This window comes from Candidatus Hydrogenedentota bacterium (assembly GCA_035450225.1).
Taxonomy (GTDB): Bacteria; Hydrogenedentota; Hydrogenedentia; order Hydrogenedentales; family SLHB01; genus DSVR01.
This window is the reverse complement of record DAOTMJ010000027.1, coordinates 1-57671: the sequence shown is the minus strand read 5'-3', so window position 1 is coordinate 57671 and position 57671 is coordinate 1. Positions and strand designations below refer to the sequence as shown.

General features: G+C 59.6%; 42 protein-coding genes (1 of these 42 running past the window's edge). 27 read left to right on the top strand and 15 right to left on the bottom strand.

Translation table 11 applies throughout. The features are described from left to right. On the bottom strand, positions 1-1472 hold the beginning of the coding sequence (locus P5540_14040; GenBank protein HRT65937.1) for a hypothetical protein. The gene continues 2521 nt to the left of window position 1, outside the view; the window shows 1472 of its 3993 coding nt (coding positions 1-1472); it begins with the start codon at positions 1470-1472; its stop codon lies beyond the left edge, outside the window. A gap of 353 nt (positions 1473-1825) precedes the next feature. On the opposite strand from P5540_14040, the gene P5540_14035 reads away from it, so the two are divergent. Next, positions 1826-2344: an ankyrin repeat domain-containing protein gene (locus tag P5540_14035; GenBank protein HRT65936.1), complete on the top strand. Its 519-nt coding sequence runs from the start codon at positions 1826-1828 to the stop codon at positions 2342-2344. A gap of 28 nt (positions 2345-2372) precedes the next feature. Here P5540_14035 and P5540_14030 read toward each other — a convergent pair whose 3' ends face one another. From P5540_14030 to P5540_14005, 6 genes are all read right to left on the bottom strand, one after another. Then, positions 2373-3068, bottom strand: a complete 696-nt coding sequence (locus P5540_14030) for an ABC transporter ATP-binding protein (GenBank protein ID HRT65935.1) — start codon at positions 3066-3068, stop codon at positions 2373-2375. Continuing rightward, entirely contained in the window at positions 3065-4423 is a 1359-nt protein-coding gene (locus P5540_14025) for an efflux RND transporter periplasmic adaptor subunit (protein ID HRT65934.1), read from the bottom strand. Before P5540_14025 ends, P5540_14030 begins: the two co-directional genes overlap by 4 nt. A 404-nt stretch (positions 4424-4827) precedes the next feature. After that, positions 4828-5988, bottom strand: coding sequence for an ABC transporter permease (locus P5540_14020; GenBank protein HRT65933.1), 1161 nt, complete (start codon positions 5986-5988; stop codon positions 4828-4830). A 119-nt stretch (positions 5989-6107) separates the two neighbouring features. Further along, a complete protein-coding gene (locus P5540_14015; protein HRT65932.1) occupies positions 6108-7247 on the bottom strand; it encodes an ABC transporter permease in 1140 nt (379 codons plus the stop codon). 31 nt (positions 7248-7278) lie between these two features. After that, entirely contained in the window at positions 7279-7833 is a 555-nt protein-coding gene (gene rfbC / locus P5540_14010; GenBank protein HRT65931.1) for a dTDP-4-dehydrorhamnose 3,5-epimerase, read from the bottom strand. Between the two features lie 31 nt (positions 7834-7864). Continuing rightward, complete coding sequence (locus P5540_14005; protein ID HRT65930.1) at positions 7865-9349, bottom strand: DUF2961 domain-containing protein; 1485 nt, start codon at positions 9347-9349, stop codon at positions 7865-7867. Positions 9350-9478: 129 nt separating this feature from the next. On the opposite strand from P5540_14005, the gene P5540_14000 reads away from it, so the two are divergent. Together P5540_14000 and P5540_13995 are read left to right on the top strand one after the other, a co-directional pair. Further along, positions 9479-10501, top strand: coding sequence for a hypothetical protein (locus P5540_14000; protein HRT65929.1), 1023 nt, complete (start codon positions 9479-9481; stop codon positions 10499-10501). A gap of 223 nt (positions 10502-10724) precedes the next feature. Then, positions 10725-12458, top strand: a complete 1734-nt coding sequence (locus P5540_13995; protein ID HRT65928.1) for an N-acetylmuramoyl-L-alanine amidase — start codon at positions 10725-10727, stop codon at positions 12456-12458. A gap of 67 nt (positions 12459-12525) precedes the next feature. Here the strand turns inward: P5540_13995 and P5540_13990 are convergent, their stop codons facing one another. After that, a complete protein-coding gene (locus tag P5540_13990) occupies positions 12526-13830 on the bottom strand; it encodes an ABC transporter substrate-binding protein (protein ID HRT65927.1) in 1305 nt (434 codons plus the stop codon). 971 nt (positions 13831-14801) lie between these two features. Here P5540_13990 and P5540_13985 point away from each other — a divergent pair. From P5540_13985 to P5540_13915, 15 genes are all read left to right on the top strand, one after another. Continuing rightward, positions 14802-15707 carry a response regulator gene (locus tag P5540_13985; GenBank protein HRT65926.1) on the top strand — a complete coding sequence of 302 codons (906 nt, stop codon included), beginning with the start codon at positions 14802-14804 and terminating at the stop codon, positions 15705-15707. Beyond that, complete coding sequence (locus P5540_13980) at positions 15704-15937, top strand: hypothetical protein (protein HRT65925.1); 234 nt, start codon at positions 15704-15706, stop codon at positions 15935-15937. The genes P5540_13985 and P5540_13980 overlap by 4 nt, the downstream gene beginning before the upstream one ends. Beyond that, a complete protein-coding gene (locus tag P5540_13975) occupies positions 15913-20367 on the top strand; it encodes a GAF domain-containing protein (GenBank protein ID HRT65924.1) in 4455 nt (1484 codons plus the stop codon). The genes P5540_13980 and P5540_13975 overlap by 25 nt, the downstream gene beginning before the upstream one ends. Positions 20368-20631: 264 nt before the next feature. Then, positions 20632-21909, top strand: coding sequence for a response regulator (locus tag P5540_13970; GenBank protein HRT65923.1), 1278 nt, complete (start codon positions 20632-20634; stop codon positions 21907-21909). A 6-nt stretch (positions 21910-21915) separates the two neighbouring features. Further along, positions 21916-23040: a response regulator gene (locus P5540_13965; GenBank protein ID HRT65922.1), complete on the top strand. Its 1125-nt coding sequence runs from the start codon at positions 21916-21918 to the stop codon at positions 23038-23040. A 58-nt stretch (positions 23041-23098) separates the two neighbouring features. Beyond that, a complete protein-coding gene (locus P5540_13960; GenBank protein ID HRT65921.1) occupies positions 23099-24310 on the top strand; it encodes a response regulator in 1212 nt (403 codons plus the stop codon). Between the two features lie 2 nt (positions 24311-24312). Continuing rightward, positions 24313-25476, top strand: a complete 1164-nt coding sequence (locus tag P5540_13955; protein ID HRT65920.1) for an HD domain-containing phosphohydrolase — start codon at positions 24313-24315, stop codon at positions 25474-25476. Positions 25477-25604: 128 nt separating this feature from the next. After that, positions 25605-27896, top strand: coding sequence for a glycoside hydrolase family 20 zincin-like fold domain-containing protein (locus P5540_13950; GenBank protein HRT65919.1), 2292 nt, complete (start codon positions 25605-25607; stop codon positions 27894-27896). A gap of 107 nt (positions 27897-28003) precedes the next feature. Next, the gene (locus tag P5540_13945) at positions 28004-29050 is read left to right on the top strand and encodes a hypothetical protein (protein HRT65918.1); all 1047 of its coding nucleotides are present in this window, start codon (positions 28004-28006) and stop codon (positions 29048-29050) included. A gap of 148 nt (positions 29051-29198) precedes the next feature. Beyond that, positions 29199-30494, top strand: coding sequence for a pyrroline-5-carboxylate reductase (proC, locus tag P5540_13940; protein HRT65917.1), 1296 nt, complete (start codon positions 29199-29201; stop codon positions 30492-30494). A gap of 17 nt (positions 30495-30511) precedes the next feature. After that, a complete protein-coding gene (locus P5540_13935; protein HRT65916.1) occupies positions 30512-31015 on the top strand; it encodes a DivIVA domain-containing protein in 504 nt (167 codons plus the stop codon). Next, positions 31012-31773, top strand: coding sequence for an outer membrane lipoprotein carrier protein LolA (locus P5540_13930; GenBank protein ID HRT65915.1), 762 nt, complete (start codon positions 31012-31014; stop codon positions 31771-31773). The genes P5540_13935 and P5540_13930 overlap by 4 nt, the downstream gene beginning before the upstream one ends. Next, positions 31770-32375, top strand: coding sequence for a Maf family protein (locus P5540_13925; protein HRT65914.1), 606 nt, complete (start codon positions 31770-31772; stop codon positions 32373-32375). Before P5540_13930 ends, P5540_13925 begins: the two co-directional genes overlap by 4 nt. 198 nt (positions 32376-32573) lie before the next feature. Next, the gene (locus P5540_13920; GenBank protein HRT65913.1) at positions 32574-34247 is read left to right on the top strand and encodes a hypothetical protein; all 1674 of its coding nucleotides are present in this window, start codon (positions 32574-32576) and stop codon (positions 34245-34247) included. Further along, a complete protein-coding gene (locus P5540_13915; protein HRT65912.1) occupies positions 34237-34953 on the top strand; it encodes a glycosyltransferase family 2 protein in 717 nt (238 codons plus the stop codon). Before P5540_13920 ends, P5540_13915 begins: the two co-directional genes overlap by 11 nt. Positions 34954-34967: 14 nt before the next feature. Here P5540_13915 and P5540_13910 read toward each other — a convergent pair whose 3' ends face one another. Beyond that, positions 34968-37043: a response regulator gene (locus P5540_13910; GenBank protein ID HRT65911.1), complete on the bottom strand. Its 2076-nt coding sequence runs from the start codon at positions 37041-37043 to the stop codon at positions 34968-34970. Positions 37044-37367: 324 nt separating this feature from the next. Between P5540_13910 and P5540_13905 the strand changes: the two genes are divergently transcribed. From P5540_13905 to P5540_13880, 6 genes are read left to right on the top strand one after another with little or no spacing between them, the layout of a single operon-like run. Next, positions 37368-38894, top strand: a complete 1527-nt coding sequence (locus P5540_13905; protein ID HRT65910.1) for a PfkB family carbohydrate kinase — start codon at positions 37368-37370, stop codon at positions 38892-38894. Positions 38895-38906: 12 nt separating this feature from the next. Further along, on the top strand, positions 38907-39974 hold the full coding sequence (locus P5540_13900) for a radical SAM/SPASM domain-containing protein (protein ID HRT65909.1): 1068 nt from the start codon (positions 38907-38909) through the stop codon (positions 39972-39974). A gap of 48 nt (positions 39975-40022) precedes the next feature. Then, positions 40023-41180, top strand: a complete 1158-nt coding sequence (locus P5540_13895) for an SGNH/GDSL hydrolase family protein (GenBank protein ID HRT65908.1) — start codon at positions 40023-40025, stop codon at positions 41178-41180. Continuing rightward, positions 41177-42379 (top strand): hypothetical protein, encoded by a 1203-nt coding sequence (locus P5540_13890; GenBank protein HRT65907.1) that lies wholly within the window; start codon positions 41177-41179, stop codon positions 42377-42379. The genes P5540_13895 and P5540_13890 overlap by 4 nt, the downstream gene beginning before the upstream one ends. Continuing rightward, positions 42360-44630 (top strand): hypothetical protein, encoded by a 2271-nt coding sequence (locus P5540_13885; GenBank protein ID HRT65906.1) that lies wholly within the window; start codon positions 42360-42362, stop codon positions 44628-44630. The genes P5540_13890 and P5540_13885 overlap by 20 nt, the downstream gene beginning before the upstream one ends. 15 nt (positions 44631-44645) lie before the next feature. Further along, complete coding sequence (locus P5540_13880; GenBank protein HRT65905.1) at positions 44646-46340, top strand: hypothetical protein; 1695 nt, start codon at positions 44646-44648, stop codon at positions 46338-46340. An 8-nt stretch (positions 46341-46348) separates the two neighbouring features. Here P5540_13880 and P5540_13875 read toward each other — a convergent pair whose 3' ends face one another. Next, on the bottom strand, positions 46349-47509 hold the full coding sequence (locus P5540_13875) for a sialidase family protein (GenBank protein ID HRT65904.1): 1161 nt from the start codon (positions 47507-47509) through the stop codon (positions 46349-46351). Between the two features lie 757 nt (positions 47510-48266). Between P5540_13875 and dnaN the strand changes: the two genes are divergently transcribed. Both dnaN and P5540_13865 read left to right on the top strand, forming a co-directional pair. Then, complete coding sequence (gene dnaN, locus P5540_13870; protein HRT65903.1) at positions 48267-49373, top strand: DNA polymerase III subunit beta; 1107 nt, start codon at positions 48267-48269, stop codon at positions 49371-49373. Positions 49374-49391: 18 nt separating this feature from the next. After that, positions 49392-50015, top strand: coding sequence for an ATP-dependent Clp protease proteolytic subunit (locus P5540_13865; GenBank protein ID HRT65902.1), 624 nt, complete (start codon positions 49392-49394; stop codon positions 50013-50015). 4 nt (positions 50016-50019) lie between these two features. On the opposite strand, the gene guaA is transcribed toward P5540_13865, so the two are convergent. Both guaA and guaB read right to left on the bottom strand, forming a co-directional pair. After that, positions 50020-51567 carry a glutamine-hydrolyzing GMP synthase gene (gene guaA / locus P5540_13860; protein HRT65901.1) on the bottom strand — a complete coding sequence of 516 codons (1548 nt, stop codon included), beginning with the start codon at positions 51565-51567 and terminating at the stop codon, positions 50020-50022. A gap of 3 nt (positions 51568-51570) precedes the next feature. Continuing rightward, a complete protein-coding gene (guaB, locus tag P5540_13855; protein ID HRT65900.1) occupies positions 51571-53043 on the bottom strand; it encodes an IMP dehydrogenase in 1473 nt (490 codons plus the stop codon). Between the two features lie 225 nt (positions 53044-53268). Here guaB and P5540_13850 point away from each other — a divergent pair, with 225 nt between their 5' ends. Next, a complete protein-coding gene (locus P5540_13850) occupies positions 53269-53709 on the top strand; it encodes a DUF488 domain-containing protein (protein ID HRT65899.1) in 441 nt (146 codons plus the stop codon). Positions 53710-53787: 78 nt separating this feature from the next. On the opposite strand, the gene P5540_13845 is transcribed toward P5540_13850, so the two are convergent. The 3 genes from P5540_13845 to P5540_13835 all read right to left on the bottom strand — a co-directional run. Further along, positions 53788-54759: an endonuclease/exonuclease/phosphatase family protein gene (locus P5540_13845; GenBank protein ID HRT65898.1), complete on the bottom strand. Its 972-nt coding sequence runs from the start codon at positions 54757-54759 to the stop codon at positions 53788-53790. Positions 54760-55142: 383 nt separating this feature from the next. Further along, entirely contained in the window at positions 55143-56900 is a 1758-nt protein-coding gene (locus tag P5540_13840; GenBank protein ID HRT65897.1) for a metallophosphoesterase family protein, read from the bottom strand. 232 nt (positions 56901-57132) lie between these two features. After that, positions 57133-57671 (bottom strand): succinate dehydrogenase/fumarate reductase iron-sulfur subunit (locus P5540_13835; protein ID HRT65896.1); only part of this gene is annotated, 539 nt, incomplete at its 5' end.

Below are 57671 nucleotides of genomic sequence, written 5' to 3'. Positions count from 1 at the left end.
GCCCCGCGCACGCTTTCCAGTTCGGCCCGCGCCGCCTCGAGCAGTTGCGCCTTGCCCGTCTCGTTGGCGCGCAACTGTTCCACCTCGCGCAACAGGGCTTCCTGCGCGTTGGCCGCGCCCGCCGCCTGATTCCGCAGTCCCTGGACTTCCCGATTCAACGCCTCAAGCAACCGTTCCCGCTCGGCATTCTTGCGCTCGGCCTCGGCAATGGCCGTTTCGCGTTCCGCCAACGCGTGTTTGAGCGCGTCCAGTTCGGCGCGCGCGCCCTCGAGCAGTTGCGACTTGGCCGTTTCCGTGGCCCGCAGTTGATCCACTTCGTCCCGGAGGCGTTCCTCGGATTCCGTGGCCTGTAGGGCGCGCGATTTCAGCGAGCCGAGTTCCTGCTGCAATGCGGCCATTGCCCGTTCGCGTTCCGCGTTCTTGCGCTCGGCCTCGGCAATGGCGGCTTCGCGATCCTGAAGGGCTGTCTTGAGCGATTCGAGTTCCAACCGCGCATTTTCAAGCGCCTTGGCCTTGGCCGCCTCGTTCGTGCGGAGCGACTCGACTTCCGCCGCCAGCGCCTGCTCGGATCGGGCTGCATCCCCCGCCTGATTGCGCAGGCCGTCCATTTCACCGCGAAGCCGGGCCAGCACTTCCTCGCGCTCCGCGCTTCGGCGTTCCGCTTCGGCAATGGCGGCCTCGCGCTCGCTAAGCGTCTGCATAAGTTGTTGCAACTCGCCGCGCGCGTGTTCGAGCGCCTCCGATTTGGCGCGTTCGTTGGCGCGCACCTGTTCGAGTTCCGCCGACAGCGCCTGTTCCGACGATACGGTGCGACGGGCCTGTTCGCCGAGGGCCGCCAGTTCGGATTGAAGCAAGGCAACCTGGGCTTCGCGCTCGGCGTTGCTGCGTTCGGCCGCCGCCAAGGCCTCTTCGCGCGCCTCGAGCGACTGCCGAAGCGCTTCCTGTTCGCGGCGGGCTTCCTCGAGGGCCTTCTTCTTCGCCTCATCCTCCGCGCGCAAACGCTCGACTTCGGAGGCGAGTTGTCGCTCGGAATCCGACGCTTCCTCGGCCATGCCGCGCACGAGTTGCAGTTCGCGGCGCAAGGATTCGACGACCTGCTGCAATTGCTCGCGATCGTCCCGCGCGGGTTTGGGTTTGGGTTTGAGTTTGTCCCGGAGCGCGGCGATCGGCTGTTCGAGCGCCTCCAGCACCATCTGCCAATGGTCCAACTGTTCCGCGCTCAGCAGATCGCGCATCGCGGCGCAGTCTTCCTGCGCCTCGCGGACGCGCGCGAGCGCCGTTTCGCAACAGACCGCGGCTTCGTCGTTCCGGCCCAACGCAGCCAAATGCTGCGCGCGAAGCGAAAGCAGCGGAATATTGCCCGGAACCAGCGGTTCGAGTTCACCAATGACGGCCAACGCGCCCTCATGCTGTCCCTGCTGCTTCAGCACAGCCAGCGCATGGCATTTCTCGTCAACCCACTGGAGATTCATGGTCCGGATTCCTCGTGCGCACAGATTAGCACAGCAAGCGCCCCGATGTCAGATCCGCCCCCAACGTTCAAGGACAAAAGGTCAAGTTGGAGAATCTGACGGGCGAAAAGCCGTTTTTGCCAGCCGATTTCCGGTTTGCTTTTTCAGAAGCGGCAGTCCTTTGTCATTTTGACGAATCCGGACGCGGTTCCGGTTCGGTTTTACTGGATTTTGCCGGTATTTTCACCCGGTTTTCCCGGCATGGCGGTTGCTCTCTTTCATGCAAAGAGTGTCACTGGGCGCGACCGGGACGCGGAACCCGGACACCCTCGGGACCCAACACAGTAGATTGTGTGAACCCGGAGGAACGGAAAATGACGAATACATGGCTGAACACGATGGACGATGCGTTCGAGACGCCTTTGAGCCGCGCAGAACACAGCAACCACGGCGTTCTGACGTCCTTGATGCTTCAGCTGGAACGGGCGGACCGCGAAAGCGGGCTGGCCGGTTCGAGTCTGCTGCATCGTTCGGCGGCCTTGGGTTTGGGCCGCGTGGTCGAAGCGTTGTTGTCGGAAAACGTGGATCCCGACTTGCGCGATTCGATCGGAGAGACGCCGCTTCACAAGGCCGCCCGAAATGGGCACAGCGATATTGCGCGGATGCTCCTCGATGCCGGCGCCAACGCGAACGCCGCATGCGTGCAGGGCTTGACGCCGCTGCATTGGGCCGCGATCACCGGCAACGCGGCGATAACGGATCTCTTGCTCGACGCGTGCGCCGATCCGCTGGTCCCGGCGCCTTATCTCGACGGTTTGACGCCCCTGGCGCTTGCCCGCATCATGGGATACGGGGCCGTTTCGCGGCGCCTGGCCGGATTGGCCGTCGCGTAAATCCACCTGTTGCATGGGAATTGCCGGATCAGGGCAGCATTTCGCCCTTATCGAGGTGGCGGATGACGGTTGCGTGGGTCGAGGCTTTCGGATCGTGCGTGACCATGATGATGGTCTTGCCGAAATCGCGGTTGAGTTTCCGCAGGATGCTCAACACGTCTTCGGCGGAACGGGCGTCGAGGTCGCCGGTCGGCTCGTCGGCAAATATGAGATCCGGATCGGTCACGAGCGCGCGGGCAATCGCCACGCGCTGCTCCTGCCCGCCGGACAGTTGGCGCGGGTAATGCGTCATGCGATCGCCGAGACCGACAATGTCGAGCGCCGTCCGCACATGTTCGGCGCGTTCCTTCCGGGACAGATCGGTGAGAAGCAGCGGCATTTCCACGTTTTCAAACGCCGTCAGCACGGGAATCAGGTTGAACGACTGGAAGATGAAGCCGATGTGATCGCTCCGCCATTCGGAAAGTTCGTCTTCGCCCAGATCGCCGATGTCGCGGCCCAACACCCAACATTCGCCGCTCGTCGGGCGGTCAATACCGGCGAGAATGTGCAGCAACGTTGACTTTCCCGATCCCGACGGACCCATCAACGACAAGAATTCCCCCGCCTGCACATCCAAATCTATATTGTCCAGCGCCACCACCTCCGCCTCGCCGTGGACAAATACTTTCCGCAGACCGCGAATCTGGATAATCGGCCGGCCCGGCCTTCCCGTGTCGTTCATTTTTCAGCCACCGCGACGTGCGCGCCGTCCGCGATCTTGTCCATCGGTCCCGTGATGACAATTTCCGATCCCGAAAGCCCCTCTTCGATCCCGACGCCGTTTTCACCTTCCGGGCCGGTCTTGACCGGCACGGCCTTGGCCCGGCCTTCGGAGAGGACATACACCACGGGATCCGGGCCGGTTCGGACCACGGCGGATCTTGGAACCCGGAGGCGGGGCCGCGCCTCGACGCCCTGCGCGTCGGCGGGCGGTTCGCCCAGGAACGTCACGCGCGCGTTGAATTCGGTCTTGACCGCGCTGTCCGGATTCGTCAACCGGACCTTGATTTGGACGGCGCCTTTCTGGCGATCCGCCTGCGGCGAAATTTCGTCCACTTCACCGTCGAACACGCGATCCGGTACCGAATCGAGCCGGATCTCCGCCTTCTGGCCCAGCGCCACTTTCGATATTTCGCTCTCGTTCAGATCCACCTCGACCTGCAAGTCGCCGAGATTCGCCATCGAGACGACCGAGTTCTTGGCGCCGCGCGTGCCGCCGAAATTCATGTTTGTCACGAGTTCGCCCTGTTCCGCCAGTTTTTCGAGGATGGTCCCGTCCATGGGCGCGCGGATAATCGTGTAATCCAGTTCCGTTTTGGCGGCCTCGACGTTCGCTTCGGCCTGCCGCAACTGCGCCTGCGCCGCTTCGATCGTTTCGCGCCGCGGACCGATCCGGACCAGTTCAGCCTGCTTGCGATCGGCATCGAGGCGCGCTTGGGCCATGTCGCGCGCGGCGCGGGCACGATCCAGTTCCTGCCGCGCGATCGCGCCCTGCCTTTCGAGCGCCTCGATTCGGCGCAAATCGAGGACGGCGTTGCGCAGCGAAGCTTCCGACGAAGCCACCGCCGCTTCGGCCGCCGCAATTTCCTGCGGACGCGACCCGGTTTCGAGTTCCGCCAGGCGGGCCTTGATGGCCTCGACCTGGGCCTCCGCCGCCTGCAATCGCGCCCGGTACTCCGCGTCGTCAATGGTCAGCAGCACGTCGCCCTGCCTGACCGTGTCGCCGCGCTTTACACGGATGTCCTGAATGCGTCCGATGATCTTGGAACTGACCTCGACCTTGTGTCTCGGAACCACATAGCCGCTCGCCGTAACCAGCGCCGGTCCCCGGCCCGAACCGGCCGTCTCGACTTCCACCCGCGCCGTCGTAACCGTTAGGGGCGCGGACCATTTCCCATACGCGAGAACACCGCCCGCACAAACCACCGCCGCGGCAAGCACGGCCCAAACCCGCCGCCCGCGATTGCGCCGCGCCCGCTTGCGTTCCTTGTCAATCCGTAACTTCGACAGTTCACTGTCCAGATTCGCGCCGTCCATCAAACACCTTCACTTCTTCGACCACTCCCACCAACACGCAGTACTCTACACTGTTGGACGTGTGCATGTATAGACTTCATACCCGAAGAATTACCGAAGGCCGTTACACGCAAATGCCGCTTGGCGGGTGAAGACCGTCCGCGTTTTTCAGCATGGCGCGTTCGTTCAAACGTAGACGCGGCATCCTTGCCGCATCCCGGTGGCGAAGCACAAGAGTCTGGAAGACTCTTCTACCATTACCACAGACGCGGAATCCTCCGGGGAAACGTGCGCCGCCGGACAGGCTGGACAACCTGTCCCACGCCTTTTTTGCGGACAGGCTCGACAGCCTGTCCCACGCCTTTTTCGCACACGTTCAGGAATGTGACAGAAGGACGCGAGGCCTTTTGTCGAACCAGCGGTCGCTACACCTGCCGGAGGGCGGCAAGGACGGGCTGGCGGGAAGCGGACCATGCGGGGAGGAATCCGCCGAAAAGACCCATGAATGCGGCGAAGACCATGCCTCGCAACATCAGTTGCGGGGTGATGGTGAAGTGGAAGGTGATCTCGGTAAAGGAGTCGAAGTTGGTCGTGCCGGTGGCGAGTCCGTTGATGGGCAGGGCGGCGATGCAGCCCACGGCGCCGCCGATCAGCGCAAGGCAGACGGATTCGATCAGAAAACTGGCCAACACCGCCGCGGGGGTGAATCCGAGGATGCGCAGCGTGCCGATTTCGCGGACGCGGTTGGCAACGTTGGCGTACATCGTGTTCATGCCGGCGAAACACGCGCCAATGGCCATGGTGAACGCGAGGAACATCGCGAACGCGCGCACGGGCCGGGCGGTCTTGGTCTGTTCGGCGTAGTAGGCGGCCTCGTCTTTCGCCATGAGTTTCAGGCGGGGATCTTTGTCAACGTAGTCCTTGATGCGCTGGACGGCGTCCTCGTCGCGTGCGCGGACGACCACCGTGCTGTACCGTTCCCGGTCGAATTCCTGCATGATTTCGCGGGCGTCCGCCCACACTTCCGAATCGTAGGCCGTGCCGCGTGCGTCGAAAATGCCGACAATGGTGAAATGGCCGCGTCCGAGCCGGGGCGTGTCGCCCAATCGGAAGCCCTGGAACCGGTTGGAAATCGTACGGGCGACGATGGCCTCGCGCAGTCCCGGACGAAACATGCGTCCCTCGACGATTCGGACGTCCGGCCGCAGGACGAAGGCCATCCGCTCGACGCCGCGTATCTGGAGGTTGGTCATTTTCCCGTTGTATCGCGGCTTGTTCACCATGGCAAGGATTTCGGGCGCGGTGATGGTGTCGCCGTTCTCGTCCGTGGCAACGCCCGGCACGCCACGGGCGATCCGGTATTGTTCCATGCCGATCTCGCTCTGGCCCTCGGCCTGCACGCCCGACCGCATGATGATGACGTTGAGCGGATTGGCCGTCGTGGTCAGGGCGCGTTCGATGCCTTGTGCGAGCGACATCACGATGATGAACGTCGCCACGACGAGGGCGAATGTCGCGGCGGTAATCATCGTGCCGCGCCAGCGCGCCGCCAAGTACCGGATGTTGTATTTGATGGGGATAAGCATGTTGTCCTTGACAAGGAGTTAGGAGTTGGGAGTTGGAAATCGCCATCTTGACTTCTGACCAGCAACCGCCCATCACCAACCACTGACTCCCGAATTTCTTCCATTGTTTATTCCATTGTTTATTCCAATTGCCGCATGGCGCTTGTAATGGGGGTATTCGTGGCTTGCCATCCGGGCAAAAGACCGGAGATCAAGCCGATCGCAATGCCGGCGGCCAGTACCGAGAGATACGCGGACAGGCTTGGATCGAATTTGGGGATGAAACCCTGGGTGATCCGGTCCAGATCGATCAATCGCAGCGATTCGCCCAGCGCGATGCCCATGCCCGTGCCCGCCAGCGCGACGAAGATCGCCTCCGCGACGACCAGCGCCATGACGGTCCAGCGCGAGAAGCCGATCGTGCGCAGAATGGCCACCTCGCGCAACCGTTCGCGCACGCTCATCGCCATGGTGCTCACCGATACCAGCAGCATCGTGAACACCACCACGCCCGCGACCGACAGGATAATCAGTTGTATGTTGCCGAGCATGGAGACGAATCCGAGGACGAACGCCTTTTCGGTTTGCGTCCTCGTTTCGGCGGGCGTGTTGCGAAACATGGCGTCAATGGCCTCGCTCACGAGCGGCACCGAGGCCGCGTCCGCCACCTTAATGACGTAGGATCCCGCTTGGTTGAGGCCGCCCATGGCCTCGTTGAAGTAGTCGTAATGAAAATACAGCATGTTCTGGGTGATGGGCGCGGTAAACGATCCCACGATTTTCAGATCGAGGTCCACCGGAAAGATGTTGCCGTTCAACGTGAACCGGTCGCCGATCTTCCATCCGTACCGCCGCATCAGATCCTCGCCCGCGACGGCGGCGGTGCGATCCGCGATGAATGCCGCGACCTGTTCGGGCGCGATTTTCTGTTCGGAATAGATTTCCCAAATGGCCTTGGGATCCGTCGCGAAATTGGCGAACTGGTAATTGGGATCGCGGTATGTGCCGTTGAACCATTGGAGCGGCGCGGCATGGGTCACGTTCGGAACGCGCTTGATTTTGTCCAGATACGAAATCGGCATCATGTCCGCGAGCGACGTGGTGCGGATCGTCAGCAGGCGCAGCGCGGAGTCGTCTTCAATCACCGGGTTCAACAGCATCCCCATGAAGGTGAGGAGGATCATCAAAAGAAACAGCGAGAAGCCGATGCTCAGCATCGTCAGCGCCGTGCGCCGCTTGTTGCGCAACGCGTTTCGCCAGACAAAGCGTCTCAAATTCATTTTCGCCGTCCTTCAGGGAAGCGTTCCCGTTTCAGAACGTGAAATTGTATTCTGCATCCGCGAACAGGGGCGCCTGCGCGTCCTTGTTCGACACGACCGTCGGCGCGAGGGGCCACGCGATGCCCAGCGCCGGATCGTTGTATCGCAGGGCGCGCTCCGCCTCCGGGGCGTGCATGCCGCTGCATTTGTAGTAGACCATCGTGTCGTCTTCCAGCGCCACGAACCCGTGCGCGAACCCGGACGGCAGCCACAGCCAGCGGTTGTCGCCTTCCTTCAGCGTGGCGGCGAAATGACGGCCGAACGTGGGCGATCCCCTGCGCAAGTCCACGCCGACATCGTATACCGCGCCTTTGATCGCCCGAACGAGTTTTCCCATGCCGTGCGGTTCCAACTGATAATGCAGTCCGCGCATGGTCCCCTTGACGGACAGGCTCAGGTTGTCCTGCACGAAGCGTTCGGCGAAACCGGCCTCGCGCCAGATGACGGCTGAATACGTTTCGGAAAAAAAACCACGTTCGTCGTGGAAACATCCCGTCTCGATGAACAACACACCCGGAAAATCCGTTTCCTGGATTTTGATCGGCATCGGCATTTCGCAACCCTCCCGTCTTTTGCCGTTACATGCGCGAGATGCGATAACAATCAAGGCCGGCCATGAAGCCTTGTGACGCGTCATTCTTGCCGGTAATGCGTAATTCCATCGTGTTCGCGCCGGCTTTGAGCGTGATCGGAAATTCGATCTTGCGCCGCACGACGCCGCCCGCGTCGTAGCCGTCCCACGCCGCCGCCTTTTCGCCGTTCACCCACAGTTCGCACGTCCCGTAATCCGGCGCTCCCGTGTACCAAAGTTCGACCTTGTAGGCGCCTGCGTCGGATTCCCCGGCCGGAGGGACCGGGATGGCGTAGTTCTTCGGCGCGTCCGGGCGGAACCAGAGATGGCTGCCGTTGCTCCACTCCCCGCCGTAACCGCCCATCGGCTGCACAACCACCTCTTCCGCGCCGATTGCGGTTGCCAGTTCCTCCGCTTCCGTGGCGCCGGCCTCGCCGTGTACCGTCGCCTCGCCCGGCAGCCGTTCATCCGGGGCCGGCAGCGGCGGGAACGGCACATGCGGCTCGGTCTGGTACCAATACGCGACCGACGAGAAGTCGTCGTTTCGATCGTTTGCATGGCCGTGTTCGATGGTCACACGAATATCGGTCGTGAACGGAACGGGATCGGCCAGGTGATAGCGGTAGACGTTCCACAACGCGTTGCGCGCGTGTTCCCCGCGTAGCGGGCAGCCGAAATACGGGTTGCTGAACGCGGGGCCGTAACACCACGCGCCGCAGAAGTAATCCTCGGATCCCGTGCCGTGCAGGGCGGGCTTCTCGCTGCCGTCCACATAGATCATGTCGTCCCCCTCGCCCCACCATCCGTCCGCGCGGTTGTGGATCGAAAGGTTGCAGCCCACGTAATGCCCGCGCCCTTTCGCTTCCACCAACAGGTAGTTCTGGCCCGGCGTGCAGGGGTATTCCTGCCGGTATTGCGCATGGAAACAGGCGGCGTCCGCCATCGGCCTCTTGTATTGCTCGTAGTCCACGTAATAGTAAAATGCGCCGCACGCGACCGGGCCGTCGTTCGTCACCGTCACCCGCGCCCCATTCGCGAAGGGCATCCGCCAGAAACAATTCAGGGCATGGCTCGTTCCAATCTGAATCGGCAGGCAGTCGTACTGGTAATATTTGCCGTGGCCCAGCCCGAAAAAGTCGCCGATTGGCGACTCGACCGACGGATGCTCCTCGCCGTCCCAATACATCCGCAGAACGAGGTTTTTAAGGTGCCTCGGATCGTCCGATGCGATCGTCACCCAAATGTGCGTAATTGCGCCCGCTCCTTCGATAAGGGCCATCGGCCGCGTTTCGCCCGGCTGAATGGGCCAGTCTTGGCGCCCGTCGGCGTTTCCGCCCGACGGATCGAAACTCGATTGGCGGGCCGCCGTGAAATCCTTCAGCAGCGGCAGATTGCCCAACAATCCGCCGCCGAGATCCCCGCGCGCCGCGGCGCCCGAAACGATACCTATCCATCCCGCAACCAGCACGGCCAAAGCGACATAACGATTCATCGGAAAAGCCTCCACGTAGTGTTCATGCCCATCGTTATGCTATCACCCGCGCATCGCGCGAAACAAGGAATGGAGAAGCCGTTTCCTGTACAATGACCGCGGCCAACAACCGATTCAGGAATGCTGCCTATGTCCAAAAGAAAGAAAGCGCCGGACGCTCGCCGGATACGCGGCGGAATCCACGACGCGGCCGGTCCGCGGATTCAGTGGTTGAATCTTGTGCCGATGCTGGATTTCTGGGGCCGTGAAATCCAGCGGTTTTACAAACTGGAAACGCTGGCCAGCGCGACGGAATGGTCCTTGCGTGGCCCGGACCGCTTCATCCTTCCCACTATCCAGGACGTGATGGGCCCCTCGGCGGTGACCTCGCTCGTATTCGAGTTGTTTCAGGAGGGGAAATATCAGTTGATTTTCCGGCTGCAGGCGTTCAACGCGAAACGGAAACGGTTCGTGTTTGGATTCGTCGTGGCCAAGCACGAGGGCGCATACAGCGACGTGGCCCGCGCGGAACACGCCAACCTGCGCCTGCTGCATGAACGCGCGCCGAACTGGATTGTGCGCCCGTTCCGCGGCGGCCCCATCTTCCTGCCGGACCGGCACCACCGCAAGGATCGCGGGCGCGAAGTGTACGCCTATCTCACGCAATGGCTTTCCGGGTATCACGAATTGGGCGTCAACCGCGACCTCCAATTCTTCATCAACGTCGCCAAACCACACACCTTCACCCTCGCGCAAACGGAGGAATTGAAGGCCAGGATGGTGGAAATCATCGCGCGCACCTATGACGCCGAACGCCGCGACGGTATGGACATGCCCCAGGTGGCTTCGGGCGATTTCGTGGTGACACCGCCCTCCCCCGGTCCCCTGAAACTGAAACTCATCGCATGCCGCCGTCTCGCGCGCCACCTTACGCCCGCCCGGCTGGTCCATCGCATCGCTTCGACGACGTGGGACTGGGGCGGCAAATCGTTCCGCATCGCACCGGCCGAATTACCCGCGCTTTACGAAGGCCTTGCCAGGGCGCGGGGAAAAGAGGAAGCCCGCGCATGGATGGACGCCTGCCGCGCGGCCATCGAGGAAGGCCGGCTGCCGATTGTGGAACCATGGTCCCTCGAGGATTGGAAAACCGCGTCCGGCAAATCAAATCCGTAGCGGACGCACGCATTTCTCGCCCCTGCGGCGACGATTGGACGAAACACCGTGTCGTCTGTGTCATGCCTTGTCTCCTGTTTTTCCATCAAGAAAATGTCGGCGCCGTAGACGCGGCATCTTGCCGCGTTCTTTACAATCCAATCCGGGGCCACATACAACCTGTTGTGTTCCAAAAAATAATAGGCTACAATCCATCGTTGTAAAGGATAAGAGGGAGCCTTTTGTGCGGGTATACGCTTTTTGTCTGGTCGTGGCGTTGTGCGCGGTGGAAGCGCACGGGGGCGAACCTGTCTACGCGCCGGTCGAACCGGGCTTGGTGGGCGTGTTGCGCGATGGCCGTCAATTGTTTGCCGAATGCCGTCCGCCGAAAGGCGCGGATCCGGCGGCCTTTTTCGCCCGATACCTTTCCAATCCGCAGGATGCGCAACGATACAAGGACCGCGTGGCGGTTGCTCTTCGTTTCGATCAGTTGAACGGGGAAACGCGGCGGAAGGTTCTGTTGTCCATTTTCAGGCAGGACACCGTGGACGAAACGGGCTGGTGGCATACGGTGTTGTGCGAAGGGCGCGAGGGCCAAGAATCACTCTGGGCGCTGTGCGAATGGGTGACGGGCAAAGGCACGAATTATCGCGTGGTCATGGCGGACAAGCGCAATCACGCGGCGAACACCGTGCTGGAAAAGGGGCAACGTGTTTTGATTCCCGCCGAACTGCTGCTCGACGTAATGAAGGCGCAAGCCGACGCAAAATCCGCCGGAACCACCGGCGACACGGCCCGGGCGTCCGAAGAGGCGCCCGCAAACCTGGACGCGCTGGCCGCGGAACTTACCTACGGTTCGGATGCCCAAGGACCCTATGCCGTCTATCGCCTGAAGTCCGGCGAGGCGCTGTATACGGCCGTCGTCGTGCGCTTCACGGATATCCAGGGCCATAACGCCGTCTTGGAAGCCTGCGACGTCATCCAACGCCGCAGCGGCATCAAGGATGTGCGCGACATGCAGGCCGGCCAGAAAATTCTGATTCCCCTCGACATGTTGTCCAACCGCTACAAGCCCCGGGGAGACAAGGACCGCCAGGAATACGACGAGACCATCGTCGAAGCGAAGCGGCTGCGCAAGGACCGCCTGCGTTCGAAGGACCTTCAGGGCGTCGTGGTCGTGCTGGATGCCGGACACGGCGGACGCGACCGCGGCGCCGAACATGCCGCCTCCGGATTATACGAATACGCCATCAACTATGACATCGTGTGCCGCGTGAAACAATTACTGGAAACAAAAACGCAAGCGAAAGTGTACGTCACCACGAAGGATTTGAAACGCGGCTATGCGACAAGCGACGCGCGGCGGTTCTCGCCCGACAATCGCGTGGTGGTGTTGACGACTCCCCATTATGAAAACGAGGACGCGAAAATTTCGGCGAATTTGCGCTGGTACCTTGCAAACGCCATCTTTCGCGCCGAAACCGCAAAAGGCGTCGAACCCCGCAAAATGATCTTCACGAGTTTTCATACCGACGCCCTGTTCGACGGACGCCTGCGCGGGACGATGATCTACCTGCCCGGCGCGAATTACCGCCGCCCGCGCGAGGAACCCGGCGGCGGCATTTACGATCGCTTCAGGGAGGCACGGGAATGCCGCGCCGTGACCTTCAGCGCGGCGGAACGCCGGCGCGACGAGGCCTTGTCGCGCAATCTCGCCGAGGACGTCATGGAGTCCCTGGGCAAGAAACGCATCCGCCGCCACCTGGAAGGCGATTGGATCCGTTCACAAATCCGGCAGGACGGAGGGCGCGTTTACGTGCCCGCCGTGTTGCGCAATACCCAAATCCCGACCAAAATCCTCATCGAATCCGCCAACATCACCAACGAAATTGACCGGAAAAACTTGGCGGATCCCTCGTGGCGGCAGACATTCGCCGAAGCCTACGTGGATGCGCTCCGGACCTATTTCGGCTCCTGATTCGCCACGGATAACGGGAACGGCAACCCGCAGCACGCCGTGCCGATGGCGAAACGCGCGCGGGTCTTCACGTCCCTTTTCGGGCGCTGTCCCATTCGGCGTCGAGCGCCTTGAGCAACTTATTGACGTCGCGTTCGCCGGCGACGATTTCCTGCATGATCCTTGCCAGGATAAGCGTCATGGTGGGCGGGGGCAAATCGTCGAGCGCGACATGGTATCCCAGCGTCGTGCCATACTTGTTCAGGTTCGCCTGCATGTCGTCAATGAGACGCTGCGCGGGGGGCCAATCGCTCCTCGGTCCCTTGACGGGCACTTTGGCGGCCTCGGCGAACTGGCACTCGCCGTCCAGGAACAACTGGTAGACCTCCGGATCGTAGAACAGTTCCATGGCGGACATGGCCTTTTCGAGTTTTTCGCCCGTCGCGGAGGTCGTGACGGCCCACCCCGATTGCATGCCGGATGTCCGTATGAAGACCGGAGGCCGTCCGACAAGCGACGGCACGGGCCAGTACGCCATGTCGAAATCCACCTTGTTCGGCTCGATGTCGCCGGCCATCCAGCAACCCATCATCCACGTCGCGCCCTTGCCGCCGTAGAACGCGCGCTGCTCCTCGTTGTACCCGTCGCTGAGCGCGCCCTTGTCAACGTACTTTTCGACGAGCCGGATCATTGTCTCCATGATCTTCGGCATGATCGGGTCCGTTGCAAACGAGATTTCCCCCTTGTCGCGGCGAATCGTCCACGACGGCGTCCCGGCTTCCGGCGTCGTGGCGCGATCGTACAGATCCGACGCGATGGCGTAGAACAGCGGCATCGAGGCCGGCCATTCGCGCCCGCCGAACACCAGCGGCTTATAACCCTTCGCCCTGAGTTGGTCGAACGCGGCGAACCACGCATCCCACGTCGCGGGCGGTTCCGTCACGCCGATGTCGTCCCACATCTTTTTATTGACGACGATGCCTTGCAATTGGAGGCCGCACTGCGTGTTGTACCGTTTGCCCTTGTACGCGGCGGGCAAGGCGATGCCGAACTTTTCGTAATAACTGTCGGGAAGGGGAACCAGGTGCCCGCCGTCGGCGAGGAAATTCGTCATTTCCCACGTCATGACGATTTCCGGCAGATCGTCCGTCGCAATGCGGGATTTATAATATTCCGTTCCTTCCATGTTGCCGAGATCGATCAATTCCATGATCCAGCCGGGGTTCTTCTTCTCAAAGGCCGCCTTCCACCCGTCGAAATGCCGGCGAAACCCCTCGCGCCCGCCGATGTTCCGCGTCACGCGGATTACGTTCGCGTCCTTCGATACGCCGCAGCCGCAGCCGACCGCCAACGCCAGCAGGCCCATTGCCAATAACGCGCTAAAAATCCTCAAGAGTCTATCCATTTTCGGACCCATCGCGAGCGAGGGGGCAGGCCGCCACGCGCACATACGCCTTTTCACCGGGCGGACAGGCGCCCGACTCCGCAAAATCCCCGTCGTGCGCGGCGATAACACCTGCGCCCACCGGCACGGGATACCGTTTGCGGCCCCGTCAAGGACCACTGTCTCGATGTGAACGATGTTCCATTCCGCCCACTTGCCGGAATGTCATGATCGCAACGATAGTACCACTGTCCGGACAAATCCGCAAAACCGCGCGCCTAATCCGAATCTCTCACAACCGCAAGGATCGCAAGGATCACAAAAGTGTACGAATGAACGAATTACGCGCGTGGAAAAGGGGCTTCTGTTCGTGACGGATGGTTCGTCACATCATCCCTTCTGATACCGCGCGCAACACGCAGGGGTCTTGGGCCATCGCGAGGCTTCCACGCGATCCATGCATTCTTTGTGGTGAGAATTTCGGGCTCATAACGGGTTCAGACTCGCCAACACGCCTGAAAGCGGCAAGATGCCGATCGGCATTTTGTATTTCAGCAAGCCGATTTGGAAATCGGCGTTACATTCTGAGACGTTCACGACTTCGAGAACACGGTAGCCTCAAGGCGTTTATACTTTTTTCAGAATCGGTCGAATGAGACGGCGTTCGGCACGAAATCCCGGAGGGACGGTCTTTTGGCTTTCTTCCGGATCTTCTCAAACCATCCCTACAGGACTCACCGGTCCGGTGTACGACCTCATTTGACGGGTATCCTCATCGGTCATGCACAAAGTCCAGGTATCAGGATTTTTCTGATACCCAACCGCCGGCGTTTATTGTATAGTATAGTATTGCTTGATGAGCGGCCGGACGGCTGCCATCCGGCGCCATTGCAAAGCAGGACGGCGCAACGCCGTGTGTGCGCGCGCGGTGGCGTGGCCGGCAACGGAAACGAAAGCGGTTCCATGGAGCATTCGGAAAAATGACAACCCAAGCGACCTGTAAACTGCTCTTCGCCGGCGCGTCCGCCGAAACGATGCACGGCGCCATCGAACATCACGCGGGCTTCGACCTGAAGTGGACCGTGAACGAAACCGGCGAGATGCTGCGTCTAACGGAACAGGAACATCCGGACATGGTGATTCTGTCCCACGGAATGGCCCGGGCAAACCTTGTGCCGTCCATACGGGCGCTCGTCGAACGGTCGCCGGCCACGAGGATCCTCGTGATTTCGCGGCACAACGACAGCCGTCTCGCGTTGCGCGCCTTCATGGCGGGCGCGTCGGGTTTCATGATCGAAGACCGCGCCTTCGAGGAACTGCCGGCGGCTTTGGAAACGATCCGGGCCGGAGAAAACTATCTCAGCCCCGGCATCGCCGGCGAGGACGACGCAACGGACAACGGGGATTTAGCGCCGCCTCCGGAGGACGCCGGCGCCGCCGACGGGCGGGTTCCGGCGCTCTGGCGCAAGGCGGGGGATCGGCTGGCCGCCCGCCCGCCCCGCGCACTGGTCGTGGACGACGAGGAGGCGATCCGCAAGGCGTTCACGACTCTGCTCGAACAGGCCGGCTGCCGGGTCGTCCCGGCGGCCACGGCCGACGAGGCCATCGCGGAAATGAAACGGGAAGCGCCCGACATCGCGTTCGTGGATCTCGTCATGCCGGGCGGCTCCGGCGTGCAGGTCATCCGCGCGATTCGCGAACTCGACGACACCTTGCCGGTCATCGTCGTCACGGGTTATCCGGACAGCGAATTGATGGACCAAACGATGAACTATTCGCCCCTGTTCGTGCTGGCGAAACCGATCCGCATGAAACCCCTCCTCGACGCCGCGCGCAGCGCCCTCGCCGGACGCAACGCCCTGCGCCTCGCGGAGAACCGGCCATGATCGATCCCGTGCGGCGGCCCGACGCGACAACGGCGCCTGTTCACAACGCTATAGCCGTCTTCTGCATTACCACCCATGAAATCGAGGATCGCGGTTACTTCACGGAAGAAGCGATCGCCTATTTTCCGGGGATCCCTTTTCGCAACAAACTGGACTTCAACCGTTACGTGCTTATGAAAGGCGTTCCAAGGGAAAGGCTTTTTTCATGGCATACGCAAATACAATCCTGATCGTCGGTCACGACTCGGAACCGATGCAATTTCTCTCGAATATCCTTGTTTCGGAAGGATTTTCGGTGCAAACAGTATCCAGCGGGGAGGAAGCGTTACGGATAACGTCCACGTATAGTCCTGGCCTGATGGCAATCGAAACGGACCTGCCGGACATGAGCGGACTCGAAGTATGCCGCCGCCTGAAGAATCGCAAGGAAACGCGCGACATCCCCGTTGTGTTCCTTGCTTCGGCCGGGCGCAACATCGAGGCCGCGGAAATCGAAGAGGGATTTCGCTTGGGCGCGGTGGACTGCATCACCATGCCGTTCGATGGCAGGGAATGTGTCGCCCGCATACGGTCGCATTTCGAACAAGGCCGGATCATGGCCCTCTCAAGGGAAGGCGAGGCACGGTACCGGGCTATCTTCGAAAACATGGCGGCTGCTTGTTGCCTCGACCAAATCGTCTACAAAGACGGACGGGCGGTGGATTACCGGATTCTCGACGTGAATCCCGCCTATGAACGCATCACCGGCCTGTCCAGGGATCGCGCCGCGGGATCCCTGGCCTCCGAACTGTATGGAACGGGATCGGCCCCCTTTCTCGATATCTACACACGTGTTGCGGAAACGGGCGAAGCCGCTTCTTTCGAGAGTTTTTTCCCTCCCATCGGAAAACATCTCGCCATAACCGCGGGAAGCCCGGCCAAAGGGTTTTTTTCCACCGTATTTTTAGACATCACCGATAAAAAACGGACGGAAGAAACCTTGCGGCAAACCTTGTCCGAACTGGCCCTGCAAAAGGGCATTGCCGACGTCCTGTTGACGCATCCGGGCGACGAGGCCTACGCGGACGTCCTGGAACTAATCCTGCGGCACACAGGAAGCCCGCTGGGCTTGTTCGGTTACATCAACGACAACGGCGATCTGGTCTGTCCCTCGCTTACCCGTCATGTTTGGGATTGTTGCCAGGTTCGGGACAAAACCTTCGTGTTTCCGCGCGCGGCATGGGGCGGTCTTTGGGGGCAATCCCTGTTGGAAAAACGGACCCTGCGAACCAATGCGCCGTTGCATCCGCCATCCGGTCATGTGTCGTTGACGAGGTGCATTGCGGTTCCCATTTTCTTTGAAGACGAACTGTTTGGATTGATTGTCGTGGCGAACAAGGAGACGGAATACGATGAAACCGACGAAAGCCGGATGGAATCCGTCGCTTCCTACCTGGCGCCTTTGATCTCCATTCGCCGGACGCGCGAACGAGTCGAGGAACAGAACCAACGAAATATGCAGCGCCTGAAAGTACTGGCGGACATTCTGCAATATCGCGCCGAAAACCGGCAGGATTTCCTCGATTATGCGCTGGAAAAGGCCATCGGCCTGACCGAAAGCAAGATCGGATATATCTACTTCTATGATGAGGAGCGCAGGCAGTTCGAGCTAAACACCTGGTCAAAGGATGTGATGAAGGAATGCGCCGTCATCAATCCCCAGACCTGCTACGAACTGGACAAGACGGGTATCTGGGGCGAGGCCGTCCGCCAGCGGAAGCCGATCCTCGTCAACGATTTTCAGGCCGATCACCCCTTGAAAAAGGGCTATCCCGAAGGTCATGTCAGGCTCACGCGATTCCTGGCCGTCCCCATTTTCCACCAGGACCGGATTGTCGCCGTGGTCGGTATTGCCAACAAATCCACGGACTACACCGAAACGGACATCCTGGAATTGACCCTTCTGATGGAAGCGGTCTGGAAATCGGCCGAAACGGTGCGCGGCGAAGAGGCCCTGCGCCGCATCGAATGGCTGCTGACGAAAAAGCCCCCCACGGCCGACGACCCGTATGCGCCGCTCTACGGGGATCTTACCGAATTGAACGAGAACGGATTGATCCGGTCGTCCGTGGGGAAGGACATGCTGCTCGATATCGTTTCGGAATATCTGGATCTGTTGGGCACGTCCGCGGCCGTGTACGAGAAGAATGGCGATTATGCCCTGGGCATATTGTCTTCTGGTTGGTGCCAATTCATGGATAACGCATCGCGGCAGCTGTGCGGCACGGACGACAACCGCGTCGCATTGGCTTGCGGCAAATGGCTATGCCACGAATCCTGCTGGGAAAGCGCATCGCGGGCGTCCATGGCATCCGGCGGCCCCGTGGATATCGAATGCGCCGGCGGGATTCACGTGTACGCCGTTCCGGTAAAGGCCGGCGATGAAATTGTCGGTTCCATCAACGTCGGCTACGGCGACCCGCCCCGCGATCCCGCGAAACTGGCTGAACTCGCCGCGGCCTACGGTGTCAGCCATGAAGAATTGCTGGAACGCGCCAAAGCCTATGAATCGCGTCCCCCGTTTATCATCGAGATGGCCAAGCGCCGGCTGGAAGCCTCGGCCCGCCTGATCGGGGAAATGGTTGACCGCAGGCGGCTTGAAGAAAAACTTTTTGTCCAGGAACAACAACATCGCGCCTTGGCAAAACTCGCCAAAGCCGCCTTGGAAAACAACGACTTACAATCGTTGTTCGACAAGGCGGTTGTCCAACTCGCCGAAATAGTGGGAACAGAATATAGTAAAATCCTGGAATTGCTTCCCGATGGCCGTGCACTGCTGCTGCGCGCCGGAATCGGGTGGAAGGAGGGGCTTGTCGGAAAGGCCACCGTTGGAACGGACTTGGATTCGCAAGCCGGATTCACGCTCAAGAGCAGAACACCCGTCATTGTGGACGATCTGCGTTCGGAAACGCGTTTCAAGGGCCCGCCCCTGCTTCGCGATCACGGAGTGGTCAGCGGCATCAGCGTGATTATCGGCAAGCAGGAAGCACCTTGGGGCGTGCTCGGCCTGCATACCCGGCAACGGCGATCGTTCACAAACGACGATGTGCTTTTCGTGCAAGCGGTGGCCGATATCCTGGCCGAAGCGGTAAACCGGGTCCGCGCCGAAGAAGAGGCGGCCCGGATCGGCCAACAATGGCAGAAGACCTTCGATTCGACCCACGACGCCATCTGGATTTTGGATTCCACCCAAAAAATACTGCGATGCAATAATCCTACCTATCGGATTTTCGGTCTGAAGCCCGAAGAATTGGCGGGCAAGCATTGCTGGGACGTCGTCCACGGCACAGACGCTCCAATTGCGGAATGCCCAATACTTCGGGCACGCACAAGCCTGCGGCGTGAAACCATGGAATTGCAAATAGGCACATCATGGTACGAAATCACCGTGGATCCGATTGTGGATGCCGATGGCCGTTTCAATGGCGCGATTCATATGATTGCCGAGATCACCGATCGCAAACAGATGCAGGAACAGTTGATACAGGCGCAGAAGATGGAGGCGGTGGGTCAGTTGGCCGGCGGCGTGGCGCACGATTTCAACAACCTCCTGCAGGGGATCGTGGGATACAACCAGATGATACTCGACCACCTGCCGGAGGGAGACAGACTGGGCGAATTCGCCGAGGAAGTGGCCAAGGCCGCCGAACGCGCCGCGGGCCTGACCCGGCAACTGCTGGCCTTCAGCCGCCGGCAGGTCCTCGAAATGGAGGACCTCGACCTCAACGAGGTCGTCGAAAATATCATGAAAATAATTCGCCGGGTAATCGGCGAACATATTCGCTTAAGCATTATTCCCGGTCACCGCCTGGGCACGGTCCACGCCGACCGCGGCCAGATGGAGCAGGTGTTGATGAACCTGTGCGTCAACGCGCGCGACGCCATGCCCGACGGCGGCGAGTTGACCATCGAAACGGAGAATGTCGTGTTCGACAGCGACTACTGCGCGACGCACGCATGGGCCGTTCCGGGACGGTATGTGCTGCTGAGCGTCACCGATACCGGCCACGGCATGGAAGCCGAGACCCGAAAGCATATCTTCGAGCCGTTCTTCACCACCAAGGAATTGGGCAAGGGCACGGGGCTGGGACTGGCCACCGTTTACGGCATCGTCCGGCAGCACCAAGGCATGATCCAGACGTACAGCGAAGTGGGCAAGGGCTCCACATTCAAGATCTACCTGCCGATCGTCGAACGGGCGGCTTCGAAAATCGGCGCCAAGATCGAACAGCGGGCCGGCGGCGGCAACGAAACCATCCTGCTGGCCGAAGACGACGAAATAGTCCGCAACCTCGCCGCGCGCATCCTCGAAAAAGCGGGGTACACGGTCCAGACGGCGGTCAACGGCATGGATGCGCTCCGCGTATTTCGCGAAAGCAAAGAAAAGATAGATCTCGTGCTGGCGGACGTGGTCATGCCGGAACTCGGCGGCAAGGGACTCTACGAGGCGCTACACAAGGACCATCCGGACCTGCGGTTCCTCTTTTCGAGCGGATACAGCGTAAACGCCGTCCACACGAACTTCGTGCTGCACGACGGCACACAATTGATCCAGAAACCGTATTCGCCCGAGGCGCTGCTGCGGAAAATCAGGGAATTGTTGGAGAGTAGGAGTCCGTAGTCGGGAGTTGGTGGATGGCGGCTGGTGTGAGGTTTGTCGTAAACAGGAAGAACGATGAATATAAGGGTGTTCAACGTAGACGCGGCATCTTTGCCGCGTTCAAAAAGAAGATGGAAGCCTCTGCTACGTTGTTTACGTTTCTGCCATCCGTACCGTTTTTTTTCTTCCGCGGGGGCAGGTCGCCGATGTCCTGTTCGTCCCTTGAATTCCCGGCCTTCCGCCTGCCGCGCGGATTGCCGGACAACCCCATGGGAGATCCCGCAGATGGATGCTGAAACCAACGCGATCCGCGTACTCGTCGCGGACGATGACCCGAACCTGCTGAAACTGGTTGCGCGCGAACTCTTGGGCAAGGGTTTCGCGTGCGAGACCGTGTCCGACGGCGCCGCCGCGATGGAGGCGATGGGCAAAGCGGAATTCGACGTGGCCCTGCTCGACATCGAGATGCCGGAGTTGGACGGTTTCCAGGTGCTGGACGCCATGCACGGGAAACATCCGGACACCGTTCCCGTCATTCTGACGGGCAAGGGCGACATTCCGCGCGCCGTCAAGGCCGTAAAACTGGGCGCGTTCGATTTTCTCGAAAAGCCCTGCAACCCGCATCTGCTCGAACACACCATCCGCCGCGCCGGCGAATACCGCCGCGCGCACAGGCACGCGCGGAAAATGGAAGCCGAGGCGGACGAAACGCGTACGGCCCTCCAACTCGAACGCGCCCTCAACCAGGCGCAGAAACTGGAATCGGTGGGACGCCTGGCCGCGGGCATCGCCCACGAGATCAACACGCCCGCGCAATACGTGGGCGACAACCTCGAATTCCTCCAGTCGGCCCACGCGGACATCGTGGCCCTGATAAACCTGTTTCGCAGGCTGATGGAATCGCCGGCGGCGGACGCCCTGCCGCCGGATCTGTTGAACGAGGCCCGCGATCTGAATGAAACGGCCCATTTCGAGTACCTTGCGAACGAAATCCCCCGCGCCATCGCGCAGTCCATCGAGGGCATCGGACGGATCACGTCCATCGTCCAGGCGATGAAGGAATTCTCGCATCCCGGCGTGACGGAGAAGACCCTCGCGGACATCAATCACTGTATCGAGAGCACGGCCACCGTGTCGCGCAACGAATGGAAATACGTGGCCGATCTCGAAATGGACCTGGACCCGAGTCTGCCCCGTGTCTGGTGTCTGCCGGCCGAACTCAACCAGGTCTTTCTCAATCTGATCGTGAACGCGGCGCACGCTATCGCAGACGTTGTCGGCGACGGTTCGGAAACCAAGGGACGAATCATGATTAGCACCCGTCGCGACGGCGATTGGGTGGAGATTCGCATTTCCGACACCGGAACCGGCATACCGGACGAGTTCCGCGACCGCATTTTCGATCCGTTTTTCACCACCAAGGAAGTGGGCAAGGGCACCGGCCAGGGATTGGCCATCGCGCGGAACGTCGTGGTGAACAAGCACAGCGGAACCCTTTCCGTCGAAAGCGAGGTCGGAAAAGGAACGGCGTTCATCATTCGGCTGCCCGTTGTCGAAGGGTGAAGGAATATGACCAAAGGGAAAAAGAGACTCTTGTTCGTTGACGACGAACCGAACGTGCTCGAAGTCCTGAGGCGTTTGCTGGACCTGTGCGGCGAGCCGTGGGAAGGCGTCTTTTGCACCGGCGTGGACGACGCGCTCGACGCGCTGCGCCGCGAGGCGTTCGACGTGATCGTGTCGGACATACGCATGCCCAAAAAGGACGGCATCGCCCTCCTCGAGGCCGTGCGCGGCGACGAGGCATTATCCCGGATCCCCATCATCATCCTCACCGGCGAAGGCGATCGGACGCTGAAGCGGCGCGTGCTCGATCTGGGCGCGACCGATCTGTTGAACAAGCCCGTGGGCCGCGAGGATCTGATCGCCCGCTTGCGAAGCGCAATCCGCATCAAGGAATTCGAGGATCATCTCGCGAACCAGGTCGAAGTGCTGGATGGCCTTGTCCGCGAACGCACCCGGCAATTGGAAAAATCGCACCGCGAGGTCGTGTGGCGGCTGGCCAAGGCGGGCGAATTCCGCGACGACCAGACCGGCAATCACGTGGCGCGCGTCGCGTGGTGTTCCTACATCCTTGCCCGGAGGATGGGAAGAAACGGCGGGTTCGCGGAATTGCTTTTTCTGACCAGCCCGCTGCACGATATCGGAAAAATAGGCGTTCCGGATAAGATTCTGCTCAAGGAAGGCCCCTTGACGCCGGAGGAGCGGGCCGTGATTGAAACTCACACGGAAATCGGCGAAAGCATTCTGCGGCAGCCGCCCAAATCCATCATGATGGCCGCGCAGGCCATCCCGAACGGATATACGACGGACGACGAGGCGCTGCCGTCCCCGTTGCTGCAAATGGCCACCGTCATCACGCGCAGCCATCACGAGAAATGGGACGGTTCCGGATATCCGGACGGGCTGGCCGGCGAGGACATCCCCGTCGAGGCGCGCATGGTCGCCTTGGTGGACGTCTACGACGCCCTGCGATCGAAACGGCCCTACAAACCCGCCATGAGCAACGAGGAGGCTGTCGCCATCCTGCAAAAAGGCGAGGGAAGCCACTTCGATCCGCGCATGCTCGAATCGTTTCTCGACGAAAACAACCATATTGTGGAGGTGTACGATCGATTCGGAGAAGAGGGCGAATGAACCCTGTTTCGGCCGCGGCCGTTGAAGGTTCCCGGTTTATCCGAACGGGGAGGCGGACATGAAAAGCATTCTCTTTGTTGACGACGAGCCCAACGTGCTGGATGGATTGCGACGGATGCTGTTTCCGATGCAGCGCGAATGGGAGATGGCCTTTGCCCGGAGCGGCGCGCAGGCGCTCGAACAGCTCGAAGCCCGTCATTTCGATGTCGTCGTGACCGACATGCGCATGCCCGGCATGGATGGCAGCCGGTTGTTGGCCGAGGTCAAGAAGCGCCATCCCGACACATTGCGTTTCGTCTTGTCCGGCCAGTCGGACAGCGAAACCCTCTATCGGTCGGTGGGGGAAGCGCACCAGTTCCTCAGCAAGCCCTGCAAGCCGGCGCTGTTGAAGGAGTGCGTGGACAGGGCCTTTGCCCTGCGCGAATTGCTGTCGAGCGATTCCCTGAAGGCCGTCGTGGCGCAGATCGGCGCGCTGCCGCCGGTTCCGCGGGTCTATGCGAAACTGTGCGAGGCGCTGAAATCGCCGGACAGTTCGATTGCGGACGTGGGCCGCATCATCGAGACCGATTTGGCCATGACCGCGAAAATACTCCAACTGGCCAACTCCGCTTTCTTTGGTCTCAGGCGGCAGGTGGCCAGCGCCACCCAGGCCGTCTCCCTGCTTGGATTGAATACGGTCAGGGCGTTGGTTCTTACCACGGGCCTCTTCGCCCCGCTGGAAGGCGCGAAATTGCCCCGCGGCTTTTCGCTGGACGCGTTGTGGCGTCACAGCATGATCGTGGGCGCCTATGTACAGGCCATCTGCCGCGCCGAATCGGCGCCCAAGGAAACGGCAAACGACGCCTACACGGCGGGTTTGTTGCACGACACGGGCGAACTGGTGCTGGCCAGCGCCTGCCCGGAGGACTACGCGTGCGTTTTCGATCGCGCCGTCGCGGAGTCCCTTCCGCTGGCGGCCGCCGAAAAAGCCTTGCTGGGCTGCACGCACGGCGAGGTCGGCGCCTATCTGCTGGGCATCTGGGGGCTGCCGCATCCCATCGTCGAGGCCGTGGCGTTTCATCACCGGCCCATGGACGCCATCGGAAATGCCTTCTCGCCTCTCGCCGCCACCCATGTCGCGGATGCGCTGGCCTTCGCGCGGCGCAAGGAACTGTTCAACTGCCCCCCCTCGAAAGTGGACCTGGCGTACCTCGAAAGACTGGGCCTGGCGGATCGCCTGCCCGAATGGGAACACGCCTGCGCGGAAATGGACGAGAGAGGAGACGAATAGCCGTGGAAGAACGTGTGCTCTTTGTGGACGACGACGCGAACGTGCTTGAAGCGTACCAGCGGAAACTACAGCATGTGCTGCGGGTGCGCACCGCGGAAGGCGCGCATGCCGGACTGCGCGAAATCCAGGAAAAAGGCCCCTTCGCGGTGGTCGTGGCCGACATGCACATGCCGTTGATGAACGGCATCGAATTTCTGAAAAAGGTGCGCGAAATCGCGCCCGACACCGTCCGAATCATGTTGACGGGCAACGCCGATATCAAATTGGCCATGGAAGCCGTCAACGAGGGATGCGTGTTCCGTTTTCTGACAAAACCGTGCCCCGCCGCCCTGATGGGCGAGTCGCTCATCGCCGCCATCCGGCAGTACCGCCTCGTCACCGCCGAGAAGGAGGTCTTGGAGGGGACGCTTCAGGGCACGGCGGAACTGTTGATCGAAGTGCTCTCGTGGGCCAATCCCGAAATATTCGGTCGCTCCGTGCATCTCCGCAACTTGGCGCGGGCCATTACCGCCAAAATGGGCATGGGAAACACATGGGAAATCGAACTGGCGGCCATGCTGTGCCAGATCGGCATGCTGGCCCTTCCGCCCGAAATTCTCACGAAGGCCATCGGCGGCGAATCGCTCGACGATGAGGAACAGCGGACGGTCGAAAGCGTTCCCGCCATCGGGGCCGAACTGCTCGAACGCATTCCCCGGCTGGAAAACGTCGCCCGAATCGTGATGTATCAGAACAAGTATTTCGACGGATCCGGTTTTCCCCGCGACCGCGTGGCCGGCAAGGAAATCCCCCTGGGGAGCCGCGTGCTGAAGGTGGCCGCCGATTATCTTCAATTGCGATCCAGGGGATTGTCGCGGATGGACAGCGTCAAGGCCCTGCAAGACCAGGAGGAAAAATACGATCCCGCCGTGCTGGCCGTGTTTTCCAAAATACCCGCGGTGGTTGCGCCGCCGGAAGCCGACAAGGGCAAGGTCATCTCGATTGCATTCAAGGACCTTGGACCGGGCACGACCTTGGCCGCGCCCATCCTGACCACGCAGGGCAGGACGCTTGTCGCGCGCGGAACCGTCATGACTAGCGCGTACTTGGTCCGTCTGCGAAAATACGCGGCCGTCCAGGGCATCCGGGAACCGATCGAGGTGATCATCCATCCCGAAACGGATTGATTCGGACGGCACGGACGACGCTTGTTTTCAAGGAACAACGAGGTTGTTCGCGATTCTTTACGTCTTCCGCGCCTTTGCGTTGAATTCGTGTACAATACGCGCAAAGAACATGCTCAAGGAAGGCGATCATGACCGGTTCTCTATGTCTGTCGGGAGTAATATGTTTCATGGCGATGCACGGCGGGATTGATCTGACGAAGGCGGTGGTCGTCGCGGGCGATTCCGGCGTTTCGACGGCGGATCGGATCGCGGCGCGCGTGTTGATCGAGGAAGTGAAGGCGCGAACGGGCCTCGAATGGACCACAACGGACGCGCGCCCGCCGTCGGGACCGTCCGTCGAAATCGGTTTCGCCGCGAAGGATCTGCCGCCGGAGGCCTACCGCCTGTCCGTGGACGCGGACCGTGGACTGGTGCGCATCGAGGGCGCGGATCGGCGGGGCGCGTTGTACGGCGTGGGGGATTTCCTGCGCAAAATGGATTGGGCGCCGGGGCGCGTGACGCTGCCGGTCGATCTCGCTATCGAGACCCGGCCGGCCTATGCCATCCGCGGTCACCAGTTGGGCTACCGCCACACGGCGAACAGTTACGACGCGTGGGACGAGGCGCGGTACGATCGCTACATTCGCGAACTCGCCCTGTTCGGCGCGAACGCCGTCGAAAACATTCCATTCCAGGACGAGTCCAGTCCCGTCATGCCCGTGACGCGCGAACGCATGAACATCGCCATGAGCGAGATATGCGAACGGTACGGGTTGGACTATTGGATTTGGACGCCGGTGGAGGCCGATCTGGCCGATCCGGCGGTGTGCGCCGAAGCCTTGGACATGTGGGAAGCCTTCTACCGGACCTGCCCGCGGCTCGACGCGGTGTTCTTTCCAGGCGGCGATCCGGGGGACAACGCCCCGCAACACGTCATGCCGTTTCTCGAACAGGCCGCGCAACGGTTGCGGGCGCATCATCCGAAGGCCACGATGTGGATTTCGCTCCAAGGCTTCGAAAGAGACGAGGTGGACTGGTTTTTCGCGTACATGAACGAAAAGGCGCCGGAATGGCTGGCGGGCGTGGTCCACGGACCGCAAAGCCCGCCGCTCGCGGAAACGCGGCAACGGCTCGCGAAGACCTATCGCTTGCGCGCCTATCCCGACATCACGCACACGATCCTGTGCCAGTTTCCCGTCCCATGGTGGGATCCCGCGTTCGCGCTGACCGAAGGGCGGGAATGCGTCAATCCGCGCCCGCGCTTCTATGCGCGCGTCCACAACCGCTTTGCGCCGTACACGGACGGATTCCTTTCGTACTCGGACGGCGTGCATGATGACGTGAACAAGATCGTCTGGACCCTGCTCGCATGGGATCCGGATCGCGGCGTCCGCGATATGCTCATCGAATATGCGCGTTTCTTTTTTGGACCGGGCGTTGCCGCCGACGCCGCCGACGCCATCCTCGCCCTGGAAACGAACTGGGAGGGATCCGCCGCGCTGAACGGCGCGATTGACGCCGTGTGGGCGCGCTGGCAGGCCATCGAGGCGCGCGCCCCCGAACTCCGGGACAACTGGCGTTGGCGGTTGCTGGCCTTTCGCGCGGCGTACGACGCCTATGTTCGCGGACGGCTGCTGCACGAGACCGCGCTGGAACAGGACGCCCACACCGCGCTGGCCCGGGCGGTGGACATTGGCGCGGATGCCGCGATGGACGCGGCGGAGGACGTGTTGCGGCGCGCCGGAACCGATCCGGCCTGCGCCGGGCTGCGCGCGCGCCTCGAAACCGACGGCGAGGACTTGTTCCGTCAAATCGGCATGCAGATGAGCGTCGAAAAATACCACGCAAGAAATTTCGAGCGCGGCGCGGTGCTCGATTTCCTCGACCGGCCCCTGAACAACCGCTGGTGGTTGGAAGACCAGTTTGCGCGGATCCGCGCCCTGCCGGACGAGGCGGCGAAATGCGCCGAACTCGACCGAATCCGCACATGGGAAAACCCCGTGCCCGGCAGCCGATACGACGTTGTCGGCGACACGGCGCGCAATCCCCACGTGTTGCGGGGCGAACCGACGCTGCTCGATGTCGAGGATCTCCGCGCGCCGCTGCCGGGGTACGGCACATGGCTGGGGCCGAACCGCTGGCGGCTGTCGTGGCTCAGTTCGCTCGACTGGCCGATCGGCGTCGTGTATGAGGGCATTGACACCCAGCGCGAGTACGTGGTCCGGACCACCGGCCGCGGCGAATCGCTGCTGAAAATCAACGGCGCGCGGGTCCAACCCGCGCGTTACGACAAGGAACTTGGCGGGATCAAGGAGTTCCCCGTTCCAAGGGCCGCCGTGGCGACGGGCAAGATTACCCTGACATGGGATGCGCCCGATGAAGCGCACCTCAACTGGCGGCATCGATCGTTTCTCTCGGAAGTATGGCTGCTGCCTCGCTGATGGGCTTGCGAACCCATTGGCGCGGGCCCGGGATCGCCGTTTCAATACGGACGGCCCGAATCGTATAATACCCCGGCTGGCTGGTATGCATGAACAAGGGTGGTAACATGAACGGCGAAACTCTGATAATCGGACTTCCCGCGGGATCGCTGGCCGATCCGTCGCGCGGCGGCAACCTCGTCAACCTGCTCAAGAGCGCGGGATTTCCGACGCGCGGATACGAGAAAGGCGGCCCCAGCACCTTTCCCATCATGCCGTACCTGGTCGGCTGGGATGGCCGCCCCCAGGAATTCGGCGCCCAACTGGGTCTGGGCGAAATAGACATTGCCATCGGCGGCGACGACTGGATGCGCGAACGCGTGCTTGAATTCAAATACGAGTTCAACCGGGAAATCCTCCCGCGCAAAATCCTTTCGCTCGAACGCGGCGGCGTCCGCATCGTCATCATCGCGCGGACGGAAGAAGCGGCGCCGTGCGACGCATGGCTGCGCGGCCTGCTCGAACGCAACCGCCTCGTCACGATGGTTTCGGAAATGCCCTATGTCGCGCTCGAATGGTTCCAGTCGAAAAGCGCGGCGTTGGGATTCGGCGAGACGCACGCGGCGTTTTCCGTACAGAAATTCAAGACCCCGCCGCGCATCGCCTCGGGCATCGTCGTCTACGAGACATGGGGCAAGACCGAGGCCAAAGTCAGGAATGGATCGGTGGACTTCGGCCTCGAAATCACCCAGACCGGCAGCGCCATCCAAAATTACGGGCTGCGCATCATGGATGAGATCATGGTGTCGGAGACCGGCATCTGGGCGAATCCGCATATCAAGGAAAACCCGGCCAAATACAACCTCGCCCGAATGTTCCTGCTCAACCTGTATGGTTCGATCTTTGCCGAAAACAAGGTGCTGGTCTTTTTCAACGCCCGGAAGGAAAATGTGCCGCGCCTGCTCGATTATTTGCGCGACAACCGGCTGTTCGGCGACGAGCCGACCATGAACGAGGGCGCGAACTTTACCGAATTCAGCGTCCAGATGGACACGCAGGGCACGACGCTGCCGCTGGCGCGGGCCCGATTCGAATTGGCTATGCTCGGCGCGACGCACATCGAAACCATCCCGCTCGAATCCTGCATTCCCGGTCTCGACGCGGTAGATTTCTAGCCTGCATCCCGTCGTGGATTGGATCCGTTCTGTGTTATGATTCCTGGCCAAGCGGTTCGGAAATCCGAGGGACCGTTTGGACAACGAGGCGATAACCGTGACGAGAGGCCTCTTGGGCAGAGGCCATGGAAGGACTGACACAAGCCGCATGCATACGGTTCGCAAACCGAAGTTGACGGAAATACCGGCGATCAAGCAATTGCTCGACAATGCGGCCGAGGGCGGCGCGGTGCTGCGCAGGCCCCTGATGGAACTCTATGAAAACGTCCGCGATTTTTATACCTACGCGGACGAGGAAGGTGTGGGCGGCTGCTGCGCGCTGCACATTGACACCGTGGATCTGGCCGAAGTGCGATCGCTCGTGGTCCGCCCGAACCTGCGCGGGCAGGGCATCGGAAAGGCGCTGCTGGGCGCCTGCCTCGAGGAAGCGCGCGCCCTCCATATCGCCCGCGTCTATTGCCTGACGCGCAGCCCGGCGTTTTTCGGCAAGAACGGATTCGCGGAGGTGGACAAGCACGAATTGCCGCACAAGGTGTTCAACGATTGTGTCCGCTGCTCGCTGTTTCCCGACTGCGATGAAATCGCGATGGTCCGTCCGATTCATCCGTCCGAGAGGTTCGTGGCCAATCCAAGGGCCGATGCGTGCGGCGTGATCGGATTGCTCGGCTTTGGAAACATGGGCGCGGCCATCGCGAAGGGCTTGCTGGCGGCGCGGATGATTGCGCCCGGCCGGATCCGAGTCTACGATGTCGCCGAGGACAAACGCGTCGAAGCCGCCGCGCTCGGCATGGACGTGGCCTCCTCCCCCGAAGAGCTGGCCGCCGGTTGCGACACGATCGTCCTTGCGGTAAAGCCGCAGGCAATGGCCGAGGCGCTGGCGCCCCTCGCGACGGCGATCACTCCGCAAACGCGCGTGGTTTCCATCGCCGCCGGCATTTCAATCGCACGCATCCAATCCTTGCTCGGCCCGGATATCCGCGTGATTCGCGTCATGCCGAACACGCCCGCCATGGTCAACACGGGCGCGGCCGGCTTTGCGACAAGCGAAAACTGCACCGAAACCGATGCCGAAGCGGCCCGTTGCATCTTCGAGGCCATCGGCGTGGCCGAGCAAGTGCCCGAGGCGATGATTGACGCCGTCACCGCCCTGAGCGGAAGCGGCCCGGCCTACTTTTTTTACATGACCGAATGTCTGGTGGACGCGGCCGTCGCACAAGGCATGGATCGCGAACAGGCCACGCGGCTGGCGGCGCAGACGCTCCTCGGCGCCGGACGCCTGCTGGATCAGTCCGGCGAACCGGCGTCCGTGTTGCGCGAACGGGTCACCTCCAAGGGCGGCACGACCGCCGCCGCGCTCGAATCCTTCCGGAAAAACGGCTTCGATCGCGTGATTGCCGAAGGCGTCGCCGCGGCCGCGGCGCGTTCCAGGGAACTGGGCCGATAGCCAGGGGGTAACGCTCAATGCGCGATCACAAAGTCGTATCGCAGATGCTGGGAAGCGAGATAGCCATCAACCCCAGCGACGTGTACAGCAAACAATTCCGCCATGCGCTGTTCGGCGGCTACCAAACGCTGGACGTGGACGAGTATCTACACCGCCTGGCCGACATCATTGAATCGCTGATCAACAAAATCCGCGAATTGAAGGAAGAACAGGAATCGCTCAAGGCGCAGATGGAAGAGTACCGCCAAATGGAAACGACGCTGCGCAACGCCCTCATCACCTCCCAGCGGCTCGGCGAGGATTTGATTGACGCGGCGCGCCGGGAAGCCGACAGCCTCCGCGAGGCGGGACATGCCGAACACGAACGACTCTTGGCGCGCGCGGGGAAACTGCCGGAAGAACTACAGGACGAAATACGGCGGTTGAAGGATCAACGGAACCGCCTGCGGGACGACCTGCTTTCGGTGATCGAAACCCACCGCGCATTGATCGATCGGCAAACCCAGGAGACGTCCGAATGACCTTGCTGCTGGCGGCTGGCATGGCGCTGGCCTGGATGGCCGCGCCGGAGGCTCCCCCGTCCTTCGACGCGTTTTTCAAAGAATTTGCGAAAAAGCGCGACGGCATTCAGGCGCTCGAGGCGCGCTTCACGCAGGAAACCGTTTCCCCGGAAGAAACCATTGAGGCCGGTGGAAGCATCGTCTACGTCAAACCCAGACGAATCGTCTTTCGCTACGACCAGCCCAAGGAAGGCCCCGCGTACCTCATTCAGGACGGAAAGGCTTATGAATTCGAAGCCGACATCCGTCAACTACAGATATACGATTTGCAGGATAGCCCGCAAACGGAAGTCTTCTTTCTCGGATTCGATCAAAACACCGAATCGCTTCGCGAGCATTACGAGGTGAGCGTGTTCGATTCGGATGACAAGCCGAACGGATCCAAGGGCATTCTCATCAGACCCAAGGGCAAGGAAGAAGAGTTCGGGCGTTTTCGCGAAGTGCGCCTGTTTCTGCGCGACAAGGATTTCCTGCCCTATCGCATCCACATCGTCAACGACGACGAGTCGAAGGTCCACATTGCCGTGTCGGACATCGCCGTCAACGGAAAACTCGATCTGGCCAAAACGCATATCGCGCTACCGCCGGGCACGAAAATCATCGAAAACGACGCGCTCGTCGAAACCGTCGGCCCCGAAGGCAAAACCGTTCCCGCGAACGCCGCCGTCGCCGTGGAATCGCTCGATCAGCCTTCCTCGAACGAGGCGCCCAAGCCGTGACCCGATTGGTGCTGGCTTCCGCGTCGCCCCGCCGCCGCGCCCTGCTGGCCGCGCTCGGCCTCGATTTCGAGGTCGTCGTCAGCGGCGCCGAAGAAACCTTCGAGGGAACGCCCGTAGAAATGGTGATAACCAACGCACGCGCGAAACGCGACGACACCGCAAAAAAGATCGCGCCGGGACCGATCGTCATCGCGGCGGATACCCTGGTGTTCCTGGGCAAACACGTCCTCGGCAAACCGGCGGACCGGACCGAAGCCTGCGCGATGATCGCCCGGCTTTCGGGAAAAACACATCACGTGCTGACCGGCCTTTCGATGGTGGACACCTCCACGGGCCGCACCGCCGAAGGGTACGAATCAACCGGCGTCACGTTCCGCGATCTCGCCCCGTCCGAAATCGAGGCGTTCGTGGACGCCGTCAATCCGATTGACCGGGCCGGCGCCTATACCGTGGACGGGCCGGGATCCCTCCTCGTCGCCCGCTACGACGGTTGTTACCAGAACGTGCTGGGATTGCCCGTCGTTCGCCTCGACCGGTTGCTGCGCGAACTCGGCGTCAGCCTGTTCGAGGAAATGAACGCCGCCCGATGCCTCTTTTTATAAGCAGACAGGGAAACGACTGTCTGCACGTTTGGGCATGGCGCGCTTGATCGAACGGGGCGGCGGATAAGCGGCAAGATGCCGCTTCTACCGTGGACGCGGCATCCCTGCCTCGATCCCTGCATGCGGGAATTTGGGTATAGCCATTGAGAGGCGTGTACAATGGCGCACACATCCCGATTTTGGCAGCGAGGCGGGTGAATGATTCATACGATTCGCACAGCGCACAAGGCAGCCAGCCGGCAGGACGCGATCGGTTTGATGCTGGCGGCGGCATTGATGCTGATCCTTTTCAGCACCGCAGCCTCGGCGGCCATCGCGTTGCTGGCGTGGAAAGGCGCGGAAACGATTGCGCCCGGCGCCGCATGGGCGCGGACGGCGCTGTTCGGCGGGATGGCGGCGGTCGCGGCATGGGGCGTGCTGGTCCGTGCGCGGCATTCGGCTTCCAGACCGATCGCGGAAGCCTCTTCCGTTTCCACTCGAAAAACGGACTGGCGGCTGCTTCCGGCCGCCCTGCTGGCCGGGGCGATCGTGGCGTTTCCCCGGCTGGACGCGTATCCGTGGATTGCGCCCGACGAGGCGCATCACATGGGCGTCGCGCGTAACGTGGCGGCGTATCACGTTTACGGATCGGGCTTGCCCGAAACGGGTTTCCGCTGGTTCGACGCCTACGATTCGGTGGGCGCGCCCGTGATTGCGCCGGTGGCCGCGGCCATGGCGCTGGCGGGAAGCGATCCGGCCGGACCGAAAACGATTGCGTGGGCGCGCGCCGCGATGGCGTTGTATTTCGGCCTTCTGTGCGCGCTCGCCTACGCAACACTGGCCCCATTTTTCGGCGCGGGGACGGCGCTGGCCGGCGTGGTCATGATGCTGGCCATGCCGGGATCGGCGTATCTAGCGCGGACACTGTACGGCGAAGCGCCGGCCCTGGCGTGGCTGTTGGCGGGATTGATTATTTGGAGCCGTCCGGGAAATATCGCACCGGGTCTTGCGGCGGGCGTGTGCTTCGGCATGGCGGTGTTGTGCAAGACGATCGTCATGCTGGCCGTGTTTCCGTTTTTCGGCGTCCTGTGTTTCGAATACATGACGGGGCGCCGCGCGCGGCTGTCGGAATGGACAATGCCCGCTATCGGCGGCATGGCGGTCGTTGGGGCGTGGTGGGCGGCGCAAACGCTGCTGCGGCATGATGTGGCCGGGGCGGCGGGCGGCATGCTGGGCGAATATCAGCACAATTTGATCTTCGGCCTGCGCTGTCTAGCGCGGACCCTTCCGGCGCTGTGGCGCGAGCCGTTTACATGGTATACGGCCCTTGCGGGCCTTGCCTTCGCCGCGTGGACCCTTTCAGCGCGCCGTTACAACCGGTCAACGGCTGTTCTGTTCATGATCGCCGTTTTTTATCTTTACTGGTGGCTTTTTTTCACGCCGGGCCACATCCACCGCTACTTGTGGTTCAGCCAGGCTGTCGGCGGTCTCTTCGGCGGGGTGGCGGCATGGCAAGCGTACCGCGCGATCGGTCCCGCAACGCGATTCCGGCGGATCGTTCTGGCGATTTTCGTCGTGTCGGTGGCGGCGGCGCCGGGCGCGCGACTGGCAAGCACGATGGCAACGATTTGGACGGCGGACGAAATGCGCGGCTATTACGAAGTGGCGTCCGCCGTGCGGAATTTGCCAAAATGCGCCGCCGTTTGCACGGCGGACAAACCGCTGGCATGGATATTGTGCCTGTTGGCCCAAAGACAGGCCGAGGTGGTCGAACACGTTCCGGCGGAGCGGTTGCCGCGCAAGTGGCTGATCGTGAGAGAGGACCGGACGTTCCGCCTGCTTCCGCCGGCGGAAACGCCTAACGGCCCATGGAGCGCCCGGCGTGGACCCTAAGCCATCCATATCGGTGTTTTATCCCTGCTACAACGACTGGGGAACGATCGGCAGCATGGTGCTGCTTACGGAACAGACGTTCCGGCGGCTGGGCATGGACGGCGACATCACCATCGTGGACGACGGCAGCCGCGAGAAAACGCTGGCGGCGCTGGCGGAAATCGAGCGCGAATTTCCCAATGTGCGCATCGTGCGGCATCCGAAAAACCGCGGATACGGCGGCGCGCTGCGAACCGGTTTCGGCGCGGCCACGCGCGAGTGGATTTTCTACACGGATGGCGACGCCCAATACGATGTGCGCGAACTGGAACTTCTGCTGGCGCATGCCGGGCCGGACGTGGATATCGTGCAGGGGTACAAAATCGCGCGCGGCGATCCGATGCACCGCCGCATCATCGGCCGCATCTATCATTGGATCGTGAAAATCGCCTTCGCGCTTCCCTATCGCGACGTGGATTGCGATTTCCGGCTGATTCGCCGCAGCGTGTTCGACAAGATCACATTGACACGCGACAGCGGCGTGATCTGCGTCGAAATGATGGCCAAGATTCACCGCGCGGGTTTCCGGTGCGTGGAAGTGCCCGTCCATCACTACCAGCGCACCTACGGCAAATCGCAGTTCTTCAATTTCCCGCGCATCGCGCGCACCCTATGGCAATTGGCGGGATTGTGGGTGGAAATCGTCATGCTTCGCCGAGCCGGATAATTGTGGACGTCCTGTCAGGCAAGCACCTGTTGCAGAATAGACGCCAACTTGTCGAAATCGTAAGGTTTTTCGATCAGCGCGCTTACTTCCAAGCCGGCCAGGCGCGATTGAAGTTCGCGTTCGGCGTAACCGCTCGCTAGAATGACGGGGATATCCGGCCGGATTCGGCGCAATTCCGCCAGCGTCTGCACACCGTCCATGCGCGGCATGCTCAGATCGAGCAGCACACAGCCAATATCCTTCGATTGCTCCTCGAACAATTCGAGTGCGTCCAGACCATCGGCGGCCGTAAGAACGCGATATCCCATCTGTTCAAGCGTCATGGCGCCGAGTTCCAGCATGTCAGGCTCGTCGTCCACAAACAAAATGACGCCTGCGCATGAGGGCCGGTCCGCGGCAGATGCCGGCGCGCTGTCGGATGGCGCCGGATCAGTACGGTCCGCCACGGGCAGAAGTATCCGGACCGTCGTGCCCGCGCCCGGAGCGCTGCGAACCAGGATGACGCCTTTATGGGCGCGTACGATTCCGAGCACCGCCGACATTCCCAATCCACGACCCGTGAATTTGGTTGTGAAAAACGGATCGAAGAGCCGTTCCAAAGTTTCCCCGTCCATTCCGCATCCCGTATCAGTCACCTCCAGGCAAACATAATCCCCCGCCGGAGCGCCAAACATAACACGGCTGCCGCGCAAATCGTCTTCCGTACAATAAAGCGCCGAAGTGGACACGATCACCTCGCCGCCCTCATCGGCATCCAACGCCTCGGCCGCATTCAGTATCACATTCATTGCCACCTGCTGGATTTGGGCCGCGTCGGCCTCTATCGGCGGAAGATCGCCGACCAGATTCAGCCGCAACCGCGCTTTTTTTGACATGGATGACTGAATCAGCCCGACGATTTCGCCCACAAGATCGCCCAAATTCAATACTTGAAGAGTGAAAGACCCTTTGCCCGCGTAGGCCAGCATCTGGCGCGTCAACACCGCGGCGCGGCGCGTGGAACGTTCGATATTTTCGATAAACGGGCGGGCGGGCGACAGATCCGACACGATTTTCTTGATATGATGCACGTTGCCAAGAATGAGATGCAGAATATTGTTGAAATCGTGGGCGAGTCCGCCGGCAAGCACGCCGAGACTTTCCAGTTTCTGCGCATGCTGAACTTGCCTTTCGAGATCCCGCCGTTCCGCTTCGGCTCGCTTGCTTTCGGTAATGTCGCGAACAGTGGCCATCAGCAGGCGCTTGCCGCAGTAATTGAAACCCGAAAGCAATACCGTGGCCGGAAACTCAGTCCCGTCCACCCGGCGATGCGTCCATTCGAAAAAGCGGGAGCCCTTTTCCAGGGCAAGGCGCTTTATCTCACGGACCTTGACATCCGATCGGATGCCGTCCGGCTGAAATTCCGGCGACAGGGAAGCCGGCGAATGGGTGATAAACTCTTGCTCGTCACGGCAGGCAAACAGGGCGGCCGTGGCCGGGTTTGCGGCCAAAAAACCCTCTTCCGGCGACAAAACCATGATGGCGTCCCGGGACTCCCAATAAAGCGACCGATAACGTTCCTCGCTGTCCCGAAGCAACATCTCCATTTGGGACCGATCGGCAATCTCATTCAGCAGCCTCTGATTGGTCTCGATCAACTCCGACGTTCGCTCCGCAACGAGTCTTTCCAGTTCCGCTTCGGTCCGCTTGCGATCGGTAATGTCCACTTCGACCCCGTCCCAGACCAGAACGCCCTCCGCTATATAACGGGGAGTGGAAGTAAATTCAAACCACCGCAGGCGGCCGCCGGGAAGGCGGCTCTGCACCTCGACATGCAATGGAGTGAGTGTTTTCAAGGCCTCTTCCTCGCGTGCCGCAACCAATGCGCGATATTCGGGCAAGACCTGGCCGTAAAGCGCCCCGGCATCGGCCAGCACCTCCTCCACAGTTACTTCGTTCAGGCGTTCCACCGATCGGCTGATATAAGTGAAGCGCCGTCCGCCGTCCGGTTCGGCCATCAACTGATAAACCACGGCATTGGAAAGGTTGTCGGCCAAGGCGCGCAGCCGTTGCTCGCTTTCGCGCAGCGCCTCCTCGATGTTCCTGTGCACGGTACACCCCATTCGTTTACCAGCCTGTAGCACGGGCTCAATACGAAGCCCAACGTTATACCTTTTGCGGAAGCAATGCAACCGGCGAACGGATCCCGCCCGACCCTCTCCAACCCGCCGAAAAGCGCGCCTTTTCCTCTTTTTTTCGTCCCGACAACATTAGTCATTGCCGCGACAGCAGAAGACTAAAATAGCCGGCGCGGTTCTCAACCGGGAAAACACGATTATGGGCGCCATTCGATGCACCCATCCCGTCGTTTCCTTCGTTTGTCCTTCAAACAAGGGGTGTGTTAGCATCGGTTTGAACCTATGGAGCGGAATGCCGTGCCTCTATCCGGAAAAATAATGAGCCTCGACGATCTGAAGGCCAAACTGGACGCCGCACGCGCGAACGGCAAGACCATCGTCCATTGCCACGGCGTGTTCGATCTGCTGCATATCGGCCACATCAAACATCTGCAGGCGGCGCGTCGGCTGGGCGATGTGCTCATCGTCACGCTGACGCCGGACCATTTCGTGGACAAAGGACCGCACCGGCCCGTCTTCACGGACCAGTTGCGCGCCGAGGCCTTGGCCGCGCTCGAATGCGTGGATTATGTGGCCATCAACAAGTGGCCGAGCGCCGTCGAAACGATTCTCCTGCTGAAACCCAATTTTTTTGTGAAAGGCGCGACAAACGAAACCGGCCTGCGCGATCATACCGGCGCCATCCTGAAGGAAGAGGAAGCGGTCAGGAGCATCGGCGGCCAACTCCATCTTACGGAAGAGGACACGTTCAGCGCATCGGCCCTGATCAACCGGTACACGGATCTTTTTTCCCCTGAAGTGCGGCTGTATCTCGAGGAATTCCGGTCGCGTTATTCCGAAGAAGATATCTTCAAGTATCTGCGTGACATCGCCACGCTCAAAATCCTCACCATCGGCGAGACGATCATTGACGAGTATTGTTTTTGCGACGTGATGAACAAGGCCAACAAGGATCCCATTCTCGCCGCGAAACTCAAGTACATGGAGCGCTACCTAGGCGGCATCCAGGCCATCAACAACCACCTGGCGGGATTCTGCGGCCGCCTGAACTGCCTGACGGCGCTGGGCGACCACGACACGCAGGAAGCATTCATCCGAGAACACCTGAACGGCAACGTCGGCCTGCATTTCATCCGCAAAACAGACGGGCCGACCATTGTCAAGCGGCGTTACCTGGAGGATTATCTCAGCATCAAATTGCTGGAAACCGACGCGATGAACGACGATCCGCTGCTGCCCAAGGACGAGGCGGCGTTTATTGAAAAGGTCGCATCGCTGGCGCCGGAGCATGATGTCGTTATCGTGGCGGATTATGGCCATGGGCTGATGACGGAAAAGGTAATCGAAGTCTTGTGCGAAAAGGCGCCTTTCCTGGCGTTGAACGTACAGGTCAACCCTGGCAACTATGGTTTCAATCTGGTGTCGCGGTATCCGCGCGCGGACTTCGTGACAATTGACGAACCGGAAGCGCGGCTCGAAATGAAGAAAAAGCACGTGGACATCCAGAACATCGCGCAGGTGCTGGCCCAACAGTTGAAATGCCGGAGTTTCCTGCTCACCCGCGGCCAGAACGGCACGGTCGGCTACGACGAGCGGACCGGCTTTTCGCGCACGCCGGTCTTCAGCGTGAAACTCGTGGACCGCATCGGCGCGGGCGACGCGTGCCTCGCGCTGACGGCGCCGTGCGCGGCCCTCGGCGCGCCCACCGAAATCCTCGGATTCATCGGGAACGTGGCGGGCGCGGCGGCCTGCGCCGTCATCGGCAACAAGAGCTATCTCGACCCGGTCTCGTATTTCCGCAGCGTCTCCTCGTTGATGAAGTAAGCCAGGAATCCCATGGACAAGTTCCGCATAGACAGCCACAAGATGATGTATCACGCGGGACGGGTGGGCGCGTGGCTGCAGGGGGATAACGTTTATCCCATCTACATCGAGACGAGCCCCTCGGGCGCCTGCAACCACCGGTGCCGGTTCTGCGGCAAAGACTTCATGAAGTACCAGCGGCGGTTTCTCGATTGGGACATGTTCCGGGAGCGCCTGGCGGAAATGGGACGCCTGGGCGTCAAAAGCATCATGCACGCGGGGGAGGGGGAGCCGCTGCTGCACAAACACATGGCGGAGATTATTCAGGCCGGCAAGGCCGCGGGCATAGATCAGGCGCTCAATACCAACGGGGTCCTGTTCACGCCCGAAAAGGCGGAGGCGATTCTTCCGCATGCGCAATGGGTCCGGGTCAGTTTCGACGCGGGCACACGGGACACCTACGCCTATCTGCACCGCACGCAGCCGGGCGATTTCGACACCGTCATCGAAAATCTCCAGCAAGCCGCCCAGATGCGAAGGGCCAACGGGTGGGCCTGCGCCCTTGGCCTACAGATGATCCTGTTGCCGGAAAACCGGACCGAAGCGGTCACGCTGGCCGGCATTGCGCGCGATATCGGCATGGATTATCTCGCAATCAAGCCGTATTCGCAGCATCCACTCAGCATCACGGACGAGTACCGGGAGGTTTCCTACGAGCAGGATCTCGCCCTCGCGGAAGAATTGCGGCGGTTCAACACGCCCGATTTCACGGTCGTTTTCCGAGCGCACGCGATGCGCAAATGGGATGAGGCGGCCCGTTCGTATGACCGCTGTTACGCGATGTCGTTCTGGACATACATTGACGCCGCGGGCAAGGTGTGGGGCTGCTGCAATTATCTCGGCGATGAACGGTTCCTGCTGGGAAACCTGTACGAGAATACCTTCGGGGAAATCTGGAACGGCGAACAGCGGCGGGCGGTCATCGCGTGGGTTCAAAACGAGATGGACGCGCACCAATGTCGCATCAACTGCCGGATGGACGAGGTAAACCGGTACCTGTGGGATCTCAAGCACCCTCCGGATCACGTCAATTTCATATGAACATTCATCAAGAAGGACCGGCGCGCCGCCGGGCCGCCACACGTCGCCATGTCCTCGCTTAGCGTTGGCAAGACGATTGTCTATTCGTTGCTGCCGCTCGTGCTGCTCGCGGTGCTGTTGGAGTCCCTCTTTCGGGTGGTCGAAATCTGGCGGCCGCCGCTGCCCGTGGATTACGGATGGGGGTTCGACGCGAACAGCCGCCTTTTCGTTCCGGACGCAAAATCGCCGGATACGATGATCACGGCCCCGCAAAAACGCGTCTCGTTTCAAGACCAATACTTCAAGATGCCGAAGCCGGAAAACACGTTCCGCGTTTTTTTCGTGGGCGGATCGTCCATCAACTACGCCCGCGGCGCCATCCGATCGCTTGCGTTGCGCATGGCTGTCCGTTATGCGGACCTGTGCCGGTTCGAGTTCATCAACGCGGGCGGGTGCGGCTACGGAACCCACCGGCTGGTCCCCGTCGTGGCGGAACTGCTCGGCTACCAGCCCGATCTCATTGTGTTCTACGAGGGAAACAACGAATTCGAGGAACAGGAACAATTGGAATTCGTGCGGTTGTGGTCGCTGCCGCTTCAGCGGGCGCTGTACAAGTCCGCGTTTTGCCGTTTCATCCGCGATCGCGCCGCCATGCTGCGGGTAAACGCGATGCGGCGCGAACGCAACCGCGAACTGCTGCGCTTGTCTCCGGAGGAAAACGGCAGCACCCGGCTCAAGACCTTCACGCCGGAACAGATTGACGAACGCATGACCGTGTTCGAACACAACCTGTCGCTTATGGTTGCGATGTGCCAAATGAAAAACGTGCCGCTCGTTTTGTCAAGCGTACCGTCAAACCTCTGCAATCCGCGACTGGATAACGGAAGGGAACGAGAAACCATACGCGAATTTTTCGCACGCGGACAATTCGCGGAAGGCGCGCAATACGCGCGCGAGGTTCTGAAACGATCGACGCGCCATCAGGCCTCGGACACCGAAAACGCCATCATCCGGAAAATCGCGCGGGAAAAAGGAATCCCGCTCGCGGATGTCGAGGCGAAAATCATCGCCGCGGAACCGCACGGCGTTCCGGGCGAGACCCTGTTCACCGACTGGTGCCATCTCAACGATCAAGGCGTGGAGCACATGATGGCCGCCTTCGAGGAGCGCATCACGGAGCAAATCGAATTGAAACGAGCGTCGTTGACCGGGAAAACCGTACGATGAAACGAACAGCCAGCCTTCTAAAGAACTTGGCGCTGGCGCTTGTCTCCGTGTGGATCGCCGCCGGAGCCGTCCGGCTGCTGGATTGGACCGTCGGCGAAATGGTCGTCAACAAATGGTGGCCGGGTCCGATGGGCCTTCTTTTTCAGCCGGGCACGGAGGATCATTGGAAAACACGCGACTATGCGTGCGATGAATACATCAACTCGCTCGGTTTCCGCGACCGGGAAACACCGCGGAAAAAGACGAGCGCGTACAGAATCGCGGCGATAGGCGATTCATTCACCTATGGTTGGGGCGTCAACCTTGAAGACGCGTGGTGCAAGCGCCTTGAGCGCAACCTGCGCGAACAGGGAATGGACGTCGAGGTGCTGAATCTCGGCAAGCCGGCCGCCGGACCGAACGAATACGCGGCCATCGCGGAATCGGCCATGCCGGTCCTGCGGCCCGACCTTGTGCTGATTGGATGTCTCGCGGGGGACGATCTTCAGCAGGCCGGCGCGGGGATCGCGTGGCGAGACCTCATCGCTTCCCGGTATCCCAATCTGGTCCATTGGGCGCGGTATTGGAAAAACCGGCGGGTTTACGCTACCCAATCCCTGATCTCGAAACGATCCGCGGAGGAATGCCGCGCGATATGGATTGAAGTGGCCAAGGGTCTGCTGAAAAACATGCCGGCGGAACACCGCGCGCGTTTCGATCGCCTGGAAGAATCCGTCCGGGCCGACTTTCACAACGGCCTGATCAACCCGTGGATGATCAACCATGCCGCCGAATCGCCCTGTTACTTCCTGAACACGGTGCGCATCGAAGATCTGGAAGACCGCATCGCGCCCATGGCAAGGGCTTTCAGGCGCATCGGAAACGCCGCACGCCGATACGGCGCCCGCGCCATTGTCCTGTCCATTCCCGAAGGCTTTTATGTAAACAAGGAGGCGTATCGCAATGTGCAACGCGTCGGATTCCAAACCGATCCCGGCATGCTGGCCACCAATGCCCCCGACGAGGCGGTGCGGCGCGCCTGCGAACGGGCCGGCCTGGATTTTCACTGCGTGACAGACGGGTTTCGCGCCAGAGGAGAGGAATCCGGTCTGTATTTCGAATTCGATCGCCATTTTACGCCCGCGGGCAACGCACTGTTTGCGGATCTTGTCGCGCCCTTGATCGCGGAGGACATCGGCCATGCCGCCCGCGCACACTAAACGGTTACGTTCGGAGGCCGCCGTGGTGGCGGCGATCTTCGTCGTCGCAACCGTCGGCTGCTGGTCCTACATGAAAGCGTTCGGCATTGTCACCGGTCCCGAACACAATGTCTCGGACATGTTGCGTCCGGCCGTTTTTTATGCCTCGGGATACGGATTTTCAGAATCGCAGACGCTGCCGGACGGCGTGCAGGATTTCCTGGCCCATAAAACGCCCCGGCTGGAAAAACCGCTTCCTTCCGGACTGCCCGTCCAGCCGGCACGGGGCCTTTTCTACCAGGATCGCTTTTACCTGATTTACGCGGTAGGGATTGTGTGGCGCCTGTTCGGCATCTCGTGGGCCAACGTGGCCATTCTGTCGTCGTTGTTCTTCGGCGCAACGGCCGCCGTCGTCTACGGCATTTTCCGCCTCGGCATGCGGCGACCGATCGCGCTGGCCGGCGCGGCGGCGGCCATGTCGTCGCCTTCGATGCTTGTGGAACTCCCGTCCATTCGCGATTTCACGAAGGCGCCGTTCATCCTCGCGGCGCTTTTTCTCTGCGGCTGCCTTATCGTGCGGCCCGTCACCCGACAGCGCTATTTCGCTACGGCCTTGGCCATGGGACTCGTCATCGGCGCGGGGATGGGATTTCGGCAGGATGCCGTTGTTTGCCTGCCGCTTGCGCTGTTCTTCCTGTTGTTCCTTGCGCGCGGGACGCCGCCCGTAGAGCCTAAGACCAATCCGTCGGATCCGTCCGATCCGACGGATCGGGCCGGTTGTCCGCCTCGCGGTGTGCAACGCCTCCCGTTGAAAACACGCATGACGGGCGCCGCGCTGACCCTTGCGGCCTTTGTTGTTCCGGCATGGCCCGCGCTTTCGATTACCTCCGAAACCGGCGGCAACAACGCCTTCTATCTGACCCAGGGGTTCTCGCTGCCATGCCTGCAATCCGTCGATCTCGAACGCGCGTCCTATACGCCGCTCTTCTCCAATGCCGATTACCTCGTTCATGCCTTCATCTACACCCACGCAAAAACGCACCTGGCCTATTACCAATCGCTGCCCGGATTTTACCTAGCCCTGCTGTTCACGGCGTTCGGAGAAGCCTTGGCCACGCCGGCAACGCCCACGCTCGCGTTCGCGCCCCAGGCGGCGCTCATGATGAGCGAAAGCATGGATATCTGGACCCCGCCCGCGGAAAAGGCCGCGAGACGCTATGTCTACGAAATCGCCGCCACTTTTCCCGGCGACGTTGTCGCGCGATGGTACGCCGCGACGCTGCGAATCGTGCGCAACCTGTCGAACGGCACCTTTACCGGCCATCTCGATGCGATCGCAAAAACGGCGGCAAACATCCATACGCCCATAGCCGGACATCTGTACCGCTTCGGCCTGTGGTATGCCGCGGCGGCCATTCTAATCATCGCGGGACGCGACATGCGGATCGCCTTCGGCGTTCTGTGCCTGTTGATCTATCTGTGCGGTTACCCGAGCCTTGAATTTCAAAACCGGCACGCGTTCCATCTCAATTTCGCCTCGCTATGGTTCCCGGGCTTCGTGTTGGACCGGATCGTCGGCGCCGTAAATCCGCAACAACTCAGACGTCTCCGGCCCGGCGGCATGTTGCGCGCCGCCATGCGCGCAGGTTTCTTTGCCGCTGCCGCTGCGCTGCTGTTGTGGGCGCCACTGTACGCGGCGCGCGCATGGCAGGAACGAAACATCGTCGAATTGATCGAACAATACCGAATGGCAGAACTCGAACCGCTGCCCTCGACGGTCAGCCCCTATTCCGGCGGCGGAAAAATCTATTGCCCAAGCCGTTTTCCTTCGTTGGAACACATTCCACCCGTTAAACTGTGGAATGTTCTAGCGTTTGCCGGACTCCCGGTCGAGCGCGTTCCGGATATCCTCTTTGAATACGTGGCCGTCGAAATCGAATCCTCGGGCGAAGACCCAAACGTCGTCTTCAAGTTCGACGATCCCGCCTCGGGTTGCGACACCTGGGAGCTGTACCCCTTGTCGGGCGAACCCAATCCATGCACATTCCGCCTGTTCTTTCCGGTCTTTCGCTTCACGGAAAATTTTCCCCGGTTCCATGATGCCCCCCTGTCAACACTGCGGGGAGTCGTCTTTCCCGACAGCGTTCGGGTAAAAGGTTTTTACCGGGTTCGCAACAAGGAAGATTTTCCGCTTCTGATGAATGTGTGGTTGCCGTCCGATTTGTCTTTTTTCAAGACACACCAGAAACTAAAACTTTTCCCGCATCTGTGAATGGAATCGAAATACATGAGATCAAAACGTTATGTGCGGATAGCGGCGGTTACGCTTGTCGTTTCGACGGCGCTTGCCGTCTTTCCGGCTAAAGGTGAAGACGAACCTTCGCCTGCTTCCGCGCAGGATATCCTGCGGCTTGCCCCCGAATCAGCCGCCTTGTCTCTGGCCTTTCCGCCCATGAACGACCTCATGAAGAAAATACATCTGCTGGCTGGTTTGTTTTCAGACCCCGGCACGGAACCGGCGGATGGAGCCGCCCGCATCCTCATGCAATGGCTTCGCGACAGCGGCCTTTCCGAACAGAAAACCCTGTCGGATATGCTACAGACCTACGGACTGGATCCCGGCGCGCCTTTCGGACTTTTTCTCGATCCGTCCCCGGTGGCCCTGCATGCGCGGAAGGTCACGGAACTGGCGGAATCGGGCACGGCATGGTGGCAAGCCCTTCCCGCCGGCGCGAACCGAAAACATACCAATAATTGGTTCCACTCCGATTTCATAAACGCCGTGGCCGTGATAGGGTGCATCGATCCCGCTCTGGCGTTGAGCCGCTTGGAAAATCTTCTTGAGATTGTGCTCGGCGGAGAACCTCTCCGCGAAGAAATCGTTGAAAATTTTACCATTCGAATCCACGCGGACGGCATGGCCTGTGGCGTCGCGGGAAAACTTCTCTTTGTTGGCAACCACGTTCCCATGCTTCGGGAAGCGCTGGAGAGGATATCCAAACCCGCGTCGGTACGGTACGGCGCCCCCGAATGCCCGGCCAAGGCGCCGGGGCCGGTGGTATGCGCAACACGCTTGGATCGCCTCTACAATCTTCAGCCCGAATTGTCCGAATATTTAAGACGCATCGCAGTGGCCGAAAAAAAACCATCCGGATTGAACAATGTCCTGCACAATCCGATCGCCGCATCCATGGGAAGCGATCCGTGTATTTCGACGTTGGATGTCACGGAAAAAGGGATCGAGTTTGCCGCATGGCTGGACCTTTCCGCGCATACCCGCTACGCGGCCATTATAGGAAACGCGAAACCAGCCCGGCTCGGCGCGTTCATGCCTGAAGAATGCCAAGCCTTTTTGTGCCTGCAATTGACGGAAAACGTCCGGGATCTGCTTCGACAAAGATGGATTCCTTTTCATGCCGAAGACATCCACGATCCCATCGGCTTCTTTCGATCTTTTCATTTCCTGAACGGCGAGACGGCGCTGGGCATTGTCGGCGGGAATGGTTCTCCGCGCGTGTTCGCATTGGCCGAAGTTTCGGAATTCGACTCGCTCAAGGCGATGATTGAAAAGACACAGTCATCGGCCCCGTGGATTGAAGATCCAAACGTCCCCGGCGCACGCTTCGCCGATTATCCCCCCTATTTTTTCCTGGGACGCCTTGGGAATGTGGCTATTGCTGCAACCGAGCGGGAATCGTGCCGCCGATTGGCTCAAGCCTTGGCTAGCAACCAAAAAACAGCTATTCTCGAAATGCACGCGTCGTCCATTGAACCCGACATGCCCCTGTTCGGCCTGCTTTCGCTCGAGACGGATGACTTGGATTCGATCCTGCCATTCGTCGCAAAGTGGGTCGGCGCGGAGTCTCCTGAATCCTTTGGGCCGCTCGGATCCACAATCGCACGGCTTTTCCGTGAAATACAGTTAGGAAAAGTCTTTCAAGGAAACTGGCAAAAAGTATTTGCGGAATTATCCCTGCGCTGATGGGCCTATCATGGACTATCCGCGCCGCCGGTCAGCCATTCGAGTGAAAACAGTGCGAGAGTAATTGTCTCATAGGGTTTCGTTACGCCACACTCGAACAAACATCCAATCTTTCCATCCGCCGTGACTACAAGATCAGAATAGGCGGAAGGTCCGTTCCACAATGATTTGGAAACAGGCCATGTCCTGCATTCGTCATAACTGAGTCGGACTGTCATATTCTCGCGTTTCTTGCTGGCGGGATTTGAGAACAGGACGCGGTTCTTTCCATCGTCTTTTTCTATGCTGAATCGTAATACGCTGGCTTGACAAACCGGATCGAGTAAGGCTTCGTCATCGCGACAAGATTGCCACGTCATGCCGTTGTCGGAACTAACAGACACGGCGCGACGATTCGTGTTTCGATAGTTGCGCATATTCAAATAAAGAGAACCATCGGCCAATTGGACCGCGGTGCACTCGTTGGTGCGCGAATCAAGGATGCCGCCGATTTGCCAAGACATCCCGCCGTCATCGCTGAATATGACATGCGAATGCATGTCGTCGAATGCCGGACCCGTCGAGTGATCGCACGGGGCAACCATACGTCCCCCGGCAAGTTGAATCCCGTGACATGGACCCGTCGCATACCAGCGAAAATCCGGTTTGCAAACCTCCGAACTGATGTTCGATGGCGTAGACCATGTAACGCCGTCGTCCGTGCTTCGGGTCAGCCACACGGTGCGTGGCGATGCCGTGCCATTTATAATCTGGAATTCGTTCTCATGGCCTTTGTTCTTCGTCAATAAAAGCACAAGGGTTCCGGTCTTTTGATCCACGATGGGACAGGGATTTCCACAGGTGTCGTTACCGTCATCAACAATGACTTTCGTTTCATCCCACGTGAAACCATTGTCAAGGCTTCGTTGCAATAACAGATCAATATTGCCGGTATCCGACGAACTATTCTTTCGACCTTCACAAAAGGCAAGCAATGTTCCCTTTGTCGTTTTGACAATGGCCGGAATCCGGTAAGTGTCATAACCTCCTTTACCTGACTCGAAAAGTACAATACGTTTCATCCCTTCATTCTCTCCAAACGAAGAATTGACGAAAGCGATGAACGCTATTATCGCCACCGGCAACATAATAAAGAATTTACGAAGTGGTTCTTTATAAAGCACAATCATAAATGTTCATTTCCTATATGTAATATGCAACTGAAATTCTTCTTTGCCTCGCTTTATCAACCATAACGAAAAACAGGAGGAACGGGCAAATTATTAGAATTTGATTTTCAATTTATCAATATTCGTACTAAAATTATATGTTGATAAGATGTGGATAACTATAAACCGCAAGCATTTACCTTGAAATGAAAGATGTTTTATTTTTTACCATAACTCATTTGTATATAAAGACTTATGGACAATTAGACGGCGATAAAGCCCGTTGTCGATATTTTTCTAAAACATTGTTTATAAACGATTTATACGAATCATTATCGAAAGGTGACTTTATTGAATTCTCAAACAAAAATGTTTCACGACCTGTGGATAAACTGTTTGAAGAAGTTCCCAATCCCTTCCAATGCTTGAGGAAGCAAAGGTGAATAACCTGTTCTAAAACCGTGAAACTTGGTTTCCACTTTCAAAGCGCGTCAACTACGTATAAGGTGTGCATAAATGGAAAAAAATTGACATTCTTGGCGGTCATCAGACCGTGAAAGGCCATTCAAAGTTCTTTAGAAATCCAAAGGTGTGGACAGCGTGGATGATTTGTCAGAAAAAACTGTCAACATAGAAACAAGCCAAATTGCTTTCACGCAACGACTTGCCCGGATATCAACCGATTCAACAAACACGACTATTACTAAGACTTGATTTTTATATAACCCTAGATAATAATACGGACAACAATTCCTAGCGCATGCATGGAGAGTCTCAAATGAAAATCCGAATTCCACGACAAGACTTGCTGGACAACGTCAATCGGGCCAAAACCGTCGTGTCCTCCAAAACGGCTCTGCCGATTCTTTCGCATCTCCTCTTGGAAACGTGTGAGAGCGCCGTTCGTCTTTCGGCCACCGATCTGAAGGTCAGCATTGAGTGCATGGTGGATTGTACGGTCGAGGAACCGGGATCGTTTACAGTTTCGTCACAGCGATTGGCAATGATTCTTTCGGAATTGCCCGATGCGGATGTCACGATGGAACTCGGGGACAACAATATAATCCATCTGAGTTGCGGACGGATTAGGACCCGTCTCTTTAGCATGCCTCCGGAGGAATTTCCCCCCATTCGTGCATTCGACAATATAGAACCACTCGTGTTTTCGCAGGAAATGCTCAAGAAGATGTTTTTGAAAACGTCTTTTGCTATTTGCACCGACCAGGCAAGGTACAATCTTACGGGATTGCTGTTTGAAATCCAAGAAGGACGATTGACGGTTGTGGCGACGGATGGCCGCCGCATGAGTGTTTGTTCCGAGAGTGAAGGCATTCCGGAGGGGGCCAATATTAAAGTCATTATACCCGGCAAAATGATAGGCGAACTTGAACGGTTGCTCGGCACGGAAGGCGAAGTCTCCGTTTATCTTGACGAAGCGCAAACGGCTTTCTCGTTCAATAATACAAGGCTCGTGACAGCCATTATTGAGGGAAACTTTCCAAATTACGAGGTGGTCATTCCAAAGAAGCATGACAAGGAAGTGGTAATCAATACGTTGGCTTTTACGGAAGCAGTGCGGCGTACGCGGACGATGACGAACGAAAAGTTCAACAATGTCCGGTTTATATTGAGCAGCGGCCTTTTGCAGTTGAAGGTTGTAACGCCGGAAGTGGGCGAATACGAGGAAGAACTAAGCGTTGAATACGATGGCGATCAGGTCGAAATCGCATTCAATCCTGATTTTATACTCGATATACTCCGCAATATTGACACGGAAATGGTATCATTGATTCTGAAGGATACGACCAGTCCGGGCATTATAAAGCCTTGTACCGATGCAGCCAGCGAGACCTATACCAATGTCGTGATGCCGATACGGCTGTAGTGTATTAAATCGTCCTTCTTGCCGGCGATTTTTTCCTACCGTTTATGCTTCGATAAAGGAAACTGTTTCATGTCTTGTTCTGAATCTTCACCGAATCCCAATGCGAGTATTCTCGATCGTCTTTTGAAAGTGCGCACGATTCTCATAGGGGGACCCATCGAGGAGGAACTCGCCGAACGGGTCATTGCACAGGCCGTCCTGCTCAATTCCGAATCGCAGGATCCCATCCGCATAATTCTTACCACGCCCGGCGGCATGGTGGATGTTGGATTCGCCATACACGATGTGTTCAAGTTCATCACGGCTCCGTTGACAATTATCGGTGCGGGATACGTGGCGAGCATGGGAATTCCCATTTTGCTTTCCGTTCCTCATGATAGAAGATTTTCCTTGCCCAATACACGGTATATGATGCATCAGCCAAGCGGCGGAGCCGGCGGTCAAGCAAAGGATATTCGTATCACCGCGCAGCAAATTATCAAAACCCGCGAAAGGCTCAATCTCCTGATTTCCAGGGAAACGGGACAGCCGCTGGAAAAAGTCAGCGCAGACAGCGACCGCGACTTTTGGATGAGTGCGGAAGAGGCGCTTGAATACGGGTTGGTTTCAAAAATCGTGAAGAATGAAAAGGAACTTGCGTAAAGTTTCACTCCCACTCAATGGTTCCGGGTGGTTTTGATGTTATGTCGTATAGCACGCGGTTGATGTGCTTGACTTCGTTGCAAATTCGGTTGGCGGTGCGCTGCAAGACCTCCGGCGGAAAACGATACCAGTCGGCGGTCATGGCATCCTCGCTGGTTACGGCGCGCAGCGAGCAGACTTCCTCGTAGGTGCGTTCATCCCCTTGAACGCCGACGCTTTTGACCGGCAATAGACAAACGAGCGCCTGCCATATTTCGCGATACAATCCGGCCTTTTTGATTTCTTCAATAAAAATGGCGTCCGCGGCGCGCAGCGTGTCCAGTCTTTCCTTTGTCACGTTTCCGATGCATCGCACGCCAAGCCCTGGTCCCGGAAACGGGTGGCGCCATACGATGTCGTCCGGCAGGCCGAGTTCCTTGCCCACGGCGCGCACCTCGTCCTTGAACAATTCCCGAAGGGGTTCGAGCAGTTCCAATTGCATGATGTCCGGCAGACCGCCCACATTGTGGTGGCTTTTGATAACGGCCGAAGGTCCACCGGTCGCGGACATGCTTTCTATCACGTCCGGGTACAGGGTGCCTTGCGCCAGAAAATCGTTGTGCCCCAATTTAGCCGCTTCTTCCTCGAACACCTCGACAAATACGCGTCCGATTATTTTTCGTTTGGCTTCGGGTTCGCCGACCCCCGCCAACTCGGAAAGAAATCGGGCCTCGGCGTCCACGTAGCGTAAGTCAATGTGGAAATGTCCGCGAAACACTTCTTGGACCATCTCCGGTTCGCCCTTGCGCAGCAGCCCGTTGTTCACGAATACACAGGTGAGCCGGTCGCCGATGGCACGGTGTATCAGCATGGCGGCGACGCTCGAATCCACACCGCCGCTCAGACCGCACAACACACGCTTGCTTCCCACGCGCGCGCGGATATCGGCTATGGCGTGTTCCACAAAGGATCCCATGGTCCAGTCGGAGGCGCATCCGCAGATTTTATGCACGAAATTGGACAGGATGCGCGGTCCTTGGGGCGTATGGACGACTTCGGGATGAAACTGCACGCCGTAGAACCGCGCGTCCGGCTTGACGATGGCCGCGTAGGGACAGTTTTCGGTTCGTCCGATGACCTCAAATCCCGGCGGCATGATCGAAATGGCATCGCCGTGGCTCATCCAGACCTGCGTGCGAGGATCTATTCCATCGAGAAAACCCGATGTGTCGCTATTTTCCAGATGGGCGATGCCGTATTCGCGGCGGTCCGATCGCTCCACCTTTCCACCGAGCATGTGCGCGAACAGTTGCACGCCGTAGCAAATTCCGAGAATGGGAATGCCCATGTCGAATACGCCCGGATCCGGCATGGGCGCGCCCGGCGCATGGACGCTGGCCGGTCCGCCGCTGAAAATGATGCCGGCGGGATTCAGGGCGCGAAGGTCGTCCAAGGGCGCGTTGTAGGGGACAATCAAACTGTACACGTTGGCTTCGCGGACGCGGCGGGCGATGAGTTTGCTGTATTGCGCGCCAAAGTCCAGCACGACGACGGGCCGGCCCATTCCCTGCATGGCTTACCTCATGACCTGATAATTTGGGGGTTCCTCGGTAATGGTGACGTCGTGCGGGTGGCTTTCGCGAAGCCCCGACGCCGTCACGCGCACGAATTGGGTGCGCGTCTGCAATTCGTGGATGTTCCGGCAACCGCAGTAGCCCATGCCGGCCCGCAGGCCGCCGACGAGTTGATGGACGTATTCCGCCAACGAACCGCGGTAGGGCACGCGCGCCTCAACACCCTCGGGTACGAGTTTGGCCGCCTGTTCGATGTCGAACTGCATGTAGCGCGCCTTGCCGCCTCGCTGCATCGCCTTGAGCGATCCCATGCCACGATGGACCTTGTACGTGCGACCCTCGTAGAGGATTGTGTCGCCCGGGCTTTCCTCGGTGCCCGCAAAGAGGCTGCCGATCATGACCGTGTCGGCCCCCGCCGCGATGGCCTTCGTGATGTCGCCCGAATACTTGATGCCGCCGTCCGCGATGACGGGAACGTCTTTCTTTGCGGCGGCCTCCGCGACGTCGAGAATCGCGGTGAACTGCGGCACGCCGGCGCCGGCCACAACGCGCGTCGTGCAAATCGAGCCGGGCCCCACGCCCACCTTGACGGCATCGGCCCCCGCTTCAATCAAATCCATCGCGGCCTCTGGCGTGACGATATTGCCGGCGACCACGTCCACGTCCGGAAACGCGTGCTTGACCATGCGCACGGTGTCGAGGGCCATGTCCTGATGGCCGTGGGCCGTGTCAACGACGAGGACGTCCACATGCGCCTCGACCAGCGCCTGGGCGCGTTCCAGTTCGGCCTCGCCGGTTCCAATGGCCGCCGCCACGCGGAGGCGTCCGTCCGCATCCTTGCAACTGCGCGGAAAATCACGCGCCTTGTTGATGTCCTTGATGGTAATCAGTCCCACCAACGTGCCGTCGTCGGTCACGATGGGCAGTTTTTCTATTCGGTGCTCGTGCAAGAGGCGCTTGGCCTCCTCGAGCGTCGTGCCCGGCAGCGCGGTCACCAGATTCGTGCGCGTCATGACCTGTTCAATGGGCACCGAGAAATCCACGAGAAAGCGCAGATCGCGGTTGGTGAGAATGCCGACAAGTTTGCCGTTTTTGTCAGTGATGGGCACGCCGGAGACATGGTAGCGTCCCATGAGTTCTTCGGCTTCCCGGACGCTTTGATGGGGACTGAGCGTAATCGGATCGGTAATGATGCCCGACTGCGACCGTTTCACGCGGTCCACTTCGGCGGCCTGATCGCGGATCGCGAGATTTTTATGAATGACGCCGATACCGCCTTCCTGCGCGATGGCGATCGCGAGGCGCGCCTCGGTCACCGTGTCCATCGCCGCGCTGACCAGGGGGATATTCAGGCGAATCCGGCGCGTAAAACGGGACGACACGTCAACGTCCCGCGGAAGCACGCTCGAACGCGCCGGACGCAACAATACATCGTCGAACGACAAACCTTCGGAAAACCGGTCACTGTTACTCATACCGCCTCATGAAAACACCTGTCCCTTGGGATGTTCGCCCGGATGCACCACGCCCTCCGGAACAATGATTATAGAGAGGCCTTGTCGCCCTGTCAAACGAACAAATTTTTCGGGATTTTTTCAACGAGAGAGGAAGCCTACGACCGGCAGGGCGAGCGCATCGCCTTTCACCATGACGAGGAATATCAAACGGAAAACGAATTCGTTGCGCCGTGAGGAAACGGAATGGCCATACATCTTTTTACCATCGGTTTTACGAAGAAGGGCGCGGAACGCTTCTTCACGGTTTTGCGTGAATCGCGGGTTCGGCGTGTTCTTGACATCCGATTGAACAACGTGTCGCAATTGGCCGGATTTGCCAAGCGCGACGACTTGAAATTCTTTCTGCGGGAAATATGCAATGCCGATTATCTTCACGTGCCGGAATGCGCGCCGACCAAGGAGATCCTGGATAAATACAAGAAGAAGCATGGAGACTGGGAAGAGTATGAGGCGTGTTTTCTGCCTCTGATTGAGGAGCGGAAAATAGAAACGCTGTTGACGGCCGATCTTCTCGATTATGGATGTCTTCTTTGCAGCGAGCCAACGCCTGAAAAATGCCACCGCCGTTTGGTGGCCTCCTACTTGGAGGCTAAAATCCCCAATTTACAGGTCAAAAACCTGTGAAAGAAAAAAGGGAAGAGCGACGGACAGGGGGATGGAATGGCGTCGAAGTGAACAGGGAGGCCTTATTGATATTTCTTGTCAGGGCCGCAGGATGATATCCGCCGAGACGCCGTAATAATCGGAGAGGTCTATCAGTTTTTTGCCATAATAGGAAGTGGAACGGAAAATGGTCTGTGTGTCGAATGCGGTTCCGCTCCCGTTCGGGTTGAGCAGGACGTGATCGATAAGCGAGGGCCGGCCTTTTTTCCCTCTTTTCCATGAATTTTCCGGATCGGACGAATAGGGCCGGGGATCGTTTATCGGCGCGTCCTGCAATTCGAGGATTTTCAACAGCGCGTCGTAGGCCGGCGTGCCCTTGTCTGTGTTGAAATCGCCGAGCGCTATGAAGGGCACGCGATTCTGGCGAAGGGGCAGCAATCGTTCGCGGATTGCCTCGACGGCCGCGTCCTTGTCGCTTTGTTTGCCCGTGGGGAAATGGGTGCCGGCCATCTGGAACCGCAGACCGTCCTTCACGCCTTCAATCAGGCAGCATCCCTTCGAGGTCCACCAGTTCACGCCGTGCAATTGGGGATAGGTCACGTGATCCACGTATCGTATCGGCACGCGGCTTATGAACCAAACGCCGTTGCTCAGCGCACGCCAGCGGGAAGCATAACGGGGATATACCATGAAAGGGTAGGCGTCCTTCAGTTTTTCCTTCAGTTTTTCCAGCGATTCCTGGTCGAAGGCTTCCTGAAAACAGATGACATCGTAATCTTCCTGGATGAGCGAGTCGGCAATACATGGCGCGCGGATGGCTTGCAGTTTCTGCAGGTCTTCGCTGAAGGGAGACAGCATGACGGGCAGCATCTGAATATTCCACGTCAGCACTTTCAAGGTCGTTTCCGTTTTTTGCGGCGCGGCAAGATACTCTTGCCACTGGGCGTCGGAAATAGACTCCTTTGGAAAAACGACGCGGTGCACGCGAAACGTCCATACAAATGCGGCGCAAAGAAGGGCAACAATGGTGAGGAACGCGGCGCCGAGACCCAGCAGGATTTGTTTCTTCATTTCACCGCACCTTGAAATGTGTGTTTTTGCGCCATGGACCGCGTCAAGAATATACAGGCCATTTCTATAATACAACTTTTTTTGCCATTACTTGAGAGGGCCGAGTTCATGCATGGATCACCTGTTCCGAACACGTAAAGGAAGTCCTTTGGGCGCGGAGCGTAGGACAGACTGTCCAGTCTGTCTTTTTTGAAGCCACGCCATGTCCGTGGACAGACAGGCTGGACAGCCTGTCCCACGCATTCGCCCTTGTATCTGCCATGCCGGCACTCCATGATTGACGCTTCAATACCATTCCAGAACCCGTTCAACCAGAAAAACACCCATTCTTGGGAGATTTCAGACTGAAACAAGCCCCGGGAATTCGGTACTCTCAAGTGCCATTACTTGGCAACGGTATATTCGTCCACGATTTTGCCGGACTTGTCGAACGCGCGGGACGTGACCGTACGGGAATCCACTTGGAACGCCACGCAGAGCGGCGTGCCGGAGGCGTCGAACACGGCGGCGTATTCGGGTTTCGGTATCGCCTGCGGCCTTCCGCCGACGGACACGGTAATACAGTAAATGGTTCCGTCCCGGGTTGACTCGACCCGTTGGCCGGCCTTCATTGGATACGTGCGCAGATAGTTATGAACGTGGCCGGTCAACACGAAATCCACGTGATGGGCATCGAACAGCGGGAGCCAATTCTCGACGATTTCCGGGTTTTCGTCGTCCGGCGCGTAGGGGGGGAAATGCAAGACCGCGAAGGTCCATGCCGTAGTCTTCCCTTGCAGTTGTCGTTCGATCCACGGCGCCTGCATTTCAACGGGCGCGGTGACGTCGGGCATGAGAAACAGCGCGTCGCCGTATTGGAAACTGTAGGCGCGCCCCGTTTCGAGTCCGGCGGGACCGTTCGCGGGCAGCGCGAACATCGCGCAGTACAATTCCGGTCCCATGCCGTCAATATTGTCGTGATTGCCCATCGAGGGCATGACGGGGAAGCGCGGCGTGAACGCGGCGGCATGGTTGAACAGACAATCCCAGTCGTCGCGATGCTGGCCCGTTCCGACCAAATCGCCGGAAATGGTGCAGAACGCCGGTTTGGGACACTTCGCGAGGCCCGCCGCAAGCAGGTCGCCGGTGACGGGATTGTTGTGCGTGTCGCTCAGCCAGAAAAAAGTAAACGGATCGCCTCCGGCCGGAGCGGTCGTGAAATCGGCGGATACGCCTGCCGGTTCAATCGAATAGGCATACCGTGTTCCCGGCTTCAGTCCGTCCAGCACGGCTGTGCAGCGATACGTCTCGCGATCGTTCAGGATGAGCCGATCCACCAGGGGTCGGCAGGCGGGTTTGACTTCAATCCACGGCGCGTCGTTTTCCGCGCCGGCCTCGCGGTAGCGAACGGTTCCGCCGGGCGATTTGCATCGCCATTGGATAGCTTGCGTCGTTCGGGGGTCGCCATTCCAAGTAAGCAGGACGTGGTCAGGCTTTTCCGTGGACGGATAGGGAGTCTGGCGAAAGGCGCCGATCAGATGCGCTTCACGGGCCCGTCCGCGAATGGTCGGCAGGAGAATTTGCCCTTTCAGTTCGTCCGGCACATCCGTTAGCACGAGATCCGGCCAGTCGTGATAGGTATAAGATCCCGGTTTCATCTCGAATATCTGCTGATCCGCCGGAAAGAATCGGGTCAAGATAACCTTGTCGCCGGGGCGTTGCGGTCCCACGACGACGAAGTAATGCGGACGGTGTTTATCGAAACCGTTGATGCCAAGGCCGATGCGGCCGGCGTCGAAGGCTTTTTGCCAGACTTCGTAGGTGTATTCCTCGTTGCGCGCCTTGAGATTTGTTTTGTTGAAGCCGGCCTCTTCCAGCCAGAACGGCGCAACGGGTTGTTTTTCATCGCGCAGCACCGAAACCACGACCGGCACGTTCGCGTCGAATCGCCAGTATTCGGTTGCGAACACGCGGCGATCCTCGTCCGTAATGAAGGGGGCGATGACGGCCGCGTCCGCTTTCATGAGTTGCTCCCCGGTCAGCGCGTCGCCCATTCGGGCAAGGACCCGGTTCATCGCGCCTTGGATCGGCGTTTCCGCAAACGCGCCCATGCAACAGAAACACAGAAGAAACACGATGAACGACAGAATGGCACGGCGCATAGATAGTTCCTCCTTTCCGGTTGCGGTTTACATCCCCATATTACCATTATCCGCCACGCATGCGAGAATGCGCGTGATGAAGGCAATGGAAGAAAGCCCCTGCTTGTCTTATGGGCGCCGAGGATTGCGTGGACGGGATGGACGTGTAAAAGGTTTTATTTTTTGGGTGAAGACCACGCGGCCCCTCGCGTCCACTTGTTCCCTGCGTGGCGAGAAAAGCGAAGCGCCCCCCTCACGAACGTATAAAAGCGGCTCTCAGGTTTTCGCGATTCATCGTGGTGATGTTTTCGACGCCGACCTGCTTGGGACATACGGCATGGCATTCGTAGTGTTTCGAGCACGGCCCGAAACCTTCCTCGTCCATCCGGCGCGCCATGGACCGGACGCGTTGTTCCCGTTCGGGATGTCCTTGTGGCAGCGCGGCGAGTTGCCCGATTTTGGCCGCCGCGAAGAGGCTCGCGGACGCATTCGGACACGCCGCAGTGCACGCGCCGCAGCCGATGCATTCCGCGGATCGGAATGCGGCTTCGGCGCGTTTTTTGGGGATGGGGATGGCGTTGGCGTCGGGAGCTTGGCCGGTCCGCACCGAGACGTATCCCCCGGCTTGGATGATGCGGTCGAGCGCGGAGCGATCCACGACGAGGTCGCGTATGATCGGAAAAGCGGTGGCGCGAAACGGCTCCACGACGATGACGTCGCCGTCGTGGAAATGTCGCATATGAAGCTGGCAGAGCGTGGTGGCGGGGCGCGGACCGTGGGGGCGTCCGTTCA

Bases quoted from the DNA above. Each gene is read 5' to 3' on its own strand.
- P5540_14020 (HRT65933.1), bottom strand. From the start codon at position 5,988: ATGCTTATCCCCATCAAATACAACATCCGGTACTTGGCGGCGCGCTGG.
- rfbC (HRT65931.1), bottom strand. From the start codon at position 7,833: ATGCCGATCAAAATCCAGGAAACGGATTTTCCGGGTGTGTTGTTCATC.
- P5540_13970 (HRT65923.1), top strand. From the start codon at position 20,632: ATGGATGCTGAAACCAACGCGATCCGCGTACTCGTCGCGGACGATGAC.
- P5540_13985 (HRT65926.1), top strand. From the start codon at position 14,802: ATGACAACCCAAGCGACCTGTAAACTGCTCTTCGCCGGCGCGTCCGCC.
- P5540_14035 (HRT65936.1), top strand. From the start codon at position 1,826: ATGACGAATACATGGCTGAACACGATGGACGATGCGTTCGAGACGCCT.
- guaB (HRT65900.1), bottom strand. From the start codon at position 53,043: ATGAGTAACAGTGACCGGTTTTCCGAAGGTTTGTCGTTCGACGATGTA.
- P5540_13840 (HRT65897.1), bottom strand. From the start codon at position 56,900: ATGCGCCGTGCCATTCTGTCGTTCATCGTGTTTCTTCTGTGTTTCTGT.
- P5540_14000 (HRT65929.1), top strand. From the start codon at position 9,479: ATGTCCAAAAGAAAGAAAGCGCCGGACGCTCGCCGGATACGCGGCGGA.
- P5540_13975 (HRT65924.1), top strand. From the start codon at position 15,913: ATGGCATACGCAAATACAATCCTGATCGTCGGTCACGACTCGGAACCG.
- P5540_13900 (HRT65909.1), top strand. From the start codon at position 38,907: ATGGACAAGTTCCGCATAGACAGCCACAAGATGATGTATCACGCGGGA.
- P5540_13935 (HRT65916.1), top strand. From the start codon at position 30,512: ATGCGCGATCACAAAGTCGTATCGCAGATGCTGGGAAGCGAGATAGCC.
- P5540_14030 (HRT65935.1), bottom strand. From the start codon at position 3,068: ATGAACGACACGGGAAGGCCGGGCCGGCCGATTATCCAGATTCGCGGT.
- P5540_13930 (HRT65915.1), top strand. From the start codon at position 31,012: ATGACCTTGCTGCTGGCGGCTGGCATGGCGCTGGCCTGGATGGCCGCG.
- P5540_14025 (HRT65934.1), bottom strand. From the start codon at position 4,423: ATGGACGGCGCGAATCTGGACAGTGAACTGTCGAAGTTACGGATTGAC.
- P5540_13880 (HRT65905.1), top strand. From the start codon at position 44,646: ATGAGATCAAAACGTTATGTGCGGATAGCGGCGGTTACGCTTGTCGTT.
- P5540_13980 (HRT65925.1), top strand. From the start codon at position 15,704: ATGATCGATCCCGTGCGGCGGCCCGACGCGACAACGGCGCCTGTTCAC.
- P5540_13850 (HRT65899.1), top strand. From the start codon at position 53,269: ATGGCCATACATCTTTTTACCATCGGTTTTACGAAGAAGGGCGCGGAA.
- P5540_13945 (HRT65918.1), top strand. From the start codon at position 28,004: ATGAACGGCGAAACTCTGATAATCGGACTTCCCGCGGGATCGCTGGCC.
- P5540_13885 (HRT65906.1), top strand. From the start codon at position 42,360: ATGCCGCCCGCGCACACTAAACGGTTACGTTCGGAGGCCGCCGTGGTG.
- P5540_13960 (HRT65921.1), top strand. From the start codon at position 23,099: ATGAAAAGCATTCTCTTTGTTGACGACGAGCCCAACGTGCTGGATGGA.
- P5540_13895 (HRT65908.1), top strand. From the start codon at position 40,023: ATGTCCTCGCTTAGCGTTGGCAAGACGATTGTCTATTCGTTGCTGCCG.
- proC (HRT65917.1), top strand. From the start codon at position 29,199: ATGCATACGGTTCGCAAACCGAAGTTGACGGAAATACCGGCGATCAAG.
- P5540_13965 (HRT65922.1), top strand. From the start codon at position 21,916: ATGACCAAAGGGAAAAAGAGACTCTTGTTCGTTGACGACGAACCGAAC.
- P5540_13950 (HRT65919.1), top strand. From the start codon at position 25,605: ATGACCGGTTCTCTATGTCTGTCGGGAGTAATATGTTTCATGGCGATG.
- dnaN (HRT65903.1), top strand. From the start codon at position 48,267: ATGAAAATCCGAATTCCACGACAAGACTTGCTGGACAACGTCAATCGG.
- P5540_14005 (HRT65930.1), bottom strand. From the start codon at position 9,349: ATGAATCGTTATGTCGCTTTGGCCGTGCTGGTTGCGGGATGGATAGGT.
- P5540_13890 (HRT65907.1), top strand. From the start codon at position 41,177: ATGAAACGAACAGCCAGCCTTCTAAAGAACTTGGCGCTGGCGCTTGTC.
- P5540_13845 (HRT65898.1), bottom strand. From the start codon at position 54,759: ATGAAGAAACAAATCCTGCTGGGTCTCGGCGCCGCGTTCCTCACCATT.
- P5540_14015 (HRT65932.1), bottom strand. From the start codon at position 7,247: ATGAATTTGAGACGCTTTGTCTGGCGAAACGCGTTGCGCAACAAGCGG.
- P5540_13875 (HRT65904.1), bottom strand. From the start codon at position 47,509: ATGATTGTGCTTTATAAAGAACCACTTCGTAAATTCTTTATTATGTTG.
- P5540_13920 (HRT65913.1), top strand. From the start codon at position 32,574: ATGATTCATACGATTCGCACAGCGCACAAGGCAGCCAGCCGGCAGGAC.
- guaA (HRT65901.1), bottom strand. From the start codon at position 51,567: ATGCAGGGAATGGGCCGGCCCGTCGTCGTGCTGGACTTTGGCGCGCAA.